The organism is Oceanobacillus salinisoli, from assembly GCF_009733865.1.
Lineage (GTDB): Bacteria > Bacillota > Bacilli > Bacillales > Amphibacillaceae > Oceanobacillus > Oceanobacillus salinisoli.
In genome coordinates, this window is record NZ_WOFB01000027.1 from 1 (window position 1) to 57,671 (window position 57,671).

General features: G+C 38.4%; 50 protein-coding genes and 1 pseudogene. 32 read left to right on the forward strand and 19 right to left on the reverse strand.

Annotated features, from left to right (window positions below; translation table 11 throughout):
* Positions 1-221 precede the first annotated feature (221 nt).
* On the forward strand, positions 222-386 hold the full coding sequence (locus GMJ66_RS20490) for a hypothetical protein (protein WP_197046753.1): 165 nt from the start codon (positions 222-224) through the stop codon (positions 384-386).
* Positions 387-442: 56 nt separating this feature from the next.
* Here GMJ66_RS20490 and GMJ66_RS16865 read toward each other — a convergent pair whose 3' ends face one another.
* Complete coding sequence (locus GMJ66_RS16865) at positions 443-1,693, reverse strand: YeeE/YedE family protein (RefSeq protein WP_156291492.1); 1,251 nt, start codon at positions 1,691-1,693, stop codon at positions 443-445.
* A gap of 143 nt (positions 1,694-1,836) precedes the next feature.
* Between GMJ66_RS16865 and GMJ66_RS16870 the strand changes: the two are divergent.
* Positions 1,837-2,423 (forward strand): annotated as a pseudogene (locus GMJ66_RS16870) (NAD(P)H-dependent oxidoreductase).
* Between the two features lie 286 nt (positions 2,424-2,709).
* On the opposite strand, the gene GMJ66_RS16875 reads toward GMJ66_RS16870, so the two are convergent.
* On the reverse strand, positions 2,710-4,284 hold the full coding sequence (locus GMJ66_RS16875) for an alkaline phosphatase family protein (protein WP_156291493.1): 1,575 nt from the start codon (positions 4,282-4,284) through the stop codon (positions 2,710-2,712).
* A gap of 216 nt (positions 4,285-4,500) precedes the next feature.
* Here GMJ66_RS16875 and GMJ66_RS16880 point away from each other — a divergent pair, with 216 nt between their 5' ends.
* Positions 4,501-5,157, forward strand: a complete 657-nt coding sequence (locus GMJ66_RS16880) for a ribonuclease H family protein (protein WP_156291494.1) — start codon at positions 4,501-4,503, stop codon at positions 5,155-5,157.
* 234 nt (positions 5,158-5,391) lie between these two features.
* Complete coding sequence (locus GMJ66_RS16885; RefSeq protein WP_156291495.1) at positions 5,392-6,564, forward strand: hydroxymethylglutaryl-CoA synthase; 1,173 nt, start codon at positions 5,392-5,394, stop codon at positions 6,562-6,564.
* 103 nt (positions 6,565-6,667) lie between these two features.
* Here the strand turns inward: GMJ66_RS16885 and GMJ66_RS16890 are convergent, their stop codons facing one another.
* Complete coding sequence (locus GMJ66_RS16890) at positions 6,668-7,099, reverse strand: CoxG family protein (RefSeq protein WP_156291496.1); 432 nt, start codon at positions 7,097-7,099, stop codon at positions 6,668-6,670.
* Positions 7,100-7,530: 431 nt separating this feature from the next.
* Here GMJ66_RS16890 and GMJ66_RS20495 point away from each other — a divergent pair, with 431 nt between their 5' ends.
* From GMJ66_RS20495 to GMJ66_RS16905, 3 genes are all read left to right on the forward strand, one after another.
* Entirely contained in the window at positions 7,531-8,157 is a 627-nt protein-coding gene (locus tag GMJ66_RS20495) for a zinc-ribbon domain-containing protein (RefSeq protein ID WP_331279695.1), read from the forward strand.
* A gap of 70 nt (positions 8,158-8,227) precedes the next feature.
* Positions 8,228-9,142 carry an aminoglycoside phosphotransferase family protein gene (locus tag GMJ66_RS16900; protein ID WP_156291497.1) on the forward strand — a complete coding sequence of 305 codons (915 nt, stop codon included), beginning with the start codon at positions 8,228-8,230 and terminating at the stop codon, positions 9,140-9,142.
* Between the two features lie 61 nt (positions 9,143-9,203).
* Entirely contained in the window at positions 9,204-9,491 is a 288-nt protein-coding gene (locus tag GMJ66_RS16905; protein WP_156291554.1) for a CHY zinc finger protein, read from the forward strand.
* Positions 9,492-9,753: 262 nt separating this feature from the next.
* Here the strand turns inward: GMJ66_RS16905 and GMJ66_RS16910 are convergent, their stop codons facing one another.
* On the reverse strand, positions 9,754-9,987 hold the full coding sequence (locus GMJ66_RS16910; RefSeq protein WP_156291498.1) for a TM2 domain-containing protein: 234 nt from the start codon (positions 9,985-9,987) through the stop codon (positions 9,754-9,756).
* Positions 9,988-10,065: 78 nt separating this feature from the next.
* Positions 10,066-10,455, reverse strand: a complete 390-nt coding sequence (locus tag GMJ66_RS16915; RefSeq protein WP_156291499.1) for a hypothetical protein — start codon at positions 10,453-10,455, stop codon at positions 10,066-10,068.
* A gap of 819 nt (positions 10,456-11,274) precedes the next feature.
* Here GMJ66_RS16915 and GMJ66_RS16920 point away from each other — a divergent pair.
* Positions 11,275-12,681: an APC family permease gene (locus GMJ66_RS16920; RefSeq protein ID WP_156291500.1), complete on the forward strand. Its 1,407-nt coding sequence runs from the start codon at positions 11,275-11,277 to the stop codon at positions 12,679-12,681.
* Between the two features lie 283 nt (positions 12,682-12,964).
* Here GMJ66_RS16920 and ald read toward each other — a convergent pair whose 3' ends face one another.
* Together ald and GMJ66_RS16930 are read right to left on the reverse strand one after the other, a co-directional pair.
* Complete coding sequence (gene ald / locus GMJ66_RS16925) at positions 12,965-14,059, reverse strand: alanine dehydrogenase (protein ID WP_156291501.1); 1,095 nt, start codon at positions 14,057-14,059, stop codon at positions 12,965-12,967.
* A gap of 60 nt (positions 14,060-14,119) precedes the next feature.
* Positions 14,120-15,463 carry an aspartate aminotransferase family protein gene (locus GMJ66_RS16930; protein WP_156291502.1) on the reverse strand — a complete coding sequence of 448 codons (1,344 nt, stop codon included), beginning with the start codon at positions 15,461-15,463 and terminating at the stop codon, positions 14,120-14,122.
* Positions 15,464-15,999: 536 nt separating this feature from the next.
* Between GMJ66_RS16930 and GMJ66_RS16935 the strand changes: the two genes are divergently transcribed.
* Positions 16,000-17,187, forward strand: a complete 1,188-nt coding sequence (locus GMJ66_RS16935; RefSeq protein WP_197046754.1) for a M24 family metallopeptidase — start codon at positions 16,000-16,002, stop codon at positions 17,185-17,187.
* Between the two features lie 109 nt (positions 17,188-17,296).
* Here GMJ66_RS16935 and GMJ66_RS16940 read toward each other — a convergent pair whose 3' ends face one another.
* Positions 17,297-18,274 carry a 2-hydroxyacid dehydrogenase gene (locus GMJ66_RS16940; protein WP_156291503.1) on the reverse strand — a complete coding sequence of 326 codons (978 nt, stop codon included), beginning with the start codon at positions 18,272-18,274 and terminating at the stop codon, positions 17,297-17,299.
* A gap of 213 nt (positions 18,275-18,487) precedes the next feature.
* On the opposite strand from GMJ66_RS16940, the gene GMJ66_RS16945 reads away from it, so the two are divergent.
* The 8 genes from GMJ66_RS16945 (at position 18,488) to GMJ66_RS16980 (ending at position 26,904) form a co-directional block, all read left to right on the forward strand.
* Positions 18,488-19,150: a GntR family transcriptional regulator gene (locus GMJ66_RS16945; protein ID WP_156291504.1), complete on the forward strand. Its 663-nt coding sequence runs from the start codon at positions 18,488-18,490 to the stop codon at positions 19,148-19,150.
* Positions 19,151-19,233: 83 nt separating this feature from the next.
* Positions 19,234-20,652, forward strand: a complete 1,419-nt coding sequence (locus tag GMJ66_RS16950) for an NAD-dependent succinate-semialdehyde dehydrogenase (RefSeq protein WP_156291556.1) — start codon at positions 19,234-19,236, stop codon at positions 20,650-20,652.
* A 21-nt stretch (positions 20,653-20,673) separates the two neighbouring features.
* On the forward strand, positions 20,674-21,057 hold the full coding sequence (locus GMJ66_RS16955) for a RidA family protein (RefSeq protein ID WP_156291505.1): 384 nt from the start codon (positions 20,674-20,676) through the stop codon (positions 21,055-21,057).
* A 23-nt stretch (positions 21,058-21,080) separates the two neighbouring features.
* On the forward strand, positions 21,081-22,304 hold the full coding sequence (locus GMJ66_RS16960) for a M20 metallopeptidase family protein (RefSeq protein WP_407939242.1): 1,224 nt from the start codon (positions 21,081-21,083) through the stop codon (positions 22,302-22,304).
* On the forward strand, positions 22,301-23,299 hold the full coding sequence (eutB, locus tag GMJ66_RS16965) for a hydroxyectoine utilization dehydratase EutB (RefSeq protein WP_156291506.1): 999 nt from the start codon (positions 22,301-22,303) through the stop codon (positions 23,297-23,299). Before GMJ66_RS16960 ends, eutB begins: the two co-directional genes overlap by 4 nt.
* A 459-nt stretch (positions 23,300-23,758) precedes the next feature.
* Positions 23,759-24,610 (forward strand): D-amino-acid transaminase, encoded by an 852-nt coding sequence (dat, locus tag GMJ66_RS16970; RefSeq protein WP_156291507.1) that lies wholly within the window; start codon positions 23,759-23,761, stop codon positions 24,608-24,610.
* A 69-nt stretch (positions 24,611-24,679) separates the two neighbouring features.
* Positions 24,680-25,813, forward strand: a complete 1,134-nt coding sequence (gene alr, locus GMJ66_RS16975; protein ID WP_156291508.1) for an alanine racemase — start codon at positions 24,680-24,682, stop codon at positions 25,811-25,813.
* Positions 25,814-25,830: 17 nt separating this feature from the next.
* On the forward strand, positions 25,831-26,904 hold the full coding sequence (locus GMJ66_RS16980; RefSeq protein WP_156291509.1) for a tartrate dehydrogenase: 1,074 nt from the start codon (positions 25,831-25,833) through the stop codon (positions 26,902-26,904).
* 458 nt (positions 26,905-27,362) lie between these two features.
* Here the strand turns inward: GMJ66_RS16980 and GMJ66_RS16985 are convergent, their stop codons facing one another.
* Together GMJ66_RS16985 and GMJ66_RS16990 are read right to left on the reverse strand one after the other, a co-directional pair.
* Positions 27,363-27,779 carry a CHRD domain-containing protein gene (locus tag GMJ66_RS16985; RefSeq protein ID WP_156291510.1) on the reverse strand — a complete coding sequence of 139 codons (417 nt, stop codon included), beginning with the start codon at positions 27,777-27,779 and terminating at the stop codon, positions 27,363-27,365.
* Positions 27,780-27,952: 173 nt separating this feature from the next.
* Positions 27,953-29,335 carry a sigma-54 interaction domain-containing protein gene (locus tag GMJ66_RS16990; protein ID WP_407939243.1) on the reverse strand — a complete coding sequence of 461 codons (1,383 nt, stop codon included), beginning with the start codon at positions 29,333-29,335 and terminating at the stop codon, positions 27,953-27,955.
* 282 nt (positions 29,336-29,617) lie between these two features.
* On the opposite strand from GMJ66_RS16990, the gene pruA reads away from it, so the two are divergent.
* From pruA to GMJ66_RS17015, 5 genes are all read left to right on the forward strand, one after another.
* A complete protein-coding gene (gene pruA, locus GMJ66_RS16995) occupies positions 29,618-31,165 on the forward strand; it encodes an L-glutamate gamma-semialdehyde dehydrogenase (RefSeq protein ID WP_156291512.1) in 1,548 nt (515 codons plus the stop codon).
* A 554-nt stretch (positions 31,166-31,719) separates the two neighbouring features.
* Positions 31,720-32,736, forward strand: coding sequence for a proline dehydrogenase family protein (locus GMJ66_RS17000; protein ID WP_156291513.1), 1,017 nt, complete (start codon positions 31,720-31,722; stop codon positions 32,734-32,736).
* A 213-nt stretch (positions 32,737-32,949) separates the two neighbouring features.
* Complete coding sequence (gene putP, locus GMJ66_RS17005; RefSeq protein ID WP_156291514.1) at positions 32,950-34,431, forward strand: sodium/proline symporter PutP; 1,482 nt, start codon at positions 32,950-32,952, stop codon at positions 34,429-34,431.
* Between the two features lie 312 nt (positions 34,432-34,743).
* On the forward strand, positions 34,744-36,225 hold the full coding sequence (gene putP, locus GMJ66_RS17010) for a sodium/proline symporter PutP (RefSeq protein ID WP_156291515.1): 1,482 nt from the start codon (positions 34,744-34,746) through the stop codon (positions 36,223-36,225).
* 220 nt (positions 36,226-36,445) lie between these two features.
* Positions 36,446-37,753 carry a D-serine ammonia-lyase gene (locus GMJ66_RS17015; protein ID WP_156291516.1) on the forward strand — a complete coding sequence of 436 codons (1,308 nt, stop codon included), beginning with the start codon at positions 36,446-36,448 and terminating at the stop codon, positions 37,751-37,753.
* Positions 37,754-37,825: 72 nt separating this feature from the next.
* Here GMJ66_RS17015 and GMJ66_RS17020 read toward each other — a convergent pair whose 3' ends face one another.
* From GMJ66_RS17020 to GMJ66_RS17045, 6 genes are all read right to left on the reverse strand, one after another.
* Positions 37,826-38,443, reverse strand: coding sequence for a class I SAM-dependent methyltransferase (locus GMJ66_RS17020; RefSeq protein WP_156291517.1), 618 nt, complete (start codon positions 38,441-38,443; stop codon positions 37,826-37,828).
* A gap of 287 nt (positions 38,444-38,730) precedes the next feature.
* Positions 38,731-39,054, reverse strand: coding sequence for a YbjQ family protein (locus tag GMJ66_RS17025; protein ID WP_156291518.1), 324 nt, complete (start codon positions 39,052-39,054; stop codon positions 38,731-38,733).
* Positions 39,055-39,262: 208 nt separating this feature from the next.
* Entirely contained in the window at positions 39,263-40,705 is a 1,443-nt protein-coding gene (locus tag GMJ66_RS17030; protein ID WP_156291519.1) for a sodium:solute symporter family protein, read from the reverse strand.
* A complete protein-coding gene (locus tag GMJ66_RS17035) occupies positions 40,705-40,899 on the reverse strand; it encodes a hypothetical protein (RefSeq protein WP_331279697.1) in 195 nt (64 codons plus the stop codon). The genes GMJ66_RS17030 and GMJ66_RS17035 overlap by 1 nt, the downstream gene beginning before the upstream one ends.
* A gap of 692 nt (positions 40,900-41,591) precedes the next feature.
* Positions 41,592-41,735 carry a BA3454 family stress response protein gene (locus tag GMJ66_RS17040; protein WP_156291521.1) on the reverse strand — a complete coding sequence of 48 codons (144 nt, stop codon included), beginning with the start codon at positions 41,733-41,735 and terminating at the stop codon, positions 41,592-41,594.
* A 511-nt stretch (positions 41,736-42,246) separates the two neighbouring features.
* The gene (locus GMJ66_RS17045) at positions 42,247-42,816 is read right to left on the reverse strand and encodes a hypothetical protein (RefSeq protein ID WP_156291522.1); all 570 of its coding nucleotides are present in this window, start codon (positions 42,814-42,816) and stop codon (positions 42,247-42,249) included.
* Between the two features lie 248 nt (positions 42,817-43,064).
* On the opposite strand from GMJ66_RS17045, the gene GMJ66_RS17050 reads away from it, so the two are divergent.
* The gene (locus tag GMJ66_RS17050) at positions 43,065-44,048 is read left to right on the forward strand and encodes a ring-cleaving dioxygenase (protein ID WP_156291523.1); all 984 of its coding nucleotides are present in this window, start codon (positions 43,065-43,067) and stop codon (positions 44,046-44,048) included.
* 41 nt (positions 44,049-44,089) lie between these two features.
* On the opposite strand, the gene GMJ66_RS17055 is transcribed toward GMJ66_RS17050, so the two are convergent.
* Positions 44,090-44,665, reverse strand: a complete 576-nt coding sequence (locus GMJ66_RS17055; RefSeq protein ID WP_156291524.1) for a Maf family protein — start codon at positions 44,663-44,665, stop codon at positions 44,090-44,092.
* Positions 44,666-45,344: 679 nt separating this feature from the next.
* Between GMJ66_RS17055 and GMJ66_RS17060 the strand changes: the two genes are divergently transcribed.
* On the forward strand, positions 45,345-46,202 hold the full coding sequence (locus GMJ66_RS17060; protein ID WP_156291525.1) for a YtnP family quorum-quenching lactonase: 858 nt from the start codon (positions 45,345-45,347) through the stop codon (positions 46,200-46,202).
* A gap of 435 nt (positions 46,203-46,637) precedes the next feature.
* On the opposite strand, the gene GMJ66_RS17065 is transcribed toward GMJ66_RS17060, so the two are convergent.
* Positions 46,638-46,952 carry a PepSY domain-containing protein gene (locus tag GMJ66_RS17065; protein WP_156291526.1) on the reverse strand — a complete coding sequence of 105 codons (315 nt, stop codon included), beginning with the start codon at positions 46,950-46,952 and terminating at the stop codon, positions 46,638-46,640.
* A 178-nt stretch (positions 46,953-47,130) separates the two neighbouring features.
* Here GMJ66_RS17065 and GMJ66_RS17070 point away from each other — a divergent pair, with 178 nt between their 5' ends.
* Positions 47,131-48,195: a M42 family metallopeptidase gene (locus GMJ66_RS17070; RefSeq protein ID WP_156291527.1), complete on the forward strand. Its 1,065-nt coding sequence runs from the start codon at positions 47,131-47,133 to the stop codon at positions 48,193-48,195.
* A gap of 59 nt (positions 48,196-48,254) precedes the next feature.
* The gene (locus GMJ66_RS17075) at positions 48,255-48,761 is read left to right on the forward strand and encodes a DUF84 family protein (RefSeq protein WP_156291528.1); all 507 of its coding nucleotides are present in this window, start codon (positions 48,255-48,257) and stop codon (positions 48,759-48,761) included.
* A 493-nt stretch (positions 48,762-49,254) separates the two neighbouring features.
* Here GMJ66_RS17075 and GMJ66_RS17080 read toward each other — a convergent pair whose 3' ends face one another.
* On the reverse strand, positions 49,255-49,695 hold the full coding sequence (locus GMJ66_RS17080) for a YtoQ family protein (protein ID WP_156291529.1): 441 nt from the start codon (positions 49,693-49,695) through the stop codon (positions 49,255-49,257).
* Between the two features lie 156 nt (positions 49,696-49,851).
* Between GMJ66_RS17080 and GMJ66_RS17085 the strand changes: the two genes are divergently transcribed.
* The 6 genes from GMJ66_RS17085 to GMJ66_RS17110 all read left to right on the forward strand — a co-directional run bounded on the left by GMJ66_RS17085 (position 49,852) and on the right by GMJ66_RS17110 (position 57,568).
* Positions 49,852-50,367, forward strand: a complete 516-nt coding sequence (locus GMJ66_RS17085; protein ID WP_156291530.1) for a hypothetical protein — start codon at positions 49,852-49,854, stop codon at positions 50,365-50,367.
* Between the two features lie 63 nt (positions 50,368-50,430).
* Positions 50,431-50,748, forward strand: coding sequence for a thioredoxin family protein (locus GMJ66_RS17090; protein ID WP_156291531.1), 318 nt, complete (start codon positions 50,431-50,433; stop codon positions 50,746-50,748).
* A gap of 127 nt (positions 50,749-50,875) precedes the next feature.
* Positions 50,876-51,682, forward strand: coding sequence for a DUF1444 domain-containing protein (locus tag GMJ66_RS17095; protein ID WP_407939245.1), 807 nt, complete (start codon positions 50,876-50,878; stop codon positions 51,680-51,682).
* Between the two features lie 15 nt (positions 51,683-51,697).
* Positions 51,698-52,303: a YtpR family tRNA-binding protein gene (ytpR, locus tag GMJ66_RS17100; protein WP_156291532.1), complete on the forward strand. Its 606-nt coding sequence runs from the start codon at positions 51,698-51,700 to the stop codon at positions 52,301-52,303.
* A gap of 1,161 nt (positions 52,304-53,464) precedes the next feature.
* Positions 53,465-56,272 carry a DNA translocase FtsK gene (locus GMJ66_RS17105; protein ID WP_156291533.1) on the forward strand — a complete coding sequence of 936 codons (2,808 nt, stop codon included), beginning with the start codon at positions 53,465-53,467 and terminating at the stop codon, positions 56,270-56,272.
* 180 nt (positions 56,273-56,452) lie between these two features.
* Positions 56,453-57,568 carry a nicotinate phosphoribosyltransferase gene (locus GMJ66_RS17110; RefSeq protein WP_156291534.1) on the forward strand — a complete coding sequence of 372 codons (1,116 nt, stop codon included), beginning with the start codon at positions 56,453-56,455 and terminating at the stop codon, positions 57,566-57,568.
* Positions 57,569-57,671 lie beyond the last annotated feature (103 nt).

Genomic DNA, 57,671 nt, shown 5'->3' on the forward strand with positions numbered 1-57,671 from the left:
TCCGTACGTCGCTAAACGGGCGCTTGCGCTTTTCTAAGAATTTTTTTCAGCTATTCGTCAAAACTAACTGCAAAAGGAGGGTTTGAGATGAGCAAAGGGAAAAAGAAGAAGAATAAGAACAAAGAAGAAATAAATGATATGAAAGATAATAAAAAATATCCTACAAACCGACCTCCAGGAAACTAAAGAAGATCATATAATTTAGGGAAAGGAATGTTTGCATGTCGGAACAAAATAAAAATCGCAATAAGGATAAGGGCAGACAGAGAAATGTTCTGAAATATAACACAGAGCCTGAGCATGGACGTAAGCATGATGATGCGGAGTTTGCTGAGGAAAGTGAATATCTTAATATAAATGGAAAGAAAAATAAGAGAAAACGCTAAGTGTTGTCTAAGAAAATAAAAAAGCATGAAGTCATCACTTCATGCTTTTAAATAGGTTAGCAAAACGTATCGGATTTTTTCGGATTATTCAATCCAAATAGTGGTCTTATAAATAATGCAACCCCAGTTCCGAGCATTGCCATAACCATCCATACCCAGCCATGTAAGCTGAAAGATGCAATTCCACCAAAGTATGCACCAATATTGCATCCGAATGCGAGTCTTGATCCATACCCCATCAATAGTCCGCCGATAACAGCGGCTCCAGCTACACCTGGTTTGATTTTTTGGGGTTTGAAGTTACCTTGTGCAGTTGCAGCAATAAATGCTCCAAGAATAATACCGAAATTCATGACACTGGTGGAGTCAGCTAATACAGTTTGTGTTAATGCCTCTCCAGTTGCTCCAGTGAAATATCCCCAGGATGATACGTCGACCCCAACTGCCTGCAATGTTTTTCCGCCCCATAGTGCAAAGGCAGATGTAATTCCCCAGGGCTGCCCTCTAACAGCTAGAGTAAGAGCATTTAAGATTGCTAGGACAATACCCGCAGCAAATAATGGCCATGCGCCTCTTAAGATTTTTTTCCATCCGGTTGTTGTAGCGAGTGGCTTCATTCTTGGCGGGTTCTTTCTTTTCGCAAATTGAACCAATATCAGATAAATAAGTCCAAACAAGATAAGTTGGACGACGAGTGCACCACCAAATCCAAGGCTGGTGGATTCAGCAAGCGAAAATGGTTCAAGGGCTGGTGTGCTCATCCAGAATGAGAAGTGATATGCTCCAATGGTAGATCCGATTATAAACGAAATAATCGTTAAAATCATGGAAGATGAGCCGCCTCCAAGATTATATAGTGTTCCTGATGCACATCCATTTCCAAGCTGCATTCCAATCCCAAAAAGAAATGAACCAAAAATGACGCTTACCCCGACTGGTGATACATAGCCGGATGGTTCTGTACCTGTAATACTAAAACCCGTACCCAGAATGATGGCAAATAGTACCGAAGCAAGAGCAAGCATTAGAATATGCGCCTGCAAGCCTTGAACATTACCAACCGACATCAGTCTGCGAAATGCGGAAGTAAACCCAAACCTGGCTTGCAATAGAGTTACTCCTAGAGCTAATCCAATAACATATAGTATGCCTTGTGTCGTGTTTGTTGTACTTACTATGGCAATAAATAATATAGTTGCGATAAGAATCCCAAATGTTAAAAAAGGTTTCTGTATCGGATTGAGTTCTTTAATAGTGGTTGTCGGACTGTTTGTATAATTTTGCTGTAAGATTGAATGTTGTTCCATTTGTAATCCCCCTATATCCAATGAAATTAATCAGATTTGGATATAGAAATATTAACCCAATTTAATGTTTTTGTAAATAGGAATCTTTTTACAATATTAAAACGCTATAATAAGAGGAACAGATAATCAAGGGGAGTGGGAATTTGCGCGTACTTATTGTTTATACACATCCTAATCATCATAGTTTAAGTGATGGCTTTTTACAGAACGTCATTGCTGGCTGTCAGGAAAATCCGAATGTATCAGAATTGGAGGTGCTCGATTTGTATGAAGAAAAATTTGATCCAGTGCTAGTTTTTCATGAGAATAAACGGCGGCGAGATATGCACCGTGATCCAAATCTTGAGAAATACCGAAACCAAATTCGTTCAGCAGATTTGCTTGTTTATATCTATCCGATTTGGTGGGGGAGACCACCAGCAATGCTATTAGGGTATTTTGACCAGGTTTTTGCTACAAATTTTGCTTATCGGTATAAAGGAAGATTTCTCTCAGAGGGCTTTTAAAGAGTAAGTCAGTAGTTTGTATTTCTACCATGAGGGGGCCGGCAATGTATCCGCTACTGTTGCTGAATAATTCCCATAAAGCTGTTATGAAAAAGGCGATATTTCGGTTTGTAGGAATAAAACAGGTAAAGTTCTTTGAATTTGGGGATATGGAAAATAAAAAGGGAACACAGCAAAAGAAAATAGACAAGGTGTACCGTTATTTTCAACGATTAAGTTCATGACTTTTCACATTCCATCAGAGTGAGATCCCTAAAGTCGCGTTAGCACGAGGAGGAACACCAACCGTAAACAAAGCTCCAATATCAGTTACTCGAAGTTTAATATATTTCGTGACAAAAGTAACAAATCTTTTCGGTGGAACGAGTAATCGCATTCCCAATCTTTTGGAAACAGTCTTATAAAAAGAAAAATCCGAACCAGGTCGAATTCTAACTGCAGAAGTTTGAATCACTGTTCGGATTTTTCTTTAACGAAAAAAACTTTTGTCCCAGCCCCGCTCTTAAGGTATTATTCATTTGTCAGTTGAAGGATCCATTCTTTAAAGTCTATCACGCGATTATGTGGAGGTTTGCTTTCTGTTCCAGCGATAATGAGGGGAGTTGTTGAATCTTCTTTATTTAATGATCCGTGTCCAGCTCCTCCGGCATGAGTAGGAGTCCCTTCACCAATGAATTCATATCCCGGCTTAGCATCAACGATTAAAAAACGTCCCTCATGGGAGTGCAATGCCCCGTATAATCTTGCTAAGGCATCTGGATAGTCTCCATACTTTATCCTATTTTCTTCATTAACTGATATATCCAATGCGGAAGGGTCTCCGTCGATACTCCAGCTTTTTCCATAGGGATCTAAAAATTTACCTTCAGGGCGAAAAGTTAACGTTTTATCGATTTCTCCCGACAGAACATGGTTTCCTTTTTCATCTTTCCATGCTAGGAATCCGATGCGGTCATCTGGGAGTAGCTGTTCCGTCATTTTTGAAATTGGAAGGCTTTCTTCGAGTAAATAGATATAGGACATACGAGAATTAACGCCTAACATCAGCTCGTCATTTGCTTCAATAGGATTTCCTAATTTTGGTATTCGATAGTGATCGGATAGCATGGTTAAATCTATTTGTGCTTCCGTTTCATTTTCTTTTATGGGTGCCTGACCACTATCGCCATAAACAAGGATGGTCATCTTTTCTAATGCTTCTCCCCAAGTAGGATACGCATCTAATATTTTTGCAATTCGATTATCCAGTTCTTCGATTCCCTGTAAATCGTCCTGCCCTTTTTCATGCACATGCTTATCTAAATCGGGTAAATATGCAAACGTGAATGAAGGCAACATATCATTTTCTATAAGATAGTTGATTTCATTGACCGAAAACGCATCGTTAATACCTAATCCCTGCCATACATTGTTATTTTTATTATTTTCAGGACTAAATTGAGATAAAACACCCATGGATAATAAATTTGGTCCTTTAACATCCGTATTTTTCGGTAATATATCGAAAGTGGAAGCAATTCTTGGGATATGAAGTTTATGATCTTGATTTCCACGATAAACTAACACATTAATCGCTGCAGACTGTTTTTGTTTATCGTCTAAATCTTCAAAAATGGTGGATACGTCTTTATTTAGATGGTCTTTATTTAAATGTTGAATACTGTCATTTAACACTTGCTTTACACCGAGTTTATAAATTTCAGAAGCACTGCTTCCATAATTTATTAGACGTTGTTCCTCTTCTTTATACCAGGCTAGTGCAGGTATTTGATGTTGATCGGCATATGTTCCAGTTAAAAGGGAGCTGTCAATAGTGACGGACATTGTTGGGTAGGAACTGACAACATCAGGGATATAGTTTCCATTATTTTTTAGAAAAGATAGGGCAGGTGCTCGGTCTTCTTCCATTGCTTTCTTTAATGGTTTATCCATAAGAGAATCCACTAGCAGTAAAATAACTGGTTTTGAGTTGGCATCGATGTTCAAGTGATCAATTTTAGCTTCAGGAGTTTTAAAACTAAACCATACTAATACTGATAAAACAATGGCTAGAGTGATAAGCGTAATTAGGAGCTTTTTAATCATCATATCCTCCTTTTTCATTTGTAAATGTGATGGTAGTCATAGTATGGATAAACTTCGTTGATTATATTTCATCTTTTTATTATAGTGGGTTGTATTCTAACAATGAAAAGGGTAATTTTGGGTATAATGAAATGGAAAATCATTTTATCGCGTGATAACTGGCTGAAAGTCTGCCTTTGATTAAAGATTATTTATTTTTAATAAGGATGATTCAATATGAACGTAAAAATGGAATTAACTTATAAGACCCCAAGAGGTACGGAAACGATATTCTTTACAGATGTCATGCAAGCTAAAAAAGCAATTTTGATTGTGGAAGATATCGAAAAGATGGGCCGTATGAAAGACCTGACTTTTATCGATGGACAAGATCGTTCTTGGACATTAAAAGAGTTAAAGAAATTTATGGAGGAAATTCAAACCGAACCCCATGATGTTACCGTATATTTTGATGGCGGATTTGACTTAGAAACGAAAAAGTCGGGATTAGGCTGTGTGATTTACTATAAACAAAACGGAAAAAATTTTCGATTGCGAAAAAATGCTCTTGTTGAGGAACTTGACACAAATAATGAGGCGGAGTATGCTGCGTTCTATTTAGGCTTGCAAGAAGTAGAGTTACTCGGTGTCCATCATTTGCCCGTCAGATTTGTTGGAGATTCCCAGGTGGTGATTAATCAGTTAAATGGAGAATGGCCATGCTATGAGGAAACATTATCAAAGTGGGCAGATCGGATTGAAGATAAAGCAAAACAATTGGGAATACATCCAGAATACGAAACGGTTTCCAGGAAAAAGAACAGAGAAGCTGATCATTTAGCATCACAGGCTTTGGATGGAACGGAAATTACAAGCAACGTGGAGATATCATAATTTTTTATCAAAGTGTAGTTGCTTTTTGGAGAGAGCTGCACTTTTTTTAAATAAATTATATTGTAGAATGAACGGATTTCGACATTATTAGACAAAATCCGGGAAGTGACAGGCACCACTAAAGTTGTGTAAATTAGTAGATTATATTACCATTTAGGATGGTAGAAATGTAAAATAAATAAGATATAGAATGAAAGGCTTGTAAATCTATACATAAGTAAAGGAGAAGAACAATTGAAAATAGGTATTGATAAGATAGGGTTTTATACTCCTCATTTGTACGTAGATATGAATAAGCTAGCTGTTGCAAGAAATGTCGAACCGGAAAAATTTACAATCGGCATTGGTCAGGAGAAAATGGCTGTTGCTCCAATTACACAGGATTCTGTAACATTAGCGGCTAATGCAGCATTACAAATTTTGGATGATGCAGATCGGGAAGCGATTGATTTTGTCATATTTGGAACGGAAACAGGGGTGGATCACTCCAAATCAGGTGCTGTCTATGTCCATCATTTATTAGGTATAAACCCAAATGCTCGTTCCGTTGAAGTGAAGCATGCCTGCTACGGCACGACAGCAGGCATTCAGATGGCAAAAGGACATGTCGCGTTAAATCCCGAAAGCAAAGTATTGGTTTTAGGATCTGATATTGCACGATATGGTTTGAATACTGGGGGCGAATCAACTCAAGGAGCCGGTGCAGTTGCTTTAGTGATTAGTGCAAACCCAAGAATTTTGACACTGGAGGATAAAAGTACATACTTAACTTCTGATGTTATGGACTTCTGGCGTCCGTTATACTCAGATAAAGCATTTGTTGACGGGAAATTTTCAAATGAACAGTATATTTCTTTTTTTCAAACGGTATGGGATAAATTTAAAGATGATACAGGTATGGAGCTCAATGATTTTGAAGCAATCTGCTACCACCTGCCATATACAAAGATGGGGCTTAAGGCATTAAGGACCGTATTAGATGAAGCAACAGAAGAAGTACAAGAGCGATTAAAAGAAAACTATAAAGTTAGCACACAGTACAACCGAAATGTTGGAAACATCTACACTGGATCATTATATTTAAGCTTGCTCTCCTTACTGGAATTACAGGAAGGATTAGAAGCAGGTTCAAGAATTGGATTGTTCAGTTACGGATCTGGTGCAGTAGGGGAGTTCTTCACTGGTATTCTAGAATCGGATTTTAGAGAGCATCTAGCTGCTGACCAGCATGCAAGCTTATTTGAATCTCGAAAAGAAGTGTCTGTTCCTGAATATGAAGAAATTTTCGATCAGACTTTACCAACAGACGGTTCCGATGTGGAACTTGATATTAATGAAGATCCAGCTAACATCTGTATTTCAGGAATAACAGATAATATGCGTCAATATGTAAACAAATTAAGATAGATAATAAAAAACTTTGGAGTCATCATATGAGGCTCCAAAGTTTTTTTGTTTTATCGACACATTCCGACAAATTCCGGGAAGTGACAGGCACCTAAATTGGCACCTAAATTTTATTGGCTACGGCTTCGGTTAAATCTGTTGTGGTTTTAGGGATAATCGTTTTAAGCACTGGATTAATTGCCGGACCCAGTACTCCTTTAGCAGTAATATCAAGATATCCTGTAATATTAGTTTTTCCTTCCGTTATTTCTTCGGCTTTAAAATATCCATCTCCTGTGAAATTTTCATTAATGCCTGTTAAGTTAAAGGTTACTTTGGTTGGTTCCTCCCAATTGGTGATATCAATCTTCATGTGGAGTGTTCGTTTCATAATGCCAATATCGCTGACAAATTTCCAGGTGGACTGATTTTCGCTTAATATCTTATGCTCAATGTATCCGGGCACTAACGGCGCCCAATTATTTATATCCCGAACAAAATTCCATATAGTGTTAATTGAGGTATTTAACTCAACTGTATGCTTTCCACTTGGCATACGAAAACCTCCTAAAAATAACTGTATATATAATGAGATATATTATAATCTTCATGTTATTATTCCTTTTTTTGTGTTTCAATTATGGAGAAAATCGTAATTTGGCTGGAAAGGTTAACTATTTTTGATAAAATGGATACTAGATTAGTTAAACTATTATGATGGCCATTAAGAATGTAGAAGATTTGTGCAGATGTGCAGGAATGGATTATTAATAAGAAGAAAGTGTTAATAAAGCGTGTCCTTTAAAGTGAAACAGGGACAATTCATTTACGAGTGGAAGGAAGATTATAATGCCAACTAATATAGAGCCTTTATCTAATGCAGAAATTTTAGCCATTTTAAGAGCTGCAGATGAAATCATTTTTTGAAGGAGGACGAACACTCCTTTCCAAAATCTTAAAGGATTCACGTGAGAAAAGAGTAGAGTATTGGCATTGGGAGTAGACAAGTGTAATGTATACGGGGTTTTTAAGTCTGCGAAAATGGAGAATGTCGTGGCAAAAATTGATTGGATGGTAGCTTATGATTTTCTGGATATTTCATATAATGGGAAATTGCCAATGATTGTTTTTACGGATCGCGGCTGGGAAATCGAAGCAAATCAGCGTACCGAGGAATTTTTGCGGGAGTGGGATCAGTGGATTAATGAAGGAAGACCTATTCCAGACATGACCTATTTAGAAGACCGAAACCGGCACATGATTTTGCTGCTTCTTGAAAAGGTGAAAGAAACCGGGGACAATAAATATATCCCTTATTTAGAGGCATGGTACAAGGTGGACTATAAGAAAGTAAGAGCCGCCATTCATGAAACGATTAAAGTATTCCAGTCGGAAGAGCCATTTGATCCAACTTCTGCAATCAAAAGAGAAAACACAATGAAAGAGGCGCTAAAAGGATTTGCCCCATTTGATTTTCGAATAAAGTGCTGGGAATGTGGAAAACGCTTTATATTTACGGTCGGTGAACAGAAATTCTATAAACAGAAAGGATTTTCTGAGCCAAAACGATGTAAACCATGCAGAGAGAAACGTAAATTGGAATTGTATTTTTAACTTCTTTTTGATTTCGACAAAATACAACAAAATCCGGGGAGTAACAGGCACTCTAAAAGGAGAGGGTAAGATGTTAGTAAATAAATTTTTGGATTTTTATCTTAGAGAGAATGTTTCTTATATTCAAGGGGAAAGTACGATAAGAGAATTGAAGAAGGGATTTTCGCTTGATCGAAAATATGTCATAGATGAAACATATTTATTAAAGGTATGTTCCAATCAGGATTTAGAACGTAAAAAGCAAGAGTTTCAAGTTCTGAAAACAGCTTTAGATTATTCTAATTCTGTTCCTAAAGGATTGGAATTTAATTCATTTCACAATTTTGGATTAAGCTACATGGTGGTTACCTATTTGCCTGGCAAGGATGCAGAAGAAGCTTTGCCCGAATTAACGGTCGCGGAACAATATAATAGTGGCTTTATTGCTGGTTTGGAATTAAAGAAACTTCATCAGATTCACGCTCCAGACAATTATCCATCCTGGTACTCCACTAAGAAGAAGAAATCCGCTAACTATTTGGAACAATTTCAGCAACTGGATATTAGTAAGAAATTAAAGGATATTCTAACGACGTATATTACGGAACATGAACATCTTATGAAGCATCGCCCGAACAGGTTTCAACATGATGATTTTCACCCATCCAATATACTTATTCATAACAGAACATTTTCTGGCATCATTGATTTCGGGAGAATGGACTGGGGAGACCCAATCCATGATTTTCAAAAATTAGGATTTTTTTCTAAACCGGTAAGCATTCCATTTACAAGAGGGATTATCGATGGATACCATGAAAATGAAAAAATCGATGAATCGTTTTGGCGTTTATTTACGCTGTATAGTGCAATGCATATTGTTTCAGCTCTGGTCTGGGGGAAGAATCGGAGTGAGGAACAGTATCAATTGATGTTAAAAAAATCACTTGAGGTTGTTGATGATCATGATTCTTTTCAGCGGGTGGTACCAAAATGGTATAACTGAACAACATAAGGAGGGGGGTTGAGTGAAGATTCATGATATACATGTAAAAGGTGCGATCGATATGGAAACGCGCTGCAAGCATTACCATCAAAACATCGATCGGATTGCAATTAAGTTTTATTGCTGTGGGGAGTATTTTCCATGTATAACTTGTCACAATGAGTATGGATGTGGAAATAGGCAAGTGTGGCCACGAAGTAAATTTGATGAAAAAGCCATTCTATGTGGAGCATGTGGAAACGAACTTACCATTAGTGAATACTTAGAAAGCGGTTCTACATGTCCAGCTTGTCAGGCTGGATTTAATCCGGGATGCCGGATGCATTACCATTTTTATTTTGAAATGTAATGGGTGTGAATTACACAGATAGGTAAGTGTATAGGGTACCCTTGTATTTATTTTTACACGTTAGGAAAGTATAAAATTTTAACATGAAGAGGATTCATCGTAGTTAAAATTTTAATGTACCAAGTATAAGAAAAACTAAGACATTCGCTAAAGGATGAGCGAATGCGAGTTTTTCTAAAAGTGGACTTTTTCAAAAGTATATGCTTGCAAATATATTATGGAAACGGCAAAAATCGACAAAAACCGGGAAGCGCCAGGCACCTCAACGAGGGTTGCGGCACATTCCCGGAATGAGAAAGATATCAATAAATAACCAAATCCATAAAACGGTTAAGGGAAGATAACCTATCAGGATCCACGAAGTTGCCCAGCCGCTAATTCCAAGCAATAATTGTATAATTCCAGTGCCTACGCGACCAGTATAAAAGCGATGGATACCGATTTGCCCTAAGAAAAACCAAAGAACATAGGCTAACGCAATACTTTTTTGGGGCATGAAAAAACCTCCTTCTTTTCTCTTATAACCTTATTTTACAACATATGTTAAGTAGTTTGTTGTGATTATTAAATTATCCTATGAAGAGGATTTGTATTCTGCACTATACGTATTTTCCCCTGCATGAACCGACAGTAGTGTATCTGCATATCCGACGAGCCGATTGACGATTTCATCTGCAAGCGCATATACGAGCGGATGCAATTCAGAATCATATAAATGCGGGTCATCAAAAATAATCGTTGTATTGATAAAGATGTTCTTATGCCCCCATAAATTATAATGAACGATTACCTTACCTGCAGCACCGCCTCCTCTTATTCTATCATGAAATCCAGGAAGGAAAACATACCATTCTTCTGCTGTAGCAGATCGCATGTTTTTGGTGAACTTCATTCCTTCAATTTCTGCTTCAATTCGTTTTTTTAATCCAGGATTTACGACTTCAACTACTTTCTTATTTTTCATGTAATTAACGCACCTTTCTTGTATTGTTCCAGCTTGGATGGTAAATTCATCGGAAAAGCTTAACAATTTATATTTTGATAAAATATGGCGTATTTAGTATTTTTTTATTTCTTCTTCCTATAAAACTTCCCCAGCACGTGGTTTTCTATGTTAGCGAAAAGAACGAATATATCTTCACGTTTGTATGTTTCTTCATAAATCAGGAATAGAGTATGAAGCTGGACCTACTTGTCTCCTATCCCGTTTTGTTGTGATTACGATTCCGTGGATTGATGTTAAAAAACATTTTATCTCGTGATTAATTGGCTGTAAGACTCTTAACGAGAAGAATACGAGATACTTCAAGAATGAGAAGTGGGGGAGGGCAGCCAGTAAACTCCTTATTTGTTCATCTAACTATCAGTGGGGATGAAAAATACCACTGATTGAAGATTCACTTTAATATACCTACAAGACAAAATGAATAATTATCCCTGAAAATTTTCTTTTTCAAAATTTTTCTCTCCCTTTTGAGCGGGGAGTAAATTGAATACTGCTTTAAACCATGTTTTCCTGCATTTGAAGACACGCTATTATCTCTAATTATAATGGCGAATTAATTACTGAATATTAATTAAGTTATTAATAGTATAATAATTAATTCGGATACATATTTTCATATATAAGTAAGTGTATTTATCCTAATGTACCCAATCGAAGGCTTTTAATTACTTAATAAATGTTTGCAGGATATTCCATCTAATCTTCAAAGTAATTTTACTCCATAAAAAATTATTAAATTATCAAGGTTTAACAAGAAAGTTAAATGGAGGGGATTCAATGAAAGAGGAACAAAAATTACTGAGGATTTTAGGTAATCGGGATGTGTTGGCGCTGGCTTTCGGTGCAATGATTGGCTGGGGATGGGTCGTTACAACTGGTCTGTGGATTACGGAAGCAGGTTCATTGGGGGCCATTCTTGCTTTTGTGATTGGTGGGATCCTTGTGTTACTAGTTGGTTTAACTTATGCAGAATTGGCATCAGCCATGCCACTTGTTGGTGGGGAGCATGTCTATACATTTAAGGCCATGGGTAGAGTGGTATCATTTATTGCAACATGGGCAATTATTTTTGGTTATATTTCTGTAGTGGCATTTGAAGCTGTGGCACTACCGACAGTTTTTGAATATTTGTTACCTAACTTTAGTCATGGACATTTATATACCATCGCTGGCTGGGATGTAACAATTACATGGGCTGGTACAGGAATTTTAGGGTCGATTTTAATTGCCTGGATTAATTACCGGGGTATTAAACTAACATCCGCAATTACAATGATCTTTACACTATTAATTATCCTCTCTGGAATATTATTAATTACAGGCAGTACGGCGACGGGTAATGTGCAAAATATGCAGCCATTATTTGAAACAGGAATGGCAGGAGTTTTAACGGTTGTAATTATGACGCCATTTATGTTTGTAGGATTTGATGTAATCCCACAGGCAGCAGAAGAAATTAATCTGCCTAAAAAAAGAATTGGGCAATTGCTGATTTTTTCCGTTGCGTTAGCAGTTATTTGGTATATAGCGATTATATTAGGTGTTTCTCGATCGCTTAGACCATCCGCGTTAGGTGAATCAGATCTTGTTACAGCTGAGGCAATGGTTGCAGCATTCGGTGGAAGTCAGCTTATGGGGAATGTTCTTGTTATTGGTGGAATCGGTGGGATTTTAACGAGCTGGCTTGGTTTTTATGTAGGGGGAAGTCGGGCAATTTATGCGTTGGCAAAAGCTGGTATGCTGCCAAAATCCTTAGGGGAACTACATCCAAAATATAAAACCCCGCATAAAGCGATCCTATTAATTGCAGTACTTTCCACAGCAGCTCCTTTATTGGGGAGATCTGCTCTTGTTTGGTTTGTAGATGCAGGTGGGATTGGCCTTGTGATTGCATGGCTACTGGTTGCAATATCGTTTATTATTTTAAGAAAGAAAGAGCCTGGTATGAATCGCCCATTTAAGTTGGCGGGTGGCTCAGCAGTTGGGTGGATTGCTGCTGTCATGGCAACTGGTGTGACTTTTTTATATTTACCAGGAATGCCGTCTGCCTTAGGAGTACCGGAATGGATAATTGTCGGGTTTTGGATTGTCCTGGGGATTGTTTTATATAATTACTCAATGGCTAAGTACGGGAAAGAAAATACAGATAAATATATGAATGATGAAATTGACCGGATTACCTAAACGTAAATTAAATATGAAGAGGCTCTGTAGCGACTTTTGCAGAGCTTTTTTTCTTTTTTGCTCCATTAGAAATTCCAAGAAATTCACAAAGGAGACGAAAAGTTAGGTATGTGGGGATTGCTGTTTCATTGAATCATCTTGCAACACGTTTAGCACTATGTTTTTTTTCTTATAGTTGGGACGACGTTAAAATTTTATATTTTCCTTATAACAAGTAAAAGAAGCTACCATCTTTTGATAGCTTCTTTCCATTCGACAAAATTCGTGAAGTGACAGGCACCAATCAGGCAAGGGTGAAGCCTAAATCTTCTGCTACGATTTTATTAATGACTTTGCCTTTAGATATATTAACGCCCTTTTGCAATGATGGCTGGTCATTGACAGCATTTTCTAATCCTTTGTCAGCAATTTGCAATGCGTATGGAATGGTTGAATTAGTTAAAGCGATGGTGGCAGTTCTCGGAACAGAGCCGGGGATATTTGCTACGGCATAATGTACAACCTGATGTTTTACATGAATTGGCTGGTCATGGGTTGTAGGCCGATCAATCGTTTCAAAATTTCCTCCCTGGTCAATAGCCACATCCACAATAACAGAACCAGGTTTCATACTTTTTGCCATATCTTCTGTTACCAGTTTCGGTGCTTTTCTTCCAGGAATTAATACAGATCCAATAACTAAGTCGGACTCTATGACAGCACGCTCAATATTATAAGGGTTCGACATTAATGTGTTTATTTCACTTCCAAATAGGTCATCTAATTCTCTTAAACGATTTGGATTAAGGTCGATAACGGTAACATCTCCCCCTAACCCAGTGGCAATCTTGGCTGCATTGGTTCCAACTACACCACCACCAATAATGGTTACCTTTCCACGTGGTACACCTGGAACTCCGGATAATAAGATTCCTTTTCCACCCTCTGTTTTCTCAAGGTATTGAGCACCAATTTGTGCAGCCATTCTTCCAGCAATTTCACTCATTGGTGTTAACAGGGGAAGTTTCCCATTTTCTTCAACGGTTTCATAAGCAATGGCCGTAATTCCAGAGTCCACCAAGCGTTTAGCAAGTTCAGGTTCTGCGGCCAAATGCAAGTAGGTAAATAAGATGAGATTTTCGCGAAAATATTGGTATTCTTCTTTCAGTGGTTCTTTCACTTTTAAAATCATGTCTGAATGATTCCAAACGGTACTTGCCTTATTTTCAATAATCGCTCCAGCGCGTATATACTCGTCATCCGTATAGCCGCTTCCTAATCCTGCATCTTTTTCAATTAACACTTGGTGACCATGGTTAACAAATTGAGTTGTTCCAGCAGGTGTCAACGCAACACGGTTTTCGTTGTTCTTAATTTCCTTTGGTACACCAATAATCATGATTATCCTCCTTTTCTTCAAAAATATCATTCGACAAAATTCGGGAAGTGACAGGTACCTTTAAATTGAGTCTTTTAGGGTGTTGATTAGGAATTGGAGTTCTTCTTTTGTGATGGATAGTGGTGGTGACATTGTAATAATATTGTTGTATCCTGCGACCGTATCACTCGTTTTTCCGATAATCACGCCTTTTTCTTTACAGCGGGCTATCACCGCTGCAGCACGTTCTTCTTCAATTGGTTCTTTTGTTTGCTTATCTTTGACTAGTTCAATTCCTGCAAGCAGACCTTTTCCACCACGAACATCACCTACATTTGGATGTTCTTTTAGAACCTCTAGTTCTGCAAACAGCCATTCACCCAGTTTTTTCGAGTTTTTCACCAAGCTCTCTCTTTCCATGATTTCCAGGTTCTTGATGGCAACGGCACATGCAGCAGGGCTTCCACCAAATGTGTTTACATGGCGAAAATGATCGTATTCATCCGTTGAAGTAAATGCTTCGTAAATTTCCCGTTTTACAGCTGTTGCTGCAAGTGGCATATAGGCACTGGTAAGGCCTTTTGCCATGGTGACAATATCCGGTTTTACATCATAGTGCATAAAACCAAAAGGCTTTCCTGTTCTCCCAAACCCGTTGATGACTTCATCAGAAATAAGCAATGCACCATGCTTATCACAAATTTCCCGAACACGTTTCATATAGTTATCATGGGGAACTAACACGCCTCCTCCAGTAATGATAGGCTCCATAATAACCCCTGCAACCGTATCAGGAATTTCCCAAGTAATAGTCTTATCGATTTCGTCCGAAGCCTGAATACAGCATTCGCCGTTCTCATTTGAAAACGGACTTCTGTAACAATCTGGTGGACTTACATGTACAAAACCAGAAGCAAGTGGTTCATACTTATATGCTCGCTGATTCTGCCCTCCTGCAGCTAATGTGGCAAAGGAATTTCCGTGATAGGAACGATAGCGTGATACAAATTTATATCGATTTGGTTCACCTTTCTGCTGGTAGTATTGACGGGCTATTTTAAACGCGGTTTCATTGGCTTCCGATCCACTGTTGGAATAGAAAATAACATAGTCATCTCCAAGCCATTCATTTAGCTTCTCGCTTAACTGGATGCCAGGAATGTGACTTTGCGTTAATGGGTAGTATGGCATTTCTTTTAATTGCTTAGCGGCTGCATCGGCTAATTCATGTCGGCCACATCCAACATTTACACACCATAATCCCGCCTGACCATCCAAATATCTGTTTCCATCAATGTCTGTGATCCAGACTCCATCTGCCTTTGCACTAATCATCGTTCCTTCAGGATTATACTTTTTCATCGCATGCCATAGGTATTTTTCATCTTTTTCTAAAAGCGTTTGTTTTTCCGTCTTTGTTTTCATAAAAAAACTCCTTTCTCATACATCATATGACGATTGTCGTTTGTCGACAATATGATTTATCTATAATTAAACACAAAATTATCAATAAGTCAATAATTTTCAAACAAATATAAAAATGGAGTGGGTTAAAATAAAAATCTATTTGGCAGAGCCATTTACGTGATTAACTTGCTGTAAGATTCTATTTGCAAAGTTCAATATACGTTAAGAATTGGCAAGCGAAAATCAACACTTTTAAACAGAATATAATTTATTTAAAAAATATATTGACAATTTAAAAGCTGTGAATTACGCTTTAAGTAAAATTGCCGACAATCGACTTTGTTTATTGGGATAAAGTGCTTTATGTATAAAAACGTATGATTTTAATTATTTACATTCTTCTCTTACCAATAATCCTTTAACCTATAATTAATTGTCGAAAGATTTTTAAAATGGGTAACAAAATAAGAATCCAAATAAGCTATGGAAGCATATACTGTTATAAGAGATATATCATGCATTTGTTTTTAAACTTAAAAAATGGAGGGGTTTGTATGGTGTTTTTTCCGATTTCTGAGTATCAAGAAAGATTGAAACAGACGAAACACCGTATGGCTACCAATGGCATTGACGTATTACTAGTAACAGACCCTGCAAACATGAACTATTTAAGCGGCTATGATGCTTGGTCTTTTTACGTGCATCAGCTGCTCGTCATATTTATAGATGAGGATCAGCCATACTGGATTGGGAGAGGACAGGATGCGAGTGCCGCGGTTCACACATCCTGGCTGGATAGGGAGCATATTTATCCATATGCAGATGATTATGTACAGTCAACTGAGAAACACCCAATGGAATTTGTAAGCGATTTTATTAAATCAAAGAATCGTGATAAGCATATCATTGCAGCAGAGTTTGATGCGTATTATTTTACAGCGAAAAATTTTATGAAATTATACGAATGCCTCCCGAATGCAACATTTATTGATGGCACCAACCTAGTAAATTGGGTTCGGATTATTAAATCGGAAAATGAGATTGAATGCATCAAAATTGCCTCAAAAATATCGGAACATGCCATGCAAGCTGCATTCGACTCCATTGAGGTGGGTGTGAAGCAATCAGATGCTGTAGCTGCGATTTCCCATGCACAGATTCGGGGAACGGAAGATTATGGGGGAGATTACCCAGCCATTGTTCCATTGCTGCCAACCGGGGAAAAGACATCTGCCTGTCACTTAACATGGACAGATGATATGTTTAATCAGGGTGACCCAGTTATAATTGAACTTGCTGGATGTTACAAGCGCTATCATTCTCCGTTAGCAAGAACTGTAATTTTGGGTATTCCTGATGATAAATCACAATATATTGCTGATGTAGTCGTGGAAGGAATTAACACAACACTTGACATCATAAAGCCTGGTATGACATGTGGGGAAGTAGAATTGGTTTGGAAAAAAGTAATTGAAAAACATGGAATTATAAAAGATTCCCGACTTGGCTATTCCATGGGTCTTAACTATCCACCTGATTGGGGAGAGCATACGGCGAGCTTAAGGGCAGGTGATGACACAGTACTCCAGCCAAATATGACCTTCCATATGATACCTGGTATCTGGCTGGATAATATGGGAATTGAGATTAGCGAATCATTCCGGGTAACAGAAACTGGTTGTGAAGTGCTAGCAGACTTTCCGCGTGAACTGCTTGTCAAACCAAATATTCGCTTGGCATAAAATCTAGGAGGTTATGTCGTCATCGTTCTACAATCCGATTTGTATCATCCATTATAAAAAGGACCATTTCCTAAAAATGACAGGAAACGGTCCTTTCCATATTCAGTCTTTATTCCAGCTTTTCCCATACTTGAGGATTAAGTAAATTTGGCGGTTTTCTTCCGCTTAATCCTGCTTCCAGATTTTCTGCTGCTAATTCGGACATCTTTAATTCTGTTTCATGGGAGGAAGATCCGATATGTGGCAAGGTGACAACATTTTTCATTATAAGCAGCTCATTATCAGGTTCTACTGGTTCCTGTTCAAATACATCCAGTCCTGCTGCCCGAATTTCATTGTTTTTTAAGGCATCGATTAAATCCTGCTCAACTACCGTCTTTCCTCTAGATGCATTAATAAAAATAGCAGAGTCTTTCATTAACTGAAATTCACGTCTTCCAATCATACCCTCTGTTTCTTTTGTCAAAGGTGTTATTAGACAAACGAAATCGGATTCCCTTAATAAGTCATCCAAACTTTTATACGTAGCATCATATTTCTCTTCTGCATCTAGCTTTCGAGTGCGGCTATGATATAAAATATCCATATGAAAGCCGAAGTGGGCACGCTGGGAAATGGCATTACCTATCCGCCCCATGCCAATAATTCCCAACTTCTTATGGTGAACATCCACACCATAATGCTCTTCTGTTAATGATTGCGTCCACTGACCGGATTTGACGAAATAGTCCAGCTCAGGAATTCTTCTTGCTGTGGCTAAAATCAAGCCAAATGCCATATCTGCTACGGTGTCTGTCAGGATTCCAGGAGTATTGGTGGCCATGATATTTCGTTTTGTTAGTTCGGGTATATCCAGGTTATTATAACCAACCGAAACATTGCTCACGATTTTTAGATTTGGAGCCTTTTCCAGTAGTTCCTGATTAACGGGTAATGCCAGCCCAATAATTCCCTCTGCCTCAGATAGAGCATTTAAAAATTCAGGATCGGAACTAGGATCAATATTTTTAAAAAAGAGTACATCATGTTTTTCCTTTAATTGATCTAAAACGGGTTTTTCCACCCTGTCATAGGCTAGAATTTTCATACAATCTTCCCCTTAATAAGTTCTAATATTCACAGATTACATACGTTCAAAATAACGGGTAAAAAGAAAGAAGTCAAGGTGAATTTATAAATTTTTAACAATTCGGATAGTTATTGACAATTCCGAGTACATCTTTTAAAATGGATATAACTAGTTGTCGACAATCGACACAATGAATTACTTACACTGAAAACCAAGAAGGAGTCAAACCAGATGAACGAAGACAATATTTTATTAAGAAAGCCGCTAGGAGAGTTAATTGCTGAACAATTAAAGCAGGATATTTTTAATCAAAAAATTGAATTTGGGGAGCGGTTAATAGAAGCTGACTTGGCAGAACGATTTGATGTCAGCAGAAGCACGATACGGGAAGCATTAAAAATCCTCGAACAGGAGGAACTTGTCACAAGCAAAGCGCGTAAAGGAACATTTGTTTCTGAGTTTACGGAAAAAGATTTGGATGAAATGACGGAATTGCGGTTGATTCTGGAAGTAAATGCATTCATAAGAGCATTGAAAAATTTGGAAGAGAACCATTACAGAGATCTACAGGCAATTATTGATGAAATGAAGATACAAGCAGAAAAGAAAAATTGGAATGCCTTGTTCGATCTGGATATGCAGTTTCATCAATATGTCGTTCGTATTTGCGGCAATTCGAGAATTGTAAAAATCTATGAAGCGATTAGTATACAAATTCGTGTCTATCTAGCACATCTTGACCAGTATTATACCAACCCGGTTTCCTTTTACAAGGAGCATAAAGAGTTATTTGATGCATTAGTTCTCAAAGATAAGCAACTAGTGAAAAAACAAGTTGAAAATCATATCAATTATGTGGAAGAAAAATTGCTGCGAAAAATAGCGGATGAATAAATGTTTAATAAGTTAGTACTTATGGAATAACAAATAAAAGATATTTTAAAGATGGGGAGAGGTGTCCAGTGGAAAGTTATAACATGTATATCAATGGAGAATGGGTTGGAGAGGGTTTTGAAACAATCGATGTGACGAATCCAGCGAATGGGGAATTAATAGGAAAGGTACCCTTTGCCGGGGAAGAAGAGACGAATAAGGCAATCGATGCCGCACATAATGCATTTAAAGAATGGTCAGGATTAACAGCATATGAACGTGCCGATTATTTGCAAAAACTATACCAGCTGATGATGGAACATCAGGAAGAGTTGGCCGAAATCATGACATTGGAGATGGGGAAACCAATTAAAGAATCGCGTGGAGAGGTCCAATATGCTGCATCCTTTATTGAATGGTTTGCTGAGGAAGGAAAAAGGGTCTATGGGGAAACCATTCCTAGCCATCTTCGAAATAAACGCCTTCAAGTCTGGAAAAAAGCCGTTGGGGTAGTTGCCGCCATTACGCCATGGAATTTTCCGGCAGCTATGTTAACAAGAAAAATGGGTCCAGCTCTTGCTGCGGGGTGTACAGTTGTTATCAAACCATCCAGTGAAAGTCCATTGAGTGCAATTAAACTGATGGAGCTGTGCGAAAAAGCAGGTTTTCCAGAAGGGGTTGTAAATCTTGTAACAGGTTCTTCCTCGAAAATTGCCAAAGCGATTATGGAAAATAAGAAAGTACGTAAGATTACCTTTACCGGTTCAACGGAAGTAGGAAAAATTCTGATACGACAAAGTGCGGATCAAGTTAAAAAACTCTCCCTTGAGCTTGGTGGTCACGCACCAATGATTGTATTGGATGATGCTAATGTAGATGCTGCTGTAAAAGGAGCGGTAGCATCGAAATTCAGAAACACTGGTCAAACATGTATTTGTGCAAACCGCATATATGTTCAATCAGGAATTTATGATGAGTTTGTAGAGAAGTTCGCAGCAGCTGTCAAAGAATTGAAGGTTGGAAATGGTATCGACGAATCGGTGGATGTAGGGCCACTGATTAATAAAGCAGGTCACGAAAAAGTATCCAATCATGTGGATGATGCAGTTAGTAAAGGCGCAACAGTTGTCACTGGTGGGAAATCTTTATCTGAGGCTGATCATGGTGCGTTTTATATGCCTACCGTTATAAAAGATGTGAGTGAATCGATGATCGTAATGCAGGAGGAAACGTTTGGCCCAGTTGCCCCTGTACAAAAAGTGGAGACTGAAGAAGAGGCCATTACATTTGCTAATAGCACCCCGTATGGTTTAGCAGCGTATGTGTTTACGGAAAATGTCGCACGCGGCATGCGTGTCATTGAACAGCTTGATTTTGGAATTGTTGGTTGGAATGAAGGTGCTCCATCAGCAGCTCAGGTTCCTTTTGGTGGTATGAAAGAAAGTGGTGTCGGTAGAGAAGGTGGTCATGAGGGGATTGATGCCTTTGTAGAATCTCAGTATGTGGCAATTGGAATGGAATAAATACAGAAGAGGTGGTTTGCGATGAAAGAAAAACTGCAAACAGAACATGCTCCGAAGCCAACAGGTCCCTATTCACAGGGGGTTAAAATGGATGGGCTGATTTTTGTTTCCGGGCAGGATGGTGTGCATCCAGATGGAAAAACTGCTGGTGAATCCATAGAATTGCAAACCAGGGCCTGTTTGACAAATATAGAGAATATCCTGAAGGAAGCCGGCGCAGGTCTTGAAGATATTGTCCATATGACGTGTCATCTTGCGGATTTATCTAAAGAGAATGTTCGTGCATTTAATCAAGCATACGCTGCATACTTTGAGAATGTGGACATTATGCCAGCTAGAATTACGGTTGGAAGTGTATTGATGGAAACCGATGTGGAGATTACAGCACTCGCTTATAAGAAGTAGTTTACCAGGAAAATAGGAGGGAAGTGTCGTTGGAACTATCTAATCGGGCAGAACAGATGAAAGCTAACCTGATAAAGTGGAGGAGGCATCTTCATCGTTATCCGGAATTGAGTTTTCAGGAGCTGGAAACTTCTAAATTTGTAGAGAGAGAGCTTAAAAAAATTCCTGGAATGAAGGTAGAAAAAGCGGTTGGATATTCTACTGCGGTTGTCGGTACACTTTCCTCGGGAACAGGATTTGCGATAGCAATACGTGCTGATATGGATGCTTTGCCGATTCAGGAACAAAATGATGTCGCATACCGCTCAGAAAACGACGGTGTTATGCATGCTTGTGGCCATGATGCACATACTGCCATTGTCCTGGGAACTGCTCATTTACTAAGCGAACTTTTTCAAGAAGGTCATTTACAAGGAACGGTCAAGTTTTTATTTCAGCCAGCAGAAGAACATGTCGATGAAAGTGGGAAAAGTGGTGCACCATATATGATTCAAGCAGGAGTACTGGAGGATGTGGATGCTGCCATTGCCTTGCATATGAGCCCTGAAAATCGATTTGGTGAAGTGCAGATCCATGATGGATACGGTATGGCAAATGCTGATGTGTTTAAGGCGAAAATTATCGCATCAGGTGGGCATGGGGCCTATCCGCACTTAGGTACCGATCCGTTTTGGATGTTAACTCCAGTATTGCAGGCACTATATGGAATTCCCGGACGAAGGACTTCCCCACTCGAATCTGCGGTTGTGACCATTGGAAGCATACATGGTGGTTCAACAAGCAATGTTATTCCCACCACGGTTGAAATACAAGGCACTATTCGAAGTTATACTCCTGAAGTAAGGGATACATTATACGAAGAGATACAGAATGCATTTCAGATGGTGAAAAATTTCGGTGGCGATTACGATCTGCAATTTATTCAGGAAGACCCTGCGTTAAAAAACGACCCTAGAGTCAACCACATTATTAAAAACGTAATTAAGGACGTTTTTTCCCATTTTCATATTATAGATAAGCCATTCGGTTTAGCGGGCGAAGACTTTGCCCATATGGCACAAAAGGTTCCAGCTGCCATGTTTTTTCTAGGATGTGCGGTTGATGGGAAACTGCGAAACTTGCATACACCCGATTTTGATATTGATGAACGGGTCCTGCCAGCAGGTGCTTCCATATTAGCTGAAGCAGCAAGACGCTTTCTAACAGGGGAAATAGGAGTAACCGGAACAAGGGGAGTGAGTTTATGAAACGTAAAGCTGTAAATTTACAGGACGTATGGAAAGCACGAAGCCGCATTGCTCCCATTGTTCAACATACCCCTCTAATGTTTTCGGAGGAATTATCACAGTTGACGGGGAAATCAGTGTACTTAAAACTGGAAAATCTAAACACCACCAATTCTTTTAAAATTAGAGGAGCAGCGAACAAGATTTTGAGTTTAACAGACGAAGAACGAAACAAAGGAATAACGACCTTTTCAACAGGGAATTTTGGCTTGAGTGTAGCTTATGTTGCCAAAAAGCTTGGAATTAAAGCTGTCATATGTATCTCTCAACGTGTTCCAGATGCAAAAGTAGAAGTATTAAAAAGAACTGGTGCAGAAATTGAAGTCATAGGGGATTCCCAGGATGATGCAGAACAACATAGTTATGATTTGGAAAGGGAGCAAGGTTTGACGGTTATTCACCCATTTGATGATCCTCATGTAATTGCTGGGCAGGGAACAATTGGTTTGGAAATATTGGAAGATTTTCCGGAAGTGGATACGGTACTTGCGGGTCTATCTGGTGGAGGACTGCATTCCGGACTGGGCGTTGCACTAAAAAATACGAATCCTTCCCTCCGTCTAATAGGTTTATCTACAGCAAATGGAGCTGCGATGTACGAAAGTATTCAAGCTGGTAAACCAATCGTAGTCGAGGAACAGAATACACTGGCAGACAGCTTGCTCGGAGGGATTGGCTTACAAAATCACTATACCTTTCAGATGGTAAGACAGTATGTGGACGATATTGCCCTCCTAAATGAAAAAGAATTTGCTGATGGTATGCTTTTTATGCTGGAAAAACATCGTATGGTAATTGAAGGGGCAGCAGCGTCTGGAATCAGTGCCATCTTAAACAACAAAGTGAATACCGGTTCTAATGTTGTAATTGTGGTTAGTGGGTGTAGTGTAGATATATCTGTTGTCTTGAAAATGCTCGATAATACTAATGGATTAAGTACAATCGATAGAATCTGACGTAAATGTGTGCACCGCCCGATTCCGATCCGGGCAGTCGCATACCTTAGGGCACGGCTTTAGCCTCTAGCGGAAAACCGCCGTTGCTCAGGTCTAATCACGCGTTTTTTCCGCTAGATTCGACAGCTCTACACTCCAATCAACCAGCTTCATAGAATAGCGATTAGAAGTTAAAAAATTATTGAGCCTAATAAATGTAAGGAAGATAAAAGCGCAAAACTAGCGAAGGAAATACACGGAGACTCCTGCGGGAAGAAAGGCATCGGTGAGACCCCTAAAAAAGGAAACACGAGGAGGCTCACCAGCCGCCCGCAGAAAGCGTAGTGTATTTCCGTAGCGGTAGATATAATTAAAAAGCAACATACGATAAGATCTAATTTCTTTGATGCTGTTTTAGAAATTCCTAGAAATAGAACATTTTAAATAAATCTTAAGTATATAGAGGGAGGGTAACACCTCATGGATAAAATTTTATTTAATGATTCCATCGTTCAACGTGATAAATTAATTGATATTGAGGATCGTGGTTATCAGTTTGGAGATGGAATCTATGAAGTGATTGGTGTATATGATGGGAATTTTTTCATGTTAGATGAGCATCTGGAACGATTGGAAAGAAGTGCGAAGGAAATTAGATTATCCTTTCCCTACCAGAAACAACAATTAAAAGAGCGGCTGGAAAAGTTAGTAACTGTCAATCAACTAAAGGAAGGTGTGATATATTTACAGATTACACGCGGGGAAGCGGAAAGATGGCATCATTTTCCGTCGGATGATACGAAACCTAATCTAGTGGCTTACACGAAGCTGGAAGAAACGTTAATGGAAGAAGAAAATAATGGGGCTGCTGCTGTGTTGACCGAAGATATTCGCTGGCTGCGTTGTGACATAAAAACATTAAACCTGTTACCTAATGTACTAGCGAAGCAAAAAGCGGTGGAGCATGATGCCGTGGAAGCAATTTTTTACCGAGGTGATATCATTACCGAGGCAAGTGCTTCCAATGTATTTATCGTAAAAAATGGCGAAGTTTATACCCATCCGGCGAATAACTACATCTTAAATGGGATTACGAGAAGAAAAGTGTTGGCGTTATGCATGGATCTTGGAATAAAAGTAAATGAAGAAACCTATAGCGTGCAAGACTTACTTACTGCAGATGAGGTGTTTGTAACAGCAACAAAATTGGATGTCGTACCGATTATTAGAGTAGATCAGCAGTCGATTGGAACTGGTTATCCAGGGAAGATAACACAGAAAATTGTTGAGGCTTTCCGAGCTTCAGTTCAGGAATTGGTGCGTTCGTCATAAAAGTGGCTGTTCAAAAGGAGGAGGAACTCATTGAACACACACTAAAAGCTTAATCTTGGAGGGATCGTCATGCTGCCACATGTTAATTCACTAGTAGAAAGTCATACGGTAGCGGAAATTGACCTTGCTGCATTTCGTTCAAATGTGAATACGATGAAAGGGAAGTTGGATCACAGCATTTTTTTAGCTGTTATTAAAACAAATGCCTATGGTCACGGCATTGTCCCCATTGCGCAAGAGGCAGTAGAAGCAGGTGCAGAGCGCCTTGGTGTTACTACAGTGGAAGAAGGTGCTCTGCTGCGCCAGAGCGGAATACATAGTCCTATACAAATACTAAGTACGATTACCCCGGATCAAGCGGACGATGTTGTTCATTATCATCTAATTGCATCAATCAGCTCAGAGAATATTGCTAAAGCTATCAGCAACTCTGCTGTTAAACAAAATCGGTCAGCTACGGTACATTTAAAACTGGATACGGGTTTACATCGATTTGGTATCAATCCTGAGAAGGCAGAAGCTTTTTGTAAGGCTTGTTATTTCTTGCCGAATGTATATTGGGAAGGAATCTATACACATTTTTCAAATGCAGATGAAGGAGATTGGGTTACGACAGAACAACAGTATCAGTTATTTCGGAATACAGTGAAAGCGTTAGAAAAAAGGGAATACCTTTTCCCTCTAAAACATGTAGGAGCTTCAACAATTGCCATCGAACGCAAACATATGCACTTGGATATGGTGCGACCAGGGATTGCGTTATTCGGCTATCAGCCAGATGTCCGCCAGAGGAACATAATTTCCTTAAAACCAGTGATGACATTGAAAACCAAATTAGTTCATCTGCGTACTCTGCCTCCGAATTCAAAGGTTGGTTATGGCGGCAATTATGTAACAAAAAGACATGAGAAAATAGGAATTATCCCAATTGGTCACGGTGACGGATACAAAAGAAGGTTATCGAATAATGGATATGTGCTAGTGAGGGGACAGCGGGTTGAGATTGTTGGTACGATTTCCCTAGATCAAACGTTTATTAACGTAACGGATGTCCCCGGCGTAAAGGAAGGGGATGAGGTTGTTCTGATTGGCAGCCAGGGTGAGGATACCATTTCTGCACGGGATGTTGCCGATTGGATTCATAGCAACGTAGATGAAGTACTCGCCAGCTTAATGGATCGGGTTAGAAGAATATATACGTGAAAAATAAGGGGGACATTATGAAACAGTTTAACATTGCACTTATACCAGGAGATGGAATAGGCCCCGAGGTGGTAGCAGAAGGGGTAAAGATATTAAAGGCCATTGAAAAAAATGATGAAACCGTAACATTTTCATTTACAGAGTTTCCTTGGGGATGTGAATATTATTTAGAGTATGGAAAGATGATGGATGATAATGCGTTGGAGATGTTGAAAGACTATGACGCTATTTATTTAGGAGCGGTAGGTTATCCGAGTGTACCGGATCATATCTCTTTACGTGATCTATTAATTAAAATTCGCAAAGGCTTTGATCAATATGTAAATTTACGGCCTGTTACTCTACTAAATCAAGAACTTACACCGCTAAAAGCGAAGACGGAAAAGGACATTGATATGCTCGTTATACGAGAAAACAGTGAAGGAGAATATTCTGGGGCTGGTGAATGGCTGTATAAAAATAAGCCGGAAGAAGTAGTCCTGCAAACAGGTGTCTTTTCCAGAAAAGGGACAGAGAGAATTATTCGCTATGCCTACGAAGAAGCACGAAAAACCAATCGAACGTTAACGAGCATTAGTAAAGGAAATGCCTTAAACTATTCGATGGTGTTCTGGGACCAAATCTTTGAGGAAATTGGAAAAGAATACCCGGATGTGAAAACGTATTCTTATTTAGTAGATGCCGCAAGTTTATACTTTGTAGCTCAGCCGGAGCGCTTTGAAGTGGTTGTTACTTCGAATTTATTTGGTGATATTGTAACAGACATTGGTGCAGCCATAACAGGTGGATTAGGTTTAGCGACAGGTGCCAATATAAATCCGGAAAAAAACTATCCTTCGATGTTCGAGCCTGTTCATGGTTCAGCACCGGATATTGCAGGAAAAGGAATTGCCAATCCTATTGCAGCTATATGGTCTGTCAGTCAAATGCTGGATTTCTTCGGTTTAGAAGAATGGGGAGGAGCAGTATTATCTGCAATAAAGGAAATCATTAAAGAAAATAGTCATTTAACACCTGATTTAGGTGGAAAGGCATCTACTGATGAATTGGGCAGCCGTTTAGTGGATATATTGCTGAAGGAGAGAAGTTGATAGTTTGCTCGTTATGATCATTTCAAATAAAAGGAGGCTGCGACATTACTACACACACACATTTTTAAAGCCGAATGATTTCATGATGAGGAAGATTATAAAAAGCTCTTTTGTACGAACTAGCGCAGTGTATTTCCGGAGCGGTAGACTAATACCATATGAAGATAGTTCGCAGTTTTATGTATTTAGTGATAAAACAATCTTTAAGAAAACAAAACCAGCCTTATAGAAAAATCCGAAATAATTCAAATTCTAACTGAGGAAACTTGAATCATCGTTCGGATTTTTCTTTAACTACAACACTTTTGTCTCAGCCCATTTCTGTATTCCACGTTAAGGAAGAATAAAATTTCAGCTGGAAAATAGGGTCGACGCGGCCGAAAATTAACACCCCAAGTATAAGAGAAACTGACACATTCGCTAAAAACAAAACGAATGCGAGTTTTTCTAAAATACCTTTAGCCGTTTTGGACAATTTTTCCACGAAGCTCTCCATTTGGATATTTTAAAGATTTAACATTAACAAAGACTTTTCCTGCCCTTAAATCGTTAATTAAGGAAGAAAGTGGTTTTCCTGTCAGCGGACCAATTAAATCTTTTGCAGTAATGAATCCTTCTATTATACCGTTATCATAGCTGGAGTTTCGATTTCCGGATTCGTATAATAAGGCAACATCTGGTCCGGTAATATTTCTTCTTCCAAGATGGATATTTACTTGTTCAATGGAAGTAAGATTATTGACATTTAGCCGATAACGAATGTTGTCTTTCTTTTCATCTACATAAAATAATGCCACACCATCAGCATTTGTGTGAACTGGTGGAACCTCTTTTGATCCAGTTAACTCAGCCATATAGAAATGTTCATAGTACATGTTTAGCCTCCTTTTCCACCATTTACTACATCATATTATCAGGAAAAAAGCCTGCCTGTACGATTATCCTTAATGCTTAAAATGGATAAAAAATGGCTATTTGTACCAGTTCAAAAAGGAGGTGAATTACAGGTTTAAACTAGAGGTTCTTCAAGCAAGTGTTGTTTTCAACTTTAATTATTTCCATTTGATTGATCTATTTCATACTTATTTATCTTGTTATACAAGGTTACTCGTGATATCCCCAGTTTCTTCGCCGTTGCAGATTTATTACCGTTCATCTGCTTTAATGTTTCTTCAATCAATTGTTTTTCCATGGATTCTTTTTCCTTAGGTAAAGAATGAACAGTAGCTGTACCGGACTTTATTGTGCCAGCATGACGGTGCTGAAAATAATGATGGATATCGTCTTTATTGATAATTGGTTTTTCCGATAATATGACAATACGCTGAACCAAATTACGCAATTCACGAATATTACCGGGCCAATCATATTCAATCATAACTTGAAGTGCATCCTGTTCCAGTTTTGGTACAGAAGTTTGATATTGAGCTGCAAATTGATGGAGAAACACGTTGGATAGTTCTGCGATATCGTCCATCCGTTCTCTCAGTGGAGGCATATGGATTTGAATGACGTTTAATCGGTAATATAGATCAGATCGAAATTGTTTTTCGTGCATCAGCTGTTCTAAGTTCTGATTAGTTGCGGCGATAAATCGTACATTGACCTTCTTTCCTTTTGAATCACCTATCCGATAAATTTCATCCTCTTGTAAAACACGCAATAATTTTACTTGCATTTCCAATGGGAGTTCACCAACTTCATCTAAAAATAATGTACCACCATCTGCCATTTCAATTTTTCCGGCTTTCCCTTTTTTCTCCGCTCCAGTAAATGCACCGCCTTCGTATCCGAATAGTTCGCTTTCAAATAATGCGCTGGGAATTGCTCCACAGTTGACCGGTATGAAGGGACCGTCTTTTCTATTACTAGCTTCATGGATAGCACGTGCGCATATTTCCTTACCTGTCCCGCTCTCTCCAAGAATTAATGCTGTAGCATCTGTGCGGGCCGCTTTTCTGGCAATTTGAATTGTTTGTCTTAGTGCTTTACTATTTCCTTTTAATTTGGAAAAAGGGGACTCTTCCTTTGCTGTGTAAACCTGCTGTCTTAACTCATTCAGCTCGGCAGATGTATTGACAAGGTTATCATTTAATTTGACAATTTGCGTAATATCCCTTTCAACCGAGACGGCACCAATTAGTTCGCCCTGCATATCAAAAACCGGTGAAGCATTAATGACGACATGCTTATCATGTCGTGGGCGATGATAGGTGTTTTTTACTGGTACTTTTGTCTTTAGTACCTTTAACACCATTAGATCTTCATCATGAAAAAATTCAGTAATTTTCGTATGGAGTATTTCAGGCTTTTTAATGTTGTAGGTTTGGACGGCTGCATCATTCCAAAATAAGACTTCCTCATTTCGGTTAATTACGGTAATGGCATCATCTTCTGCTGCTAAAATTGCCTCCAAATAAAAATTGTCCAATACACATTCTCCTCCGTAAACCATGGTAAATAGCTGTAAATAAATTGTACATTACATTTACAACTGTGTAAATAAACTTTACATAACAATTAGGATAATTTTGTTTTATAAAAATATTCAAACTGTTGTGCCTTGTGGCAATTTAGCATTTATTCCATATTTCTTAATTTTAAAATATTTGGCATGCTTTTTGCTTATAGAATAATGAAGAGTTATTGGAAAGGTTTAAAAAATTCTATGATACTTCTTCGCTCATAACAAAATTTCAAGGAGGTTTTTATATTGGTTTTACCTTTTAAACATGAGCCATTTACTGATTTTACGGATGAGAAAAATCGTAGAGAATTTGAAGCTGCTTTGAAAAAAGTGGAAGGTGAGTTAGGAAAAGATTATCCGATAGTCATTAACGGTAAAAAAATTTACACAGATGATAAATTAATTTCCATAAACCCGGGAAATAGCGAACAAGTAATTGGCAGCGTTTCCAAAGCTGCAATCGAACACGTAGACCAAGCTTTTGAATCAGCATTGGAGGCTTTTAAAACATGGAGAAAGATACCTGCTGAAGCAAGGGCAGATATACTGTTTAGAGCAGCTGCAATCGTTCGACGCCGTAAGCATGAATTCTCTGCGTGGCTAGTATATGATGCAGGTAAACCGTGGGGGCAGGCGGACGGTGATACGGCAGAGGGAATAGATTTCCTCGAATATTATGGAAGGCAAATGCTGGAGATCGCTAAAGGAAAACCGCTAAATGACCGTGAAAATGAACATAATTCCTATTATTATCAGCCAATGGGTCCTGGTGTAACGATTCCGCCTTGGAACTTTGCATTTGCAATTGTGTGTGGAACTGCTGTAGCTCCAATTGTAGCGGGAAATCCAGTCTTGTTAAAACCATCTGAAAATACACCAGTTATTGCTTACAAATTGGTGGAAGTATTAGAAGAAGCTGGACTTCCTAAAGGGGTATTAAACTTTGTACCTGGTGACCCTGCTGAAATCGGTAACTATTTAGTAGATCACAAAGAAACGCGTTTTATTAACTTTACTGGTTCTCGTCAAACAGGTACGCGGGTTATTGAACGTGCTTCCATAGTCCGAGAAGGTCAGCGGCATTTAAAACGTGTCGTTGCTGAAATGGGTGGGAAAGACACAATAATTGTGGACAATGATGCAGATTTAGACTTAGCAGCAGATGCCATTGTTAACTCTGCTTTTGGTTTTTCTGGACAAAAATGTTCTGCTTGTTCAAGAGCTGTTATCCATAAAGATGTTTACGATGAAGTACTCGAAAAGGCAGTAGCACTTACTAAGGAAATAACTGTTGGAAACCCTGCAGAAGGCAATGTTTATATGGGTGCTGTCGTAAATAAGAAACAATTTGAAAAAATTAAAGACTATATCGAAATTGGTAAAAAAGAGGGAGAACTTGTATACGGCGGAGAAACGGATGATTCCAAAGGATACTTTGTCCAACCAACAATTTTCAAAGACGTTGCCCCAGATGCAAGAATTATGCAGGAGGAAATTTTTGGACCAGTTGTTGCATTTACAAAGGCGGAGAATTTCGATGAGCTATTGGAAATTGCCAATAACACGGAATATGGCTTAACAGGTGCGGTTATTTCCAATAATCGTGAGCATCTGGAGCAAGCACGTTATGATTTTCATGTTGGAAACCTTTACTTCAACCGTGGATGTACGGCGGCTATTGTGGGATATCAGCCGTTTGGAGGCTTCAAAATGTCTGGTACAGATTCAAAAGCTGGGGGACCAGATTACTTGCAGCATTTCCTGGAAGCCAAAGTGGTTTCAGAAACGTATTAAATTTTCCTTACAGTTTGCGGCGGTCTAATTACTGCCGCAAAAAATCAGTAGACTGTCGTTACTTTTTGCGGAATAATTTTATTTCGCAGTTGATATAAATTCATAACTAAGTAGTATCCTGTAATTTACCGCTCCGGAAATATACTACGCGCACCTTAGGGCGGCTGGTGAGCCTCCTCGTGCCGTCGCGTCTTTAGGGGTCTCACCGATGCCACTTTTCCCGCAGAAGTCTCCGTGTATTTCCTCCGCTGGTATAGTGCTTTGAAACTTTAAAGAATTAGTGATTGTTAATCGGCCATTATACGGATTGACTGTAGCGTTGGGCAGTCGACTCCTGCGGGAAAACGGGAGCTTGAAGACCCCGCAGCGGCGGTTTTCCGTGAGGAGGCTGAAGCGTTGCCTTAAGGCGCGCGATTGCCCGGAGCAAAAATCAACAGTGCAGACACTTACGTCAGATTTTATATTATTTCCATAGCAATTAACTTTGCGAAAGGGCCTATCTATAAAAATTTTAACCTACACAATATAAAAATATCAAAAGGGGGATGTGGGGGATGGTAAATTTAACAAGAAATTTTTTTATCGGTTTATCCAATAATAAATTTTTTAATGAAAATGCGAAGCGCTGGGGCTTTCGTTTGGGTGCTGACAAATTTGTTGCTGGAACAAATTTTGATACTGTTATCGATACAATTAAAGACTTAAATCAGCGTGGAATTAGCTGTACGGTTGATAATTTAGGAGAATTCGTATCCGAAAAGGAAGAAGCATCAGAAGCAAAAAATCGGATTCTTGTGATTTTAGATAAAATCCATTCAGAAAATTTAGATTGTCATTTATCTGTTAAATTAACACAGCTTGGGCTCGATATCGAGGAAGCGTTTTGTGTGAATAACATAAGGGAAATCCTGAAAAGAGCCAATCAATATAACTTATTTGTCAATATTGATATGGAAGACTATTCGCATTATGTGCAGACACTGGAAGTTTTACAGCAAGTACGAGATAATTATAAAAATGTTGGTACGGTTGTCCAATCGTATTTATACCGTACAGAAGAAGATTTAGAAGATTTGAAGGATCTGCGTCTCCGACTTGTAAAAGGAGCTTATCAAGAAAGCAAAGATGTCGCTTATCAGAAGAAAGAAGAAATCGATAGAGAATATATCCGACTTGCTAAAAAACGATTATTGGGAGATGCTTTTACCTCGATTGCTACACACGATCATCATATTATCAACGAGTTAAAACAATTCATTAATGAAAACAATATCAGTAAAGACAAATTTGAATTTCAAATGCTATATGGATTCCGAACAGAAATGCAATATGAATTGGCCGAAGAGGGATATAATTTCTGTACGTATATTCCCTTTGGAAATGATTGGTTCGGTTATTTCATGCGTCGGCTGGCAGAACGGCCACAAAATCTGAACTTAGTAATGAAGGATGCCTTTTATACGAAAGACAATCAACTGAAAAAAGAACCAATTATTACTGGTGCAGTTGCTGTATCACTAATGATGATGTGGAAAAGGAAACGAAAAAGTAAAAATGAAAAAGTGAGCTAAATGGTGGGGGATAGGATAAATGCTCCCTATCTCCAGGTATTTCATCATAAAGTAATACATGATATCATTAAATAACAGAAATTTTTTATTTTTGATAAATTTATGGAATAATAGATTGTTTGAATAGAATATCTACTAATATGGAAATATTTCCAATAACATGAATACGCTTCATGTTTTCATAAATAAATATCAATTAAAAGGGGAGATAAGATGACAGAAAATGGGTATCAGCTATTGGCCATTCTTATTTATTTGGTAGGTATGATTTTGATTGGGTGGTATGCATACCGCCGTACTAGTGATTTAAGTGATTATATGTTAGGGGGGCGTAAGCTTGGTCCAGCCGTTTCAGCGCTTAGTGCTGGCGCCAGTGATATGTCACAATGGCTGCTCATGGGACTGCCTGGTGCGATCTATGTAGCAGGTCTTGTTGAAGGATGGATTGCAATCGGTTTAACTGTTGGGGCATGGTTAAACTGGTATTTCGTTGCACCGCGATTGCGGGTATATACTCAAGTTTCGAATAACTCTATTACAATTCCAAGTTTTTTTGATAACCGTTTTAAGGAAAACACGAAAATTTTACGCATTGTCTCAGGTATTATTATTCTAGTATACTTTACATTTTATGTATCATCTGGAATGGTAGCAGGTGGGGTATTCTTCCAAAGCTCGTTTGGTTATGATTACCATACAGGTCTGCTTATCGTAGCTGCAGTTGTTATTGCTTACACCTTATTAGGTGGGTTCCTTGCTGTAAGTTACACAGACTTTGTTCAAGGGTCTATTATGTTCTTAGCACTGCTTATTGTTCCAATACTAGGGCTATTTTTAACAGGTGGAATCGATGAGACGGTGGCATCTATTCGCGCCGTTGATATAAATCTGTTAAGTTTCTTTGCAACCGCTACAGCTACTGGGGTTATTTCTTCACTAGCATGGGGTCTTGGTTATTTTGGTCAGCCGCATATTATTGTACGGTTTATGGCTATTAAAGATGTAAATGAAACGAAATCAGCAAGAAGAATTGGTATCAGCTGGATGATTTTAACATTAGTTGGTGCTGCTGCAACTGCATTAATTGGGGTTGCATATTTTCAGCAAAATCCGCATGTATCGTTAACTGACCCCGAAGCGATTTTTATTGAGATGGGGCAAATTATTTTCCATCCATTTATTGCTGGGATTATGTTAGCAGCTGTACTTGCTGCAATTATGAGTACGGTATCATCGCAATTACTGGTTACATCTTCGGCATTGGTCGAGGATATTTATAAATCTGTCTTTAATGCAGATGCATCTGAGAAACGATATGTCAACCTAGGACGTATTTCGGTACTTGTTGTTGCGGTAGTCGCGGGAATCTTTGCTTGGCAGCAAAATGACACGATACTAGGTCTTGTTTCATTTGCTTGGGCAGGATTTGGTGCTGCTTTTGGGCCTCTTATTCTCTTGTCACTTTACTGGAGAAAGATTACTGGTACAGGTGCCCTATGGGGAATGATTGTTGGGGCAGTAACCGTATTTATATGGGGAAATACGCCTCTATCAGGCTATCTATATGAAATTGTACCAGGATTTATTTTAAACTTAATTGTCGCGTATGTGGTGAGTATATTGACCTATAAACCTAATCAACAAATCGATGATGAATTTGATAAGACATTGGAATTACTGGAAGAGCATAAATAGTTTTATAGAAAATGGGATGCGGTCAATGCATCCCATTTTTTATGGCAGAAATGGATTCCAAATGAGTATGAGTATATCGGTATATATAAAAAAGATGAAAGAAATTTATATTTTATAAAATCTGATAAAATCCGTTTATGAAGAGTCTGCTGTATTGGTTGATGCTACAATGATAATAACGTTTGTCGGAAAATTTTAACTTTGTGGATATTTGTACAAAACTGCAACAATTGATGCTTGGTACATTTGACTAATATTTTGTTCATGTTATTATGAGAAACGTTGTAAAAAAAAATCTAAAGGGGAGATAAAGTGACAGACAACACGTATCAACTTTTAGCAATACTCATTTATTTAGTAGGAATGATATCAATTGGGTGGTTTGCATATCGCAAAACAAGTAATTTAAATGATTACATGCTTGGTGGTCGTGGACTAGGACCAGCAGTTTCAGCACTTAGTGCAGGAGCCAGTGATATGTCACAATGGTTACTCATGGGTCTGCCTGGCGCGATTTATGTATCTGGATTAGTCGAAGGATGGTTAGCGCTTGGTCTGACGATAGGTGCATGGTTAAACTGGTATTTCGTTGCGCCACGTTTGCGGGTGTATACACAAGTATCGAATAATTCCATTACGATCCCAAGTTTCTTTGATAATCGTTTCAAAGACAATTCAAAAGTTTTACGAATTGTATCGGGAATTATTATTTTAGTTTACTTTACGTTTTACGTATCATCTGGAATGGTAGCAGGTGGCGTGTTTTTTGAAAGTTCATTTGGCTATAATTATCACACTGGACTGCTTATTGTAGCAGCTGTGGTTATTGCATATACGTTAATAGGTGGATTTTTGGCAGTAAGTTATACTGATTTTGTTCAAGGATTGATTATGTTCTTGGCACTCATTATTATCCCAATTTTCGGCATATATTTGACAGGTGGATTGGAGCAAACCGTTGAATCCATTCGTAGCGTTGACCCAAATATGCTTAGTTTCTTTGCAACAGCCTCTACAGCAGGTATTATTTCTTCACTGGCATGGGGACTAGGATATTTCGGTCAACCGCATATTATTGTTCGATTCATGGCAATTAAATCCGTTAAAGAAACAACATCAGCTAGAAGGATTGGGATTAGTTGGATGATTTTAGCATTACTTGGTGCTTCTGCAACCGCATTGATTGGAGTAGCATATTTTCAGCAAAATGCCGGAGCGTCATTAACAGATCCCGAGGCAATCTTTATTGAAATGGGGCAAATCATATTCCATCCATTTATTGCAGGGATTATGCTGGCGGCGGTACTTGCTGCAATCATGAGCACGATTTCCTCCCAGTTAATTGTTACTTCGTCTGCATTGGTTGAAGATATTTATAAAGCTGTATTTAAATCAGACGCATCAGAAAAAACGTATGTTAATTTAGGTCGTATTGCTGTTTTATTTGTTTCAGTAATTGCCTTATTCTTTGCCTGGCAAAAAAATGATACCATCTTAAGTCTCGTATCTTTCGCATGGGCAGGGTTTGGTGCTGCATTTGGCCCTATCATTCTCTTGTCATTGTATTGGAAAAAGATTACCGGTACAGGGGCACTCTGCGGAATGATTACTGGTGCAGTTACTGTATTTATTTGGGGGAACACGGAACTTTCCGGAGTTCTTTACGAAATCGTACCAGGATTCCTGTTGAGTTTAATTGTAACCTATATTGTCAGTTTAATAACGTATAATAGAAACGAAGAAGTAGAGCAGGAATTTGATAAGACGATCAAACTTTTAAAAGAGAACAAATAGATTCATAGTTTGAAGAAAAAAGGTGCAGAGATTGCACCTTTTTTTTATATTAGGAATGCAGTGCGACATAAAGGGTTGCAGTTTATCGTGTGATTAACTGGCTGTAAGACTATACTTCATATTAAGAATGGAAGCGTCAGTATGTCTGCTAATGTTCGACAGTAACTACTCCTTTTGGTATGTTAAATGATGAATAAATCCGCTAAGTAGGAGGAAATGAATGTACACTCATACAGAAATACAAACGTTTCAACAGAAATATCCTATATTAATAGAAATGATGGAACTGTCACCGGTCTTTTGGATGAATCCAGAAATTCGTAAAGTTGCAAATACAGTTTTCGCATTAACTGATAAAGATGTAAAAGACGCGGAGCAACTTTGGCAGCGATTTGCCCCTTTTATCCAAAAGGAATTTCCGGAGACAAGAAAAGGAAATGGTTGGATAGAATCACCATTGAAAGAAATTCCTGCAATGAAAATGTTATTGGAATCCGAGTACACTTCTGATTTGAAAGGAAACCTTTACTTAAAATGTGATCAAGAATTAGCTGTAGCTGGTTCGGTTAAAGCAAGAGGGGGCTTTTATGAAGTCTTGTATTATGCTGAAAATCTGGCAATAGATGCGGGTGTCGTCCAAAAGGGAGAAAACTACGAGATTTTTTCCACTCCGAGATTAAAGGAGTTTTTTAGTCAATTTTCAATAGGGGTCGGTTCAACCGGAAACTTAGGGTTAAGCATTGGAATAATGAGCGCCAAACTAGGTTTTCAAGTATCTGTGTATATGTCAAAGGATGCTAAACAATGGAAGAAAGAGCTTCTACGCAGTAAGGGTTCAGATGTAGTGGAATGTGAAGGGGATTTTAGTGAAGCTGTTTCAAGAGGAAGAAAGAAGACAAATGCTGACCCTAAAGGTTATTTTGTGGATGATGAAAACTCCAAGCATTTATTTTTAGGTTATAGTACTGCTGCTTTACGTTTGAAAAAACAACTTGATGAAAAAGGGGTAAAGGTAAACAGTGACCATCCATTATTTGTGTATCTCCCGTGTGGGGTAGGCGGTGCACCGGGCGGGATTACGTTCGGATTGAAACAGGTGTTTGGTGATGATGTCCATTGTTTCTTTGTGGAACCGGTCCATTCACCAAGTGTATTGATTGGACTACTAACTGGATTAAAAAACAAGGTAAGTGTACAAGATTTTGGATTAGATAATAAAACAGAAGCAGACGGTTTAGCCGTTGGCAGGCCTTCGAAGTTTGCCAGCAGTTTTAGTGAGCAGTTAGTGAGCGGAATATATACAATAGAAGATAATTTGTTATTTCAATTACTAAGAATGTTATCGGATAGCGAAGGAATTTATGTGGAGCCTTCTGCTACTGCAGGACTTATTGGACCAATAGAGTTAATGAAATCTCACTATTTACAGGAACGTAATCTGGCTTCAGAAGATATTACTCACATTGTCTGGGCAACCGGAGGCGGCCTGGTACCGGACGACGAAATGAAGGAATTACTGAAAAGATAAATAGGCGACCGTATCATTGTTAAAATATCGTTCGCCGCCCATTCGACAAAATTCGGGAAGTGACAGGCACCGTTACTTTTTACAGACGGCAATACCAAGGGGATAATGATTTTCTCTGGCATACTCGGCAGGTTCAATGAGGACTCCATTTTGATAATAGAACTCTGTAAAAGAATATGCAGTAAATAAATCTTTAAATTCCTTTACAGTCAGCTGATGTACATGGAATTCCTGACCTGACGGGATTCCCCTTCCTTTTCCGAATGGGGTGGATAAAATTAGGATCCCATTTGGTTTTAAGAGTCGATAGATATTTGAAAGAAATTTTTCTTCTTCCGCTATATGTTCAATCGTTTCAAAACTTAGGATAACATCAAATTGACCCAATTTTTCCGGTAAGGATTGATCGGTTACATCCCCTTCCAGGTAAGTTGCAAGGGGGTGATGATATTTATGTTTTGCGTACTTTATGGCATCTTCATTGTAATCAATACCAATTAATTCAGTTATAAATTTTTTGCGTTGTTTAGCGATAATCTGGCTGCCATAGCCGGAGCCGCATGCGAAATCGAGGACTCTTCCGTGTGCATAATTTGCAGCAAAATGGTATCTTGCAATATGCTCAAGAAGCAGACCATTTGTGATTTTCATTTTTTCAGGAATAACTCTTTCTCCAGTATCCTCTAACATTCTCTTCACCGCTTTATGTAAAATTCTTTTTTTACACATTGGGATAATACAAAATTTCAGCTGAGAAGTGAATTCACTGAAGCCAAAATTTTGAAAGTCCCAAATATAAGAAAAACGAACACATTCGCTAAAATATGAGCGAATATGCTAATTATATCATAAGCTGTAAAGAGGTGCCTGTCACTTCCCGGTTTTTGTCGAAATTTGTTGGCGATATGGGGTATGTACCTTCATTCAAGTATAACGCCCTAACTTAATAAAATTGCTTAGTAAGAGAAGATTAATGATTAATTCGTTGGTACAGCTACAACGGCAGTCCCATATGCGACGATTTCACTCATGTTTTGTCCTACATCGCCAGAGTCAAATCGCATCATAACAATAGCGTTTGCATCCAATGCCTCTGCGTTTTCAATCAATCGTTCCATTGCCTGTTTTCGAGCATCCTCCAGCATGCTTGTATACTGCTTTATTTCTCCTCCGAATAAGCCTTTAATTCCCGCAGTAATATCCTTACCAATCCCACGTGCACGAACTGTTAATCCGAAAACAGTCCCTTTCACCTCGATAATAGTATGATTTACTATATTTTCAGTCGTTACGACAATCATAATAAATACTCCTTTTTAGGCATAATTATTATTTAATATACTTCGACATAACCAATTTCATTCCTTTTCAAATTAAGACAGGATACAACCCTATATATGAAGAAAATTCAGTCGCCCAGTCTAATTACCGAGATGGTCTTATTGTTTATGCATGAAATGTAATCATTTTCCTGTTCGCATGATTCGACAAAATCTAGGATGTGACATCTTAGATGGATAAGAATTCTTTCGCTTTTTCTTTTGGAGCTTTGGTTATCAGGCTTACGCTAATGTAAAGAAGTGTGGAAATTAGAATTCCCCATAGTCCTGATGCTAATCCCAATGGTTTAGTTTGTGTAAATTCAATAATGATCACAACTATGCCACTGACGACTACACTGGAGATTACTCCTGCTGCCGTTCCGCGTTTCCAAAAAAACGCTCCGATGATTGATGGTACAGATACCAGCAATCCTGCTGAAGAAGATACAGATAATACAGCAATTAAGTTTACTTCCATTTGTGCGAATAAAAAGGCTAAAACAGCAATAACTGGGATCACAAATTTTCCAACCCGCAGTTGCGTATAATCACTCGCTTCTTTCTTGAAATTGCCATATACATCCCGAGCAAAAAGAGACGAGAGGGTAAGCAAAATAGAATCAATCGTGGAAATGGCAGCTGCCATGATTCCAACCATTACTATTACACCTAAAATAGGTGGTACTAAATCAGATTGCAGCACAAATGGTGTTGCTAAATCAGCATTTTCTAAATCAGGAAACATTATTAATGCAGAATATCCCCACACGACTGCAACGATAGTGTAGACAAAGCCAAATACTAAAAATCCCATCAGCATATTTCTTAAACTCTTTAAGGAGGATGGCATGTACAATCTTTGGCTGACCTGTGGATTGGATAAACTAAAGAAAAACCAAGGAATGGTTAAACCTAAAAAGTTTAAAAAGCTGAAAAAACCATTTCCAGGAACCGTTAAGTATTCCGGATAATCGGTTTCAAGCGTTCCGAAAAATCCTCCAAATCCGCCCAGCCCTTTTATTAATACCAATACTACAATGGTGGATGTCACAATCATGAATAAAGCCTGTAAAGAATCTGTCCATGCAACGGAGCGAATTCCAGCGATATATGAAAAAATAAGTGCAAGGACGGTCGCTAATATCAACCCGGTAGTAAATGGAATTGCGTTATTTGTTACTCCCTGCAATAAATATCCAACCCCTGACAATTGAACAGCGCTATACGGAATTAAGAAAACACAGCTGGATATGGCGATAACAGCAGCTACTATTTTATTGTCGTAGCGATCACCCAACATTTCTGACGGAGTAACATAGCCAAATTTCTTTCCAACTTTCCAATATCTTGGTCCAAAAAACGCAACAAGGGTCACCCCCATCAGATAAATCAATTCGAATCCAAGTGCACCAACCCCACCATTATATGTAAGTCCGGCAAGTCCCACTAACATAAAGGCGCTATAAGTTGTAGCACTGTAGCTAAGCGCAGATACAAAGCCATTCATTTTACGGTCACCAAGAAAATAACTATCCATATTATTCTGCTTACCTTTTCTTGATAGTAACGCAATAACCAGTGCAATAACAATATAGACAGAAATTGCACTCCATACCAATGTAGTACTCATTATTCTTTACCCCAATCCTTTGTTAAAAAATAATTAATGATAATGATGGTAAATGCTAAAACCACCCATAATAAAAAGCTCCCGTACCATTTTGCGACATTTGTAAGAAGCGTGTAAGGGAGGATATAAGCAATAAAAATAATAAATAGAATACATAGCGCCCATTTAAATTCGTTTATTTTCAAAAAATTCACCTCCAGAACATTGGGCAATATATAGTTGTTATAAAATGAGCATTTCACCTTAATATTATACAAAATAAAAACAATCATACGATGCGTAATTTGGTGAATGAATTCACAATCGATACAGGAAAATATCTCTTTTTTCCCAGGCTCATTTCGCAAAAATAGGTTGTTATGGAATTTATGTAAACTTCATAACTAATTTTAAATGATGATGGAGCTTAATCTACCGCTAAGGAAATACACTGCGCTTTCCGTGTGCGGCCGGTGAGCCTCCTAGTGCTACCCCGTCTTTAGAGGTCTCACCGATGCCTCATTTCCTACAGGACAAGGAAGACTTCGCCAGGGTTACATCGCACGCAGAAAAAGTGCTTTTCTTTTTCAAGGAAGTGGTTTTCTTCCGAGGAGGCTGAAGTGTTGCCCTAAGGTGCGCTTAATGCCCGTAGCGGAAAACAACGTAGCACTATACTAGTTCGCAGTTTATACCAAATCCGAAATAAAACTTGCCCCCGCAAACACAACAATCTTTTAGAAATAAAGCTTGTACTAAAATATTATAAAGTTCATCATAGCAAATTTTTCTAAATTTTACTACATTAACAATGGATTATTATTTCCCGAATTGATTACTGTGAAAAAGATGGGAAAGGAGGGATGGGGAATTTATAAAAAGAAGTGATGGGAAGAACAAAAGATAGAGGTTAATCTTCTATCTCTTCCCATTGTTTTTTTATTTGACTTAATGCCAACTGTATAATATGTTCATAATCCGTATCACGACTAGTAATTACATTCGTTTGATAACTTTGACCTTCATAATCTACCATTACATTTACTTGAATCATCCGCAACTCCCTTTCAATAAAAAGATTTTTCCCAATTTTTAAAAACTATACCATAACACATAAATTGTGTCAATTGTGTGAATATAAAATCATTGTGTAAGGTTTTGATGTATTAGTCTATGCTTGAAACTCGCATATATGTAATCAAAAAGCCTAATTGCTTCGTTTGAAATTGGATTTATGCGGATTAAATGAGGGTGTGAAACCTTTTTCATTATTACAGAGGAGGTATTTAAGCAATGAAAACTAAACATCCTTGTGAGAATCCGTATTGTAATTTTATAAGAATAACTAATTTGGGCATTTCAATTCAGTAATTTCCCGGAAAATAAGCAATACTGTACTGCATAAGAAGTTTGGAACAGAGAAGTGTGAATAAGAGAAGAATTACTTCATTTGATGGTGTATCGTTTGGGTTATGTTATGGGAAAAGAAATAGGGATAGTAATTTTTTCCACAAAAAAAGAATGGATTAGAGGTTAAATGGGCGCTTTAGGTTACTAGGATTTGTTTATTTTCCGAATAACCATCCGAAGAAAGTTTTCTTATCTGTTGTTTCTTCTTCGGCAGTTGCGGCAATTAATTTTTGTGTTTCTAATCTCTCTGTGATGGTTCTCATTAAATCTTTGTCGCGTTCATTTAACCATTCATTAATCCCATCCTGTTGTTGGTCCAGTTTTTCCATTAATTCGTTGATTAGCTCATTCTGATTTTTTAAGAGGTCTTTTAATTCTTCCAATTGTTCGTTTTCTGTGTCATGTTGTCCATCATTCTGGACAACACGTGGCGGGCTGGCTTCCGATATGTCTTCTGTCTCTCGCTTACCAACCTTTTCCATGACAATGTTCGTGGCTTGATCGACGGTAATATTTGTTTTCTCTCTCAATTCTTTTAAGTACCGAATCGACATAATGTCTTTCTCCACAAACAATCTTGCATTATTCTTGTTTTTGAAAAATTCATAGCCCGCCTTCTCTAAATGCTGTGCATATTTGCGGACTGTCGTTACTCCCATATCCAACATAGTAGCAATTTCACTTGTGGAATAAGCTTTCTCGTTTGATTCTATACTGTCTTGCATATCATCACCCCTTACCATTACATTCTACATTCATCTGATTTTTCCTTTTATTACGAAAATTAATCGTAAGACAATTTTCGATTTATATTGCTTGTTTTGCATGAAAGTTAAGATAAAAAGGAGGTATTTGTCGAATAATAATCTATAATTGACAAGTAAATGGTCTCATGTTAAATTAAATTTAATTAAAGATATTTTAATTAAAAATATGTTGGAGTATAGATTCAATAATAGATGGAGGATGTAAAATGAATGGCTTAAAAGGAATGCACCATGTTACTGCGATTACGAGCAGTGCCGAAGAAAATTATCAGTTTTTTACGTATATACTAGGGATGCGTCTAGTTAAGAAAACAGTAAACCAGGATGATATCCAAACTTATCATCTATTTTTTGCGGATGATAAGGGTAGCGCGGGGACAGATATGACATTTTTTGATTTCCCAAATATACCAAAAGGAACACACGGTACAAATGAAATTTATAAAACGTCATTTCGTGTTCCAAGTGATCAAGCATTAGAATACTGGGTAAAACGTTTTGATCGTTTAGAAGTAAAACATGCTGGAATAAAAGAGCAGTTTGGGGTAAAAACGCTTTCCTTTACTGATTTTGACGAGCAGCAATATCAGTTGGTATCTGATGAAGGCTTGGATGGTGTTGCACCTGGCACTCCATGGCAAAAGGGTCCAATTCCATTAGAGTACGCGATTACCGGGTTAGGACCAATCCATGTCCGTATCGCTAATTTTGAATATTTTAAAGAAATGATGGAAAAAGTACTTCAATTTAAAGAAATCAAACAGGATGGTTCTCTTCACTTATTTGAAGTCGGTGAGGGTGGAAATGGGGCAAGAGTAATTGTGGAGGAAAATGTCGTACTTCCACAGGCAAGACAGGGGTTTGGTACAGTCCATCATGCTGCGTTTCGGGTAGAGGACCGTGCTGTGCTGGAGCAGTGGATTGAACGCATGGAACGATTTGGTTTTCAAACATCAGGCTTTGTTGATCGTTTTTACTTTAAGTCCCTGTATGTTCGTGTTGCTCCATATATTTTATTCGAATTTGCAACGGATGGACCTGGCTTTATGGGAGATGAGCCCTATGAAACACTTGGTGAAAAATTAGCTTTGCCTCCATTTTTTGAAGATAAACGGGAGCAAATTGAGAGCTTAGTAAGACCAATCGATACGGTCAGAAGCACTATTGATTTTGAAAAAGAATATGAATAAGATGTCAGCCGTTTCTCTTATTAGAGGAGCGGCTGATATGCTTAAGCATTTCTATGGAATTCCATATGCTGGAGCTCCCGCAAAACTCTGGCAACGGGCAAACCAACTACTGAGAAATAATCCCCGTTAATTTTCCTTACTAAATAAGAGCCGAGTTCCTGAATTCCATAAGCTCCCGCTTTATCCATCGGTTCACCAGATTCGATGTAATTCCAAATTTCCTGATCGGTCAAGGGCCAAAATTCAACAACCGTTTCTTCGTGAAAAGAAAAATGTTGCTTCCCTTTTATGATGGTGACACCTGTTAATACGTTGTGTTGTCGTCCGGATAGGCTCGTAAGCATGTGATGTGCTTCGTCTTTATCAGATGGTTTTCCTAGAATTCGCCGATCTAAAAGTACGATAGTGTCTGCGCCAATTACAAAGGCATTAGGGTTCTTGTCCGCAACTACAGAAGCCTTTTGCTTGGAAAGGGACATGACGATTTCACCCGGTGGCAAGGTGTGATCGACCGTTTCTTCAACATTGCTTACTATAATTTCAAAGGATAGGTTAAACTTTTCAAGCAATTCTTTTCTGCGTGGAGACCCAGAAGCAAGTATGAGTCGTTGTTCCATACATTTCATCCTTTCTAGTGTTTTCAAATGACTGGTTTCTAAAAATTTTGCTTTTGTCAGGAAAGTTTTAATTCGTATTTGATATAAACTCCTGGCTAATGAAAATTCCTATCGTGATACTCTCGCTTGTTCTAATAATGATAGTGTGCATGCAGTCGCTCCGGTAGAATACTACGGTTCGTGGGCACGACTTAAAGCCTCATCAAGGAAAGCTGTAAGTGCGCCTTAGTCTTCTATTAACGCTCCGTAGTAGGCTTCCTCGACGCAAGGGAACAAAGAAGATCACTCAGTAGTGCCTGCACTGCTAAAGTCTAAACACGAGTGATAAATGCCCTCTACTGGTTGATATCCCGATTGCGCTGGTTGAAATGCGCCCCCGTTGTGTTGATATTTTGTACACGGTTGATATCTGCTTCTTTATGGTCACCCGCGGAAGTGGGTAGTGTATTTCCGCAGCGGTAGTATTATCTCAAATTAAACTAATTTACATTTTATATAAATTCAAAACAACAAATTTGCGTAAAGAGCCTTTCGAATTAATCAATATTGACCATATCTTAACAGAGTTGAGAATGGTGCTCAATATTTAACCGTTCGTTTACGATGGACTAAACGGTTGTAATGTTTGCGGAATATTCATACATCGATTACACTAAATTTATAGAAAGGGGATGAATCAATGGAAAAACTGCAAGTAGGAAGAGCTAGGTTAACATGGTTAAATGGCGGTGTGACGTTTTTGGATGGCGGTGCCATGTTTGGTGTGGTCCCAAAGGCTTTATGGAGTAAGTTATACCCACATAACGAGAAAAACCAAATTGAGCTCCGTACTGACCCAATTTTATTACAGATGGACGGAAAAAATTTTCTCATTGAATCTGGGGTTGGGAAGGATAAGTTTACAGACAAGCAGATTCGAAATTTCGGTGTACTTGAACAGTCATCTATTGAAGCGTCTCTCGCCGAAATGGACTTAACAGTAAACGATATAGATGCCGTATTGATGACCCACCTGCATTTTGATCATGCATGTGGATTAACAAAGAAATTAGACGAGGATCAGTATGAATCTGTTTTTACGAACGCGACGATTTTCACCTCGGCTATAGAATGGAATGAAATGCGCAATCCAAATATCCGCTCGATAAATACATATTGGGAAAGGAACTGGCAGCCGATTGAGGAGCAAGTAGAAACATTCGCTGACGAGGTAGAGATTACCAAGGGACTTCGTATGATATATACAGGAGGGCATAGTGATGGCCATGCCATTGTTGTTTTTGAAGATGGCGATGAGTCCTTTGTCCATATGGGTGATTTAATGGCGACCCATGCCCATCAAAATAAATTATGGGCGATGGCTTATGATGATTATCCAGTAACCTCTGTTCATGAAAAGGAAAACTGGATGGATTTTGGCTATAGCAAGGAAGCATGGTATACGTTTTACCATGATGCTTATTGCCGGGCGATTAAATTTGATCAAACCGGAAAGAAAATAGATGAAGTAAAACGGGAAAGGTATGAATATAAATAACCAATCGGTTGCCCTTTGGAGCGGAGGGCAGTCGAATACTGAGGGCAGCTTGAAGACTTTGCAGGATAAGGGAGGCTTCGACAGGGGTTACATCGCAAGCACGTAGAAAAAGTGCTTTTCTTTTTCACGTTAGGAAAGTATAAAATTTTAGCACGAAGAGGATTCGACGTAGTTAAAATTTTAAATGTACCAAGTATAAGAAAAACTAACGCATTCGCTAAAGGACGAGCGAATGCGAGTTTTTCTAACAAGGAAGTGATTTTCTTCCGGGGAGGCTAAACCGTTGCCCTAAGGTACTCGACTGCTCGCAGTGGAATCGGGCAGTGCACTTACACTTACGTCGCATTTTATATCAAATGCGAGATAGTACTTTCCTCCATAGGCAACTATCTTTTTAGAAATCAGCCTAAACAAAAAATCGGCATAGGCCGATTTTTATTCTGTCTCCGTTGCTGAAATGACTCCTCCAGTTTCCACGTCGACGTAAAATTCATATTGTTTATTTTCACCGTCAATATTTCTGGTAATACCTCCACGATAGGCTGTGTAACGGAGACCATTTTTTTCAATCTCTTCTGGTTTCATATAGATCCAGGATCCACTTATCGGACTGGATTTTTTAAATGTTTCCTTTGCATTTTTTAATGCATTTTCAGGACTGATTTTTTGATGGGTTTGTACTTGCTGGTTCAAAACATATCCCACAGCAAAACCGATTCCAGCTGCAAGAAGAATGTTGCGTTTTTTCATTTTATACCTCCTGGAAATTTTCCTTTTAAAGTATGTTTACGTACATTTCTTTGTCATTATTGTATATAAGTCAGTATAACCTATTCATGAATAAATTGAAATTAGGATATCATTAGTGGAAAAGGAAGAATCATTTCCGTTATACTTGGTATGTACATAGAAAAGTGGAGGTATTTTAATGAACCAAGATACACTTGATCTTTTTAAAAATTTAACTGAATTGCAAGGGGCACCGGGAAATGAACAACCTGTACGTGCTTTAATGAAAAAAGAATTAGAAAAGTACTCCGATGAATTAATCCAGGACAATCTTGGTGGTGTATTTGGAGTAAAACACGGGAAAGGGCCAAAAGTAATGGTTGCTGGTCATATGGATGAAGTCGGCTTTATGGTCACACAAATTACAGACAATGGTATGATTCGTTTTCAACCACTCGGAGGCTGGTGGAATCAGGTTATGCTTGCGCAACGCATGCAAGTGATGACAAAGAATGGTCCTGTCATTGGTGTAATTGGATCCATTCCGCCACATTTATTAACGGATGCACAGCGTAAGAAACCGATGGAAATAAAAAATATGCTTCTTGATATCGGTGCGGATGATAAAGAAGACGTGAAAAGGATTGGGGTAAGGCCAGGAGATTCTATTGTACCAGTTACACCATTCCAGCCAATGGCCAACAAAAAGAAGATTATGGCTAAAGCATGGGATAATCGTTATGGTTGCGGACTATCGATTGAATTGTTAAAAGAAGTCCAAAACGAGACACTTCCAAATGAACTATATTCTGGTGCCACTGTACAAGAAGAAGTGGGATTAAGAGGTGCAAAAGTTGCTTCAAATATGATCAAGCCAGATATAGCCTATGTTCTCGATGCGTCACCGGCAAACGATGCTTCAGGTGACAAGTCAGCATTTGGTCAGTTAGGAAAAGGTGCACTGGTAAGAATCTTTGACCGCTCCATGATTACTCATCGCGGAATACGTGAATTCGTTCTGGATACAGCAGAATCCAATGAAATTCCTTATCAGTATTTCATTTCTCAAGGTGGAACGGATGCAGGAAGTATCCATCTATCCAATGATGGAGTGCCCAGTACAGTAATTGGCATTTGCTCCCGCTATATTCATACATCTGCATCAATTATTCATGTGGATGACTATGCTGCTGCAAAAGAGCTTCTTGTCAAGTTAGTGAAAGCAACGGATCAAAATACAGTAGATCAAATACGTTCTAAGTAATTGATAACTGCTGTCTGTCTCAACCGGCAGCAGTTATTTGCGTCAAAGGAGTTTTCAATATGAAGATCGTTATAGGGTCAAAAAATCCTACAAAAATAAATGCAGTGAAAGAAATTTTTGCAGAAGCAGATGTTTCCGAAATGGATGTTCCTTCCAAGGTATCTGCACAGCCTTTTTCTGATGAAGAAACAAGAATCGGAGCAATTAATCGGGCGAAGCAGTGCAAAGATTCAGCCTCTCAAACGATTGGAATTGGGCTTGAGGGCGGAGTCATGTATGTGGAGGATGAACTTTATCTCTGTAATTGGGGAGCACTCGTTACAGAAGATGAGCGAGTATTTACTGCAAGTGGTGCTCGAATCACATTGCCAAAAGAAATTGATGAACAGCTGAGGCGGGGCTTGGAACTTGGGGAAATCATGGATGAATATGCAAAACGGGAGGAAGTTCGTAAAAAAGAAGGCACAATCGGCATCTTTACAAATGATCTCATCTCAAGGCAGGAAATGTTTTGTCATGTCGTGCAGTTGTTGCGCGGCCAGTGGGAATACTGGAGTAAACAGTAATAAAGGGAAAGCAAGGATGCTTATAATAAAGCATTCTTGCTTTTTCATTATATAAGAAAGTATAAATTTGCGCTTTGATTGTCTAGCTCCATCGCCCAGCGACTAGCGGACTTCCCTCACCTCCGTACATAAAGAAGACTTGCCGATTGGTGAAACCAGAGGCTTAGTCGCACTTATACCCTTGCGGTGAAAGTCAACATCGACTCAGGTTTTTAGGAAGGCCGACTAAAAGCGGGCTAGCGCTCAGGCGTCGGCATACCCCTATGAAGGGGCATGTTTCCTTTTCGCTCTTCAAGCATAAGATTCACTAAGATTTTTACATTCGTAAAAATCAAGATCATCTAATCTCCTACGGGGACTGTTCGGTTAAAACCGCCGCTTTGCGCGACAACACCGAACCACCTGGCATGGCCAGGCGCAAAAGGTTTTCGGTGGGACGAGTAATCGCAGTCCCAGTCCGTACGTTGCTAAACGGGCGCTCGCGCTTTTCTTATTATTCATAAATGTAGGCCAGAACGTCCAGTGCTTGTTCAACTGTTTCAACGGTGACATTAGCCTTATTTGATAGTTCTTTTAATGGATGAATTAAGGAAGATGGACGCACAATAATAGTAGGTTTATTCATGGTAATTGCTGCGCTTGCATCCATTGCTGTATTCCATTGCTTGTATTTTTCACCAAACAAAGCGATCACAATATCTGCTTTTTGCATCAAGACTTGCGTTCTAAAATTATTGATCTCGGAAGCTGCATCATCTTTATAAAGGGCACTGGGCTGTTCCCCTAGAATAGCTTCACCAATATTGTCCGAACGCTCATGATTGGTTTGCGGTGCAACAAAGGTAAGTGGAAGTTTCTTTTCCTTCGCTATTTGTTCTACTTGTTCACGCCAATTGTCATGGATCTGGCCAGCTAAATAAACGGTTAATTCCATTTTGATCTCCTCCTTGGGTAATCTTTCCTTTTTATAGTAAATGAATTTTTTAAAGATTGCCAAGAAATCGCATACAAGTCATATGATTTTTATATTCATGCATTTTTTAGTAAGATAATGATTGGTATAAAAGGACTATTAATGGAGGACAAACAAGTGAAAATGACATTAAAAACATGGTTCATTTTTTTCATTGCAACAATAGCCCTTGGAGGCTGTAACACACCAACGGAAGAAGAGGCAGTAATGCAGGCAAGAGAAGAAGCCATAATGGTTTTTGAAGAGGATACTCCAATAGAGTCGAATACCGAATTGGATGATACGGCTTTGTACATTTCTAATAAAATGGAAGTCCAAAATGCGGATAAAAATAATTTAATTCTTGAGGATGGAAATCAGACATACATTTTATTCAACAATCCGATTGAAGATCAATTTAGTGAGTTAAATTATCACGCTGCAGAAACTAACCAGGCATTGATTCTTGAATCATTCCAGGACAATGAGAAGTTTGGCTATATACGTGTTCTTCCAGATGAAGAAGAAGGGTACGAACTTCAGGTAGGTGTTGGCGGTGTGAAAATCACTACCTATACTTCAAAAGAGAATCTATCCGATGATGCAGAGGAAATGATGAAAATGGCTAAATACTATGCTTTAAATCAGTCATAGTGTCTGTTATTTGAAAGATAGATAAATCAGCGCTATGATTGTCAAAAAGGGAGATGGATGATAGTGAAACAGTTGGACTCTGTAGCTGAATATAATGAGTTAACCGAAAATAAAGACGTTATTATGGTGTTTTCAGCTAATTGGTGCATAGACTGCCGAGTAATAGAACCGGAATTACCGGAGATAGAGAACGCTTTTCCAGAATATACTTTTGTTAAGGTTGACCGGGATCAATTTATTGACATTTGCCAAGAAAATGATATTTTAGGCATTCCCAGTTTTCTTGCTTATAAAAATGGAAAAGAAGTAGGGCGATTTGTGAGTAAAGATCGCAAAACAAAAGAAGAAATAACGTATTTTATAAGCGGTCTGTCAGTATAAATTAATGGATATGACAATCGGCTCTCTTCTGCCGGTTGTCTTTCGTTTCACCATAGGAAAGTATGAAATTTTAGTTGACGTAACCAATTTTTTAACGTTAGAAGTATAAGAAAGGAGGGTGTTTCTGGTGAAAATGACTAACTTACAGATGAAGAAAAAGCTTGAAGAACGCTTAGCTAACAATCAATGGCGTACTTCCTTTAATCGTGATAAAGATACATTTCGGGTTGAATGGAAAGATTCGAAGCAGGGGATTACCATTTCATTGCCTAGTGTTATTGGAAAGTATAATGAACGAGGAGAAGATGCGGTTGATGAGTTAGAGGAACATGTAACGGAAGCACTTCGTATTATGAACGAAACACATCAATTAACAGGGATGGAAAAACAGATCTATCCTGTTATTCGATCCACATCTTTTCCAACCGAAACGAAAAAAGGTGTAAAATTAGTTACAAAGAATCATACTGCAGAGACTAGAATTTTTTATGCGCTGGATTTGGGGAAATCCTATCAATTAATCGATGAAGGGCTATTGGAAAAAGAGGGTTGGGACAAAGAAAGAGTGGATGAAATTGCAAGCTTTAATGTTCGCTCTCTATCTACTGAACCGAAAAAAGATACGGTAGCAGGAAATGATTTTTACTTTATAGCCACTCAGGATGGATATGATGCAAGCCGTATCTTAAATGAAGCTTTCCTCGAAGAAATGAAAGCAAACGCAAAAGGTGAAGTAGCAATTGCTGTACCACATCAGGATGTTCTCATTGTTGCGGATGTTCAAAATAGTACTGGCTATGATATATTAGCGCAAATGACCATGAATTTTTTTGCTGAAGGACGGATTCCAATTACGTCACTTCCACTTATTTATGAGGACAGGAAATTGGAACCCATCTTTATTCTTGCAAAAAATCGACCAGAGAAACGGTAAGAAAGGATGAACGAAATGGACATATTTTATAATCCAAATGGTGTTGGTGATGTATTGATTATTCCGATTGAAGATGGAAACCGATATGAGATGAAGTATGAAAAAATGGGTGACATTATTCGGATTGTTTCCAATGATGGAAAAGTTTTGGGATATAATATTTTCAATGCAGCAACTCATTTCCAATTAAATGAAATTGGAACGATTAAATTAACGGAGGAACTGCTGGGGCAAATGAAGCATCTTTTTACGGAAAATGGTATAGGGGATTCGTTGGATTTTGATTTAAGTCCTAAATTTGTTGTTGGTTATGTAGTAAATAAAGAACCCCATGAAAATGCAGACAAGCTAAGTGTTTGCACGGTTGATGTTGGGGAGGAAACTCCACTGCAAATTGTATGTGGTGCCCCTAATGTGGATAAAAATCAAAAAGTAGTGGTAGCAAAAGTTGGTGCAACCATGCCGAGCGGTTTGAAAATTAAGCCAACAGAATTACGAGGGGTCCCTTCTAATGGCATGATTTGCTCACAAAAAGAGTTAGGTTTGCCAAACGCACCAAAAGAAAAAGGAATTTACGTATTGGATGATTCTTATCATGTTGGAGAAGAATTTGCGTTTTAATAAGACTCTTCTCGCATAAGTTTTGGTGATATATCTTAAAAAGGTGTTTACAAAAAAACAACCCTTGCTAATGAGTGAGGGTTGTTTTTTTACACGTTAGGAAAGTATAAAATTTTAGCAAAGAAGTAGTATCGGCGTAGCTAAAATTTTAAGGTGCTAAGTATAAGAAAAACTGGCCCATTCGCTAAAAGACGAGCGAATGCGAGTTTATCTAATAAGATAATAAAGTATAAATTTGCGCTTTGATGTCAAGCTCCATCGCCCAGCGACTAGCAGACTTCCCTCACTTCCATACGATAAAGAAGACTTGCCGATTGGTGAAACCAGAGGCTTAGTCGCACTTATACCCTTGCGGTAAAAGTTAACATCGACTCAGGTTTTTAGGAAGGCTCACTAAAAGCGGGCTCTAGCGCTCAGGCGTCGGCATACCCCTACGAAGGGGCATGTTTCCTTTTCGCTCTTCAAGCATAAGATTCACTAAGATTTTTACATTCGTAAAAATCAAGATCATCTAATCTCCTACGGGGACTGTTCGGTTAAAACCGCCGCTTTGCGCGGCAACACCGAACCACCTGGAATGGCCAGGCGCAAAAGGTTTTCGGTGGGACGAGTAATCGCAGTCCCAGTCCGTACGTCGCTAAACGGGCGCTTAGCGCTTTTCTAAGGTTCTCTTATTAAATATTGTTACTTTTTAATGGTGGTGGTTGATATAAAGGTGCGATGGAATGAAAAAATCCTATCCTAATGCTATCGCTTGTTCTAATGTTGATAGCATGTTTGCATACGCTTCGGCAGAATACTTCGCTCTTTGGACTATAGAGAAATAAACTGCTCTCTAATCCCAATAAACACCGATTAGCAGCACTTATAGAAAGTTTAATAGCACAAATCAACGGAGTGTATTTCCGTACCGACATAGCACACTCACTTACTCACTAACACTGTACTATAGAGATTTTGCGTTAACAACAACATCTTAGAAAATAGTCCTTTTATAGTGAAAAATTGGTGGAACTGCTTTCGAACATCCGTTTTTAAAAACACATTTCAAATCGAATACAAACCCCTTACAATTAACAAATTCCCTTTCAAACATTATAAAACATGCTACAATAGAAGATGCAAAAAAATTGAAAGAAATAGAAATGAGAGTGAGTTTTTATGTGGGAGAAATGGAAGAACAAAATAAGAGCATTATTCACGGATACTGATAATTTGGAGGAAAGATCTGAAACCCATTCACCAACAAGTGATCATCCACAACATGAAGTACAGGCAAGGGTAACATATCAATATCCAAAGCAGAAGTCCTTTCGTTTCCCTGTCATACCAGATGAGCCTGAAGAGAGAGTGAATCAAAGAAAAGTTGCTGGAGAAGAAAAAAAACCTTACAAAAATCGAGAAGAGGAAGGGCCAGCATATACGCGTAACAGAACGAAAAAAAGGTCCGAGTTAAGGAACAGAACCCAAAACATCGATAAGACCAGAACAAATGTAAATAATCGATCCGAAAATAAATCTGGAAATCGCAGTAATGAGGAATCAACATGGCAAAATAATAAAATAGTTAAGACGTCTGATGAACCTTTTAAAGTAACGGAAGTGCCATCCCCAATATTCGGATTTCATAAAAGGGACAAACAAGAAAAAGAAATCAATGATATTCCAGCATATCTCCGAAAAAATCGGAACAACAATAAGGAAAATAAATCAGTAGATGAGCCATCAATCATACATAAAAATAATCGAGAAGTAGCGGCCACTGTAGAGGAATCAATAGAAACGGGAGAAAAAGTTGTAGAAAAAGTGAAAATAGATGAACAGGATAGTGGTAGGCCCGCTAATAAAATAAAGGAAATGGATTCTCTTCAAGAAGAACAAAAGATGAATAGTGCTTTCTTAGGGGATTCTGAAATAGAAAATTTTCATCCATCGAAAGAGCCTGAATCAGATGAAGAAGATCAACCACTAAAAGATGAGAAAAGCATAAAAGCATTTCAGCCAGTGGCAGAGTCGGAATCACCAGTAAAGTCTCAACAGGAGGAAGAACAACTGCTAAATTCAGATGAACATCCAATGAACGTCGAAGCAGTTCAGTATAAAGAAGAATCATTACAGCCTGATTCTCGAAATAGTACTAATCTGGAATCTGAGGAGCCCAATGAAACAGAAAAGTATCAAATAGATGAAAAGGTTAACGAACAAGAAAATAACCAAGAAAAAGATATGGATGAAAAACGGGTGATAGGAGAGGAAGTATCACACCCAACGGAAAAAGCGGAGGGAAATCTACCAGCAGAAGCGGGTGACGAACCTCTAAAACATAAAGCAAATACCAGTCCAAAAGATAAACCATATGTATTTCCGTTTAATGTAATCATGACCCCGAGTGATAAACGAAATATGCGTAGAAGACAAATGGAACAGAATAATAATTATTCAAAAACGAATCATGACACAGTACAGGGGGATATTTCAAAAGACACTTTAAAAAGAGAAAACGAGAATGAGGAACTACATAAATCAACCATCCAAGGTGAACATAGTCAGGGCACAGAAGAGCCAACGGAAACCTTTATACCATATCATTTATTAAATGATCCGATAAAGAAGAGTGATAGTAACCAGTTATGGGTGGAGGAACAACAGAGGCTGCTTGAACAAACATTGAAGCATTTTAATGTCAGAGCGAATGTGGTAAAGGCAACACAAGGGCCTTCCGTTACTCGATTTGAAGTACATCCGGAACTTGGGGTTAAGGTAAGTAAAATTAAAAATTTAAGTGATGACTTGAAATTAAATATGGCTGCAGAAGACATTCGAATTGAAGCGCCAATACCAGGGAAAAATACAGTTGGAATTGAAATACCGAATCAGAAAGCACAAATGGTGGGGCTTCAGGAAATCTTTGAAACGGAAGCATTTAAAGGTGGAGAATCACCACTAACCATTGCTCTTGGACTGAGCATTGAAGGAGAACCCAAAATAACAAATATCCAAAAAATGCCACACGGATTGATTGCTGGGGCAACTGGATCCGGTAAAAGTGTTTGCATTAATACGATACTGGTTAGCTTATTATATAAAGCGAGTTATGAAGATGTAAAAATTCTGCTGATTGATCCAAAAATGGTAGAGCTGGCACCATATAATGGAATACCGCATCTTGTCGCACCGGTCATAACCGACGTAAAAGCTGCAACACAAAGTTTGAAATGGGCGGTTAATGAGATGGAGGAGCGATACGAAAAATTTGTTCACGAAGGTGTAAGAAACATTGAAGGCTATAATAAGAAAATGATTCAATATGGACGCTCTGATGATAAGATGCCATTTATTGTCATTGTTATTGATGAGCTGGCGGATTTAATGATGACTTCACCACAGGATGTAGAGGATTCCATTAGCCGTATTGCCCAAAAGGCAAGAGCTTGCGGGATTCACTTGATTTTGGCAACACAACGCCCTTCTGTGGATGTTATAACCGGCCTGATTAAAGCAAATATTCCTACCAGAATTGCTTTTAGTGTTTCATCTCAAGTCGATTCACGCACAATTATTGATGTTAGTGGTGCTGAGAAGCTCCTTGGAAAAGGGGATATGTTATTTGTTGAAAATGGAGCAGGAAAAAGCGTTCGCCTTCAAGGTCCTTTTGTGTCCGATGAAGAAATTGAACGTGTAACGAATTATGCCAGAAGTATTGCAGAGCCCAATTATTTATTTGAACAGGAAGAGCTGCTTGAACAAGTTCATGTTGAAGAGGAAGAAGACGAGCTGTTACAGGATGTCATCGATTTTGTGGTAGGTCAAAACAGTGCAAGCACTTCGATGATTCAGCGTAGATTTAAGATTGGCTATAATCGTGCAGCAAGACTTATTGATACATTAGAGTATCGAGGAATTATATCTGGGCAAAATGGCAGTAAACCAAGAGATGTATTAATAAGTCAAAAACAGGAAGAAATGTAAAATATATGGTAATATAATTGACAAGTATGCTTCGATTGTTAAAAAGGGCTAATTTTTCAGGCATTACACAACACAGTTCATCTAATAGAGTCACGAGGCTAATAAACTGCCAATCGTATTATAAATTAAAGAGCCCAATGATTTAAAGGAATACTTCACACAGTTAAAGGAGTAACTATAATGAAAGAAATCACGAAGAAATTGAATGGGGAAATAAAACGCCTTACCAATAAAACCTTTAAGTTTGACGAGCGTATAAAAGAAGGCTGGTTTTCAGCAGTTTATTTTTTAAAAACCAAAAAAATTGTTGAAGAAAAAGTACCGAATAACCATGTTACGATGCAGTTTTTCCAAAAGGAAAATGCCGTATTATGTGGAACAGATGAAGCGATTGCCTTACTCCATACGTTTGCTGACAATCCGGAAAAGCTGGAAATACATTCCTTGAAAGACGGAGATAAGATAGAACCCTTTGAAACGGTCCTGACTGTTTCTGGAGCTTATCAGGATTTTGGTTATTTGGAAGGCATCATTGATGGAATTCTTGCAAGAAGAACATCCGTCGCAACGAATGTATACAATGTTGTAAAGGCCGCAAAATCTTCTGGAAAACAAAAACCAGTTGTATTTATGGGTGATCGAGATGATCACTATACTACACAGGCTGGGGACGGATATGCTGCATATATTGGCGGATCTACGGCTCAAGCAACACATGCAATGAACGAATGGTGGGGAAAAGAAGGAATGGGGACGATGCCGCATGCACTGATTCAAATGTTTCGTGGTGATGTGGTAGCGGCCACCAGGGCATATCACGAAATATACCCGGAAGATGATTTGGCAGCTCTTGTCGACTATAACAATGATGTTATTACTGATTCTCTAAAGGTAGCCAGAGAATTTAATAAAACTCTAGCTTCGGTAAGACTGGATACATCACGGACATTAGTTGACAAATATTTCTTGAGAAATCATCATCTAATGGGTTCATTTGATCCAAGAGGTGTGAATCCTGAGCTTATATTTGCTCTAAGAAAAGCTCTAGATGACGAAGGATTTCATCACGTTAAAATCATGGTATCTGGCGGTTTTACAGAACAGCGGATTCGTGAATTCGAATCGAAAGGAGTACCAGTCGATATGTATGGTGTAGGAAGAAGTCTTCTTAACCTGAATATCGGGTTTACGGGAGATAATGTCCTACTAAATGGAGAACCTGAAGCAAAAGAAGGCCGCAGATATCGACCTAATCCTCGTCTGGAAAAAGTAGAATATTTGAACGTAAATGAATAGATTATTATCACAAGTTTATATTTTCATCTTATTTGTTTTTTGTTATAATAAATCAGGATTGCGAACATTAATCGGATGAACTATTTGATGAACATAATGGAGG

What these genes read in the sequence shown, in the direction of transcription:
- GMJ66_RS20490 (WP_197046753.1), top strand. Translation starts at nt 222, where the DNA reads ATGTCGGAACAAAATAAAAATCGCAATAAGGATAAGGGCAGACAGAGA.
- GMJ66_RS16865 (WP_156291492.1), bottom strand. Translation starts at nt 1,693, where the DNA reads ATGGAACAACATTCAATCTTACAGCAAAATTATACAAACAGTCCGACA.
- GMJ66_RS16875 (WP_156291493.1), bottom strand. Translation starts at nt 4,284, where the DNA reads ATGATTAAAAAGCTCCTAATTACGCTTATCACTCTAGCCATTGTTTTA.
- GMJ66_RS16880 (WP_156291494.1), top strand. Translation starts at nt 4,501, where the DNA reads ATGAACGTAAAAATGGAATTAACTTATAAGACCCCAAGAGGTACGGAA.
- GMJ66_RS16890 (WP_156291496.1), bottom strand. Translation starts at nt 7,099, where the DNA reads ATGCCAAGTGGAAAGCATACAGTTGAGTTAAATACCTCAATTAACACT.
- GMJ66_RS16900 (WP_156291497.1), top strand. Translation starts at nt 8,228, where the DNA reads ATGTTAGTAAATAAATTTTTGGATTTTTATCTTAGAGAGAATGTTTCT.
- GMJ66_RS16905 (WP_156291554.1), top strand. Translation starts at nt 9,204, where the DNA reads ATGGAAACGCGCTGCAAGCATTACCATCAAAACATCGATCGGATTGCA.
- GMJ66_RS16910 (WP_156291498.1), bottom strand. Translation starts at nt 9,987, where the DNA reads ATGCCCCAAAAAAGTATTGCGTTAGCCTATGTTCTTTGGTTTTTCTTA.
- GMJ66_RS16915 (WP_156291499.1), bottom strand. Translation starts at nt 10,455, where the DNA reads ATGAAAAATAAGAAAGTAGTTGAAGTCGTAAATCCTGGATTAAAAAAA.
- GMJ66_RS16920 (WP_156291500.1), top strand. Translation starts at nt 11,275, where the DNA reads ATGAAAGAGGAACAAAAATTACTGAGGATTTTAGGTAATCGGGATGTG.
- ald (WP_156291501.1), bottom strand. Translation starts at nt 14,059, where the DNA reads ATGATTATTGGTGTACCAAAGGAAATTAAGAACAACGAAAACCGTGTT.
- GMJ66_RS16930 (WP_156291502.1), bottom strand. Translation starts at nt 15,463, where the DNA reads ATGAAAACAAAGACGGAAAAACAAACGCTTTTAGAAAAAGATGAAAAA.
- GMJ66_RS16935 (WP_197046754.1), top strand. Translation starts at nt 16,000, where the DNA reads ATGGTGTTTTTTCCGATTTCTGAGTATCAAGAAAGATTGAAACAGACG.
- GMJ66_RS16940 (WP_156291503.1), bottom strand. Translation starts at nt 18,274, where the DNA reads ATGAAAATTCTAGCCTATGACAGGGTGGAAAAACCCGTTTTAGATCAA.
- GMJ66_RS16945 (WP_156291504.1), top strand. Translation starts at nt 18,488, where the DNA reads ATGAACGAAGACAATATTTTATTAAGAAAGCCGCTAGGAGAGTTAATT.
- GMJ66_RS16950 (WP_156291556.1), top strand. Translation starts at nt 19,234, where the DNA reads ATGTATATCAATGGAGAATGGGTTGGAGAGGGTTTTGAAACAATCGAT.
- GMJ66_RS16955 (WP_156291505.1), top strand. Translation starts at nt 20,674, where the DNA reads ATGAAAGAAAAACTGCAAACAGAACATGCTCCGAAGCCAACAGGTCCC.
- eutB (WP_156291506.1), top strand. Translation starts at nt 22,301, where the DNA reads ATGAAACGTAAAGCTGTAAATTTACAGGACGTATGGAAAGCACGAAGC.
- dat (WP_156291507.1), top strand. Translation starts at nt 23,759, where the DNA reads ATGGATAAAATTTTATTTAATGATTCCATCGTTCAACGTGATAAATTA.
- alr (WP_156291508.1), top strand. Translation starts at nt 24,680, where the DNA reads ATGCTGCCACATGTTAATTCACTAGTAGAAAGTCATACGGTAGCGGAA.
- GMJ66_RS16980 (WP_156291509.1), top strand. Translation starts at nt 25,831, where the DNA reads ATGAAACAGTTTAACATTGCACTTATACCAGGAGATGGAATAGGCCCC.
- GMJ66_RS16985 (WP_156291510.1), bottom strand. Translation starts at nt 27,779, where the DNA reads ATGTACTATGAACATTTCTATATGGCTGAGTTAACTGGATCAAAAGAG.
- GMJ66_RS17000 (WP_156291513.1), top strand. Translation starts at nt 31,720, where the DNA reads ATGGTAAATTTAACAAGAAATTTTTTTATCGGTTTATCCAATAATAAA.
- putP (WP_156291514.1), top strand. Translation starts at nt 32,950, where the DNA reads ATGACAGAAAATGGGTATCAGCTATTGGCCATTCTTATTTATTTGGTA.
- GMJ66_RS17015 (WP_156291516.1), top strand. Translation starts at nt 36,446, where the DNA reads ATGTACACTCATACAGAAATACAAACGTTTCAACAGAAATATCCTATA.
- GMJ66_RS17020 (WP_156291517.1), bottom strand. Translation starts at nt 38,443, where the DNA reads ATGTTAGAGGATACTGGAGAAAGAGTTATTCCTGAAAAAATGAAAATC.
- GMJ66_RS17025 (WP_156291518.1), bottom strand. Translation starts at nt 39,054, where the DNA reads ATGATTGTCGTAACGACTGAAAATATAGTAAATCATACTATTATCGAG.
- GMJ66_RS17030 (WP_156291519.1), bottom strand. Translation starts at nt 40,705, where the DNA reads ATGAGTACTACATTGGTATGGAGTGCAATTTCTGTCTATATTGTTATT.
- GMJ66_RS17040 (WP_156291521.1), bottom strand. Translation starts at nt 41,735, where the DNA reads ATGATTCAAGTAAATGTAATGGTAGATTATGAAGGTCAAAGTTATCAA.
- GMJ66_RS17045 (WP_156291522.1), bottom strand. Translation starts at nt 42,816, where the DNA reads ATGCAAGACAGTATAGAATCAAACGAGAAAGCTTATTCCACAAGTGAA.
- GMJ66_RS17050 (WP_156291523.1), top strand. Translation starts at nt 43,065, where the DNA reads ATGAATGGCTTAAAAGGAATGCACCATGTTACTGCGATTACGAGCAGT.
- GMJ66_RS17055 (WP_156291524.1), bottom strand. Translation starts at nt 44,665, where the DNA reads ATGGAACAACGACTCATACTTGCTTCTGGGTCTCCACGCAGAAAAGAA.
- GMJ66_RS17060 (WP_156291525.1), top strand. Translation starts at nt 45,345, where the DNA reads ATGGAAAAACTGCAAGTAGGAAGAGCTAGGTTAACATGGTTAAATGGC.
- GMJ66_RS17065 (WP_156291526.1), bottom strand. Translation starts at nt 46,952, where the DNA reads ATGAAAAAACGCAACATTCTTCTTGCAGCTGGAATCGGTTTTGCTGTG.
- GMJ66_RS17070 (WP_156291527.1), top strand. Translation starts at nt 47,131, where the DNA reads ATGAACCAAGATACACTTGATCTTTTTAAAAATTTAACTGAATTGCAA.
- GMJ66_RS17075 (WP_156291528.1), top strand. Translation starts at nt 48,255, where the DNA reads ATGAAGATCGTTATAGGGTCAAAAAATCCTACAAAAATAAATGCAGTG.
- GMJ66_RS17080 (WP_156291529.1), bottom strand. Translation starts at nt 49,695, where the DNA reads ATGGAATTAACCGTTTATTTAGCTGGCCAGATCCATGACAATTGGCGT.
- ytpR (WP_156291532.1), top strand. Translation starts at nt 51,698, where the DNA reads ATGGACATATTTTATAATCCAAATGGTGTTGGTGATGTATTGATTATT.
- GMJ66_RS17105 (WP_156291533.1), top strand. Translation starts at nt 53,465, where the DNA reads ATGTGGGAGAAATGGAAGAACAAAATAAGAGCATTATTCACGGATACT.
- GMJ66_RS17110 (WP_156291534.1), top strand. Translation starts at nt 56,453, where the DNA reads ATGAAAGAAATCACGAAGAAATTGAATGGGGAAATAAAACGCCTTACC.